This window comes from Frigoribacterium endophyticum, from assembly GCF_011759585.1.
GTDB classification, from domain to species: domain Bacteria; phylum Actinomycetota; class Actinomycetes; order Actinomycetales; family Microbacteriaceae; genus Frigoribacterium; species Frigoribacterium endophyticum.
This window is the reverse complement of sequence record NZ_JAAOYV010000003.1, coordinates 114,307-160,082: the sequence shown is the minus strand read 5'-3', so window position 1 is coordinate 160,082 and position 45,776 is coordinate 114,307. Positions and strand designations below refer to the sequence as shown.

Below are 45,776 nucleotides of genomic sequence, written 5' to 3'. Positions count from 1 at the left end.
CCGGGGGGGCCCCCCCCCCCCCCCGGGGGGGGGGGGGGGGCGGCCCCCGGGGGGGGCGGGGGGGGGGGGGCCCCCCCGGGGGGGGCCGGGCCGGGGGGGGCCCCCCCCGCGGGGGGGGGCCCCGCCTCCTCGGTGCTCCAGTACTGCGGTGCTGCGGTGCAGCGGGCGGGTCAGTCGACCAGCGTCAGGGTCACCTCGACGTTGCCGCGGGTGGCGTTCGAGTAGGGGCAGACGTGGTGCGCGGCGTCGGCGAGCTCCTGGCGACGCTCGGCGGGGACGTTCGGCGTGTAGATGTCGAGCTCGACCGCGAGGCCGAAGCCGCCCTCGCCGTTCGGGCCGATGCCGACGCTCGCGCTGACCGAGCTGTCCTTCGTGTCGACGCCGAGACCACGGGCGACGGAGTGCATCGCGCTGAGGAAGCAGGCCGCGTAGCCGGCCGCGAAGAGCTGCTCGGGGTTGGTGCCCTCGCCGTTGCCGCCGAGTTCCTTCGGCGGGCGGGTCTCGAAGTCGAGACGGTCGTCCTCGCTGCGGACGTGGCCGTCGCGGCCGCCTCCGGTGGCGTGGGCGATGGCGGTGTAGGCGATCTCCAGTGTCATGGCTCCAGGGTCGACCTACAGTCTGGACGGTTGCTGATGGGCAGCGAGGCGCGCCGTGAGACCCTCCTGCACGCGCGGCCACTCGTCGGCGAGCACGGAGTACACCGCGGTGTCGCGCCACGTGCCGTCGGCCCGGGGCTGGGTGCGGCGCAGGACCCCCTCGGGGGTCGCCCCGAGCTTCACGATCGCGGCCCGCGACCGCGCGTTCGCGGCGTCGGCCTGGATCTGCACGCGGCCGAGGCCGTGCTCGAAGGCCGTGCCGAGCACGAGCAGCTTCGTCTCGACGTTGACCGCCGTGCCCCAGGTCTCGGGCGCGTAGGCCGTCCAGCCCAGGTGCACGCTCTCGTTCTCGAGCTGGAACTCGGCGAGGGTCGTCGTGCCGACCAGGGCCCCCGGCGCCCCGTCGGTGACGAGCCGGACCCCGTAGACGTTGCCCGTGCCCCACAGCAGGTAGCCCCGCATGAAGGCCGACCAGCCCTCGAGGTCGGCGCGGAACGCCGCCGAGCCGCCGCCCCACCCGCCGGCGAAGACCTCGGGGCGGGCGAGGGCCGGGTGCAGCTCGGCGAGGTCGTCGGGGGTGATCGGCTCGACGACGACGTGGCGGCCCACGAGCGGGACGAGGGGCGGACGCGTGGCGGTCATCCCCCGATGCTGCCAGGACCCGGCGTCGACGTCGAGCGGGCCGCGGCACCGGCGTGCGTCCGGCATGATCGTGGCCATGAGCCCCGCCGCCGCCTTCAGCCAGTCCGCCGAGTCGTTCGTCGACCTCCTGTCGCGCGTCGGCCCCGAGCAGTGGAGCCAGCCCGGGCTCGGCCGCTGGACCGTCCGCGACCTCGCGGGCCACGCCTCCCGCGCGGTGCTCACGGTCTCGACGTACCTCGCGCTCGACGAGCCGGGCGACGTCACGATCCCCTCGGCGGAGGCCTGGTACTCGGCCTACGCCTCGCAGTTCACCGACGCCGACGGCGTGTTCCAGCGCGGCGTGGAGGCCGGCGCCTGGCTCGGCGACTCCCCCTCCACCGTCGTCGCGGCGGCCCTCGCCGACTCGCGGGCGGCGCTGGCCCGGGCGCTCTCGAACCGGATCGTCTCGATCGGCGGCATGGGCATCCCCCTCGACGAGTACCTGCGCACCCGGGTCTTCGAGCTCGTCGTGCACACGATCGACCTCTCGCGGGCGACCGGGCTGCCGCACACGCTGCCCGCGACCGCCGTCGCCGACACGGCCGCGCTGGCGGCGCGCGCCGCCACGATGCAGGGGCACGGCGAGGAGGTGCTGCTCGCGCTGACGGGGCGCGGCCGCCTCACCGACGGGTTCAGCGTCGTCTAGCCGCGCCGCGCCACCTGAGGGGGCACGGCGCGGCCGCGGGGGCGGGCGGTCGCCTAGCCGAGCAGGTCGTGGCGCGTGACGATGGCGTCGCGGCCGGGGCCGACGCCGATGGCGGAGATGCGGGCGCCGCTCATCGCCTCGACGGCGAGGACGTAGTCCTGGGCAGCCTGGGGCAGGTCGGAGAACTCCCGAGCGCCCGTGATGTCGTCCGACCAGCCGGGGAACTCCTCGTAGATCGGCACGGCGTGGTGGAAGTCGCTCTGCGACACGGGCACCTCGTCGTGACGGACGCCGTCGACGTCGTACGCGACGCAGACGGGGATCGTCTCGAGGCCCGTGAGGACGTCGAGCTTCGTCAGCACGAAGTCGGTGACGCCGTTGATGCGCGCCGAGTAGCGGGCGATCGGGGCGTCGTACCATCCGCAGCGACGCGGGCGGCCGGTCGTCGTGCCGAACTCGAAGCCGTTGGCGCGAAGGAACTCGCCGGAGGCGTCGAACAGCTCGGTCGGGAAGGGCCCGGCCCCGACGCGGGTCGTGTACGCCTTCACGATGCCGATGACGCGCTCGATGCGGCCCGGGCCGATGCCGGAGCCGGTGGAGGCGCCGCCCGCGGTCGCCGAGGACGACGTCACGAAGGGGTAGGTGCCGTGGTCGACGTCGAGCATCGTCGCCTGGCCGGCCTCGAAGAGGACGGTCTTGTCGGCCTCGAGCGCCTGGTGGATCTCGAGCGCCGTGTCGGCCACCATCGGCTTCAGACGGGGCGCGTACGAGAGCAGCGACTCGACGATCTCGTCGGCCTCGATGGCGCGGCGGTTGTAGATCTTGACGAGCAGGTGGTTCTTCTGGTCGAGGGCCGCCTCGACCTTCTGCCGCAGGATGCCCTCGTCGAAGATGTCCTGCACGCGGATGCCCACGCGGTTGATCTTGTCGGCGTAGGTCGGGCCGATGCCGCGACCGGTGGTGCCGATCTGGCGCTTGCCGAGGAAGCGCTCGGTCACCTTGTCGAGCGTGCGGTGGTAGTGCGTGATGACGTGCGCGTTGGCGCTGACCTTGAGGCGCGAGACGTCGACGCCGCGGGCGATCAGCGCGTCGAGCTCGTCGAAGAGGACCTCGATGTCGACGACGACGCCGTTGCCGATGATCGGGGTGACGCCGGGCGAGAGGATGCCGGAGGGCAGCAGGTGCAGCGCGTACTTCTGGTCGCCGATGACGACCGTGTGGCCGGCGTTGTTGCCGCCGTTGAACTTGACGACGTAGTCGATGCGGCTGCCGAGCAGGTCGGTGGCCTTGCCCTTGCCCTCGTCGCCCCACTGGGCACCGATGATCACTACTGCGGGCATGGGGGGCTCCTCACGTCGGGGGACTGCACCGGGTGAGGTGCACTTGAGTCTACCGACAGGTGCGCCACGCCGGTCGGGGCGGGGGCTGGCGCATTCGTTGCGCGGTACGACAAACTACCGACCATGAGTCTCGTCGCCGGGGTCGACTCCTCGACCCAGAGTTGCAAGGTCGTCGTCCGCGACGCGTCGTCGGGTGCGCTGGTGCGCTCCGGGAGCGCGCGGCACCCCGAGGGCACCGAGGTCGCCCCGTCGGCCTGGTGGGCCGCGCTGCTCGAGGCGATCGCCGCGGCGGGCGGCCTCGACGACGTCGACGCGATCTCGGTCGCCGGCCAGCAGCACGGCATGGTCGTGCTCGACGCCGAGGGCGAGGTCGTCCGCGACGCCCTCCTCTGGAACGACACCCGCAGCGCCGACGCCGCGCGCGACCTCGTCGACGAGCTCGGCGCCGACGAGTGGGCGCGGCGCACCGGCACCGTGCCGGTCGCCTCCTTCACCGCGACGAAGCTGCGGTGGCTGCGCGACGCCGAGCCGGCCTCCGCCGAGCGCGTGGCCGCGGTGGCGCTGCCGCACGACTGGCTGACCTGGCGGCTGCTCGGGTACGGGCCCCGCGACTCCTCGCCCCTCGGCCCCGACCTCGACGAGCTCGTGACCGACCGCAGCGACGCGAGCGGCACCTCGTACTGGAGCCCGGCCGACGACGGCTACGACCTCGAGCTGTTCGAGCGCGCGCTCGGCCGCCCCGGCCGGGTGGCCGGCGGCGACGGCACGGGCGTCGTGCTGCCCCGCGTGCTGGGCCCGTCGGAGGCGGCGGGCACGACGGTGGCCCACGCGAGCGTGCCGGCCGGGCTGGTGGTCGCGGCCGGCGCCGGCGACAACGCGGGCGCCGCGCTCGGCCTCGACGCCGGCGTCGGCGACCTCGTGATCAGCATCGGCACGAGCGGCACCGCCTTCGCCGTCACCGACCACCCCGTGGCGGACCGCAGCGGCACGGTCGCGGGCTTCGCCGACGCGGCCGGCGGGTTCCTGCCCCTGGTCGCGACCCTCAACGCCGCCCGGGTGCTCTCGTCGATCGGGGCGCTGCTCGGCGTCGACCACGACGAGCTCGCCCGCCTCGCCCTCGCCGCCGAGCCCGGCTCGGGCGGGGTCTCGCTGGTGCCCTACTTCGAGGGCGAGCGGACTCCCGACCTGCCCCGCGCCACGGCCACCCTCGCCGGCCTGACCCTGGCCTCGACGACCCGCGAGAACCTCGCGCGCGCCGCGGTCGAGGGCATGCTCTCGGCGCTGGCCGACGGCGCCGCCGCCGTCCGCGACCAGGGCGTCGAGGTGCACCGCGTGCTGCTCATCGGCGGGGCCGCGCTCAACCCGGCCGTGCAGGCCGTCGCCGCCCAGGTCTTCGACGTGCCCGTCTCGGTGCCCTCGCCGGGCGAGTACGTCGCCGACGGGGCCGCACGGCAGGCGGCGTGGGCGCTCACCGGGGGCCGACCCCGGTGGGATGTCGCGATCCGGTCGTCGGCCGAGGCCTCGCCGGTGCCCGCCATCGCCGCGCGGTACCGCGCGGCGCAGCAGCTCGGGTCGCTGCCCCGCGGCTGAGGCGGGCTGGAGGCGCGGGCCGGGTCGGCCGCCGAGCGGGCAGGCCAGGAGGCGCGGGCCGGGTGGGCCGGGCGACGACACCTAGGATCGGTGGCATGCCGACGGACGCCCAGCCGACCCCCTCCACGATGACCGAGGACTACCTCAAGGTCATCTGGAAGGCCGAGGAGTGGGCCGCCGGCGAGGGCGACCGCGGCATCACCACGAACGAGATCGCGGCGACGCTCGGCGTCGGCGCCTCGACCGTGTCGGGCAACCTGCGCAAGCTCGAGCGCGACGGCTACATCGACTACGAGCCCTACCGGCGCATCGCGCTGAGCGAGCTCGGCCGGCGCGTCGCGGTCGGCATGGTCCGCCGCCACCGCCTGATCGAGACCTACCTCGTCGAGCGGCTGGGCTACGGCTGGGACGAGGTGCACGACGAGGCCGAGGTGCTCGAGCACGCGGTCAGCGACCGCCTCCTCGAGGCGTTCGACGTCGAGCTCGGCCGCCCGGCCGCCGACCCGCACGGGGACCCCATCCCCGCCGCCGACGGCACGGTGACCCGGCCCGTCGCGCACCCCCTGCAGCAGTTCGCGAGCGGCGAGTGCGGCTTCGTCGTCCGCGTCTCCGACGACGAGCCCGAGCTGCTGCGCTACCTCGCCTCGCTCGACCTGCGCGTCGGCGCCCACGTGCGCGTCGGCGAGCGCCGCGACTACGCGGGGTCGATGGAGGTCGTGCTGACCGACGTGCACGACCGGCCGCTCGGCACCGTCGAGCTCGCCGGCGCGGCCGCCTCGTCGGTGTGGGCCAACTCCGAGCCGCACACGCACGCCTGACGACGCCGCACCGGATCAGGTCGGGTCGGGTCGGGTCGGGTCGGCCTAGCGCGCCGTGCGCGGCAGCGAGGCCGACGCCGGGTCGGAGAGCAGCGGCGCGAAGGCGAGCTCGGCCGCCCCGATCACCAGGCGGTCGGCGCCCAGCTGTGCCCGCACGATGCTGACGTCGTCGGCCGGGCCGGGCAGCGCCTGCCGCGTGACGCGGTCGAGCAGCCGGTCGGGGGCGGCGGCGAGCAGCGACCCCAGGAAGCCACCGAGCACGATCATCGACGGGTCGAAGGCGTTGACGACCGTGCGCAGGGCGACCGCGAGCTGGTCGACCTGGCGCTCGACCTCGGCCCGCGCCTCGGAGCCGGGGCGCGCCTCCTGCAGGGCCGCGTCGAGCTCGTCGGCCTGCGCCCGCGAGAGACCGGTCGCGGCGAGCAGCGACGCCTGGCCCACCTCGGTCTCGAGGCAGCCGGTGGCGCCGCAGTGGCAGAGCCGGCCGACCGAGTTGACCAGGGTGTGGCCGATCTCGCCGGCGTAGCCGCCCACCCCGGCGAGCGGTCGGCCCGCCGCGATGACGCCGCCGCCGACGCCGCTCGCGCCGCCGTTGAGGAAGACCAGGTCGTCGACCCCGCGCCCGGCCCCGAAGCGGCCCTCGGCCATCGCGGCGAGCGACGCGTCGTTGGCCGCCTCGGTCGGCAGGCCGGTCGCCTCCGAGACGAGGGCCGCGAACGGCTCGTCGACCCAGCCGAGGTGCGGCGCGAGGCGGACCAGGCCGCCGTCGGCCCGGACGAGGCCCGGCACCGCGGCGCCGACGCCCACCTCGGCCACCACTCCCCCGCTCCTCCGCAGCACCTGGCGCAGCTCGTCGATGGTCTCCGCGGCGAGCGCGGCGGCCTCGGCGGCCGTGGGCACGCTCGCCGTCTCGCGACGGACCCTCGCCCGGACGGCCCCGCCGAGGCCCACGGCCCCGACGGTCACCGCGTCGATCTCGGGGTTGACCGACCAGGCCACGACGTCGGAGCGCGCCTCGACGACCGGGCTCGGCCGGCCCACGCGCGAGACCCCCACGGGGTCCGCTTCGTGGGCCAGCTGCCGGTCGACGAGGTCGCCGACGAGCGTCGCGATGGTGGAGCGGTTGAGGCCGGTCAGGCGCGTCAGCTCCGACCGGGAGAGCGGGCCGCGAGCGTGCACGAGGCCGAGCACGGCCGCCAGGTTCGACTGGCGAGCGCCCTCCGTCCGCGCGACCTGGTCGATCGTCACGATGCCGCCCCCCTTCGTCGTTCCGACCCTACTGCGACGCGGGGTCTCCCCCGACCTCGTCCAGGCTCCAGCCGGGGGCGGTGGTCTCGACCGTCACCGCGCCTCCCGCACGCCGGACGACGAAGTCGGCCCGCACGCCGTCGGGCGTGGTCACGGTGACCGTGCGGTCGCCGTCGCCCCCGGGGAAGACCCGCAGCACGAGGCCGTCGAGGTAGTCGTGGTCGGGGCGGTCGTCGCGAGCGCCGACCGGGACGACGGCGCCCTCGCGCACGTACAGCGGCAGCGAGAGGACGTCGTGCACCTCGGTGCGCCAGGTGCCGGCGCCCGCGTCGACGACCTCGCCGGTGAACCAGCTCGTCCAGCGGCCGGCGGGCAGGTAGACCTCGACGGTGCCGTCGGCGGAGAACACCGGGGCCACCAGCAGGTCGTCGCCCAGCATGTACTGCGTGTCGACGTGGGCGACGGCGCGGTCGGCGGGGAAGGCCAGGGCCATCGGCCGCATCACCGGCAGGCCGGTGCGGGAGGCCTCGAGCCCGGCGGCGTAGAGGTACGGCATCAGCGAGAGCTTCAGCTTCGTGAAGCGCCGGGTCACCTCCACGGCCTCCTCGTCGAAGGCCCACGGCACCCGGTACGAACCGCTGCCGTGGAAGCGGCTGTGGCTCGAGAGCAGGCCGAAGGCCGTCCAGCGCTTGTAGACCTCGGCGTCGGGGGTGCCCTCGAAGCCGCCGATGTCGTGGCTCCAGAACGAGAACCCGCTCATCGCGATCGAGAGGCCGCCGCGGAGGGTCTCGGCCATGGACTCGAAGGTCGACGTCGAGTCGCCGCCCCAGTGCACCGGCAGGCGCTGACCGCCCGTGGTCGCCGAGCGGGCGAAGACGACGGCGTCGCCCTCGCCGCGGACCTCCTCGAGCACCTCGAAGACGGCCTCGTTGTAGAGCTGCGTGTACCAGTTGTGCATGCGCTCGGGGTCGGAGCCGTCGTGCCAGACCACCCCGGTGGGGATCCGCTCGCCGAAGTCGGTCTTGAACGCGTCGACCCCCTGCGCCTGCAGCGCCCGGAGCTTGCCCTGGAACCACGCGGTCGCCTCGGGGTTCGTGAAGTCGACGAGGCCCATGCCGGCCTGCCAGAGGTCCCACTGCCAGACGCTGCCGTCGGGGTTCCGCACGAGGTATCCGGCGTCGGCCGCCTCGCGGAAGAGCGCCGACCGCTGGCCGATGTAGGGGTTGATCCAGACGCAGACGCGCAGGTCGCGCTCGTGCAGGCGGGCGAGCATGCCCTCGGGGTCGGGGAAGACCCGAGGATCCCACTCGAAGTCGCACCACTGGAACTCGCGCATCCAGAAGCAGTCGAAGTGGAAGACGCTGACCGGCATGTCGCGCCGGGCCATCTCGTCGACGAAGGAGGTCACGGTCGCCTCGTCGTAGTCGGTCGTGAACGACGTCGAGAGCCAGAGCCCGTACGACCAGGCCGGCACGTGGGCCGGGCGGCCGGTGAGCCGCGTGTAGCGCTCGAGCACGTCGGCCGGGGTCGGCCCCGCGATCACGTAGTACGTCAGCCCCTCGCCCGCGACCGAGAACTGCACCCGCTCGACCGCCTCCGAGCCGATCTCGTACGAGACGTGGCCGGGGTGGTCGACGAGCACGCCGTAGCCGCGGCTCGTCAGGTAGAAGGGCACGTTCTTGTAGGCCTGCTCGCTCGACGTGCCGCCGTCGGCGTTCCAGACGTCGACCGTCTGGCCGTTCTTCACCAGCGGGCCGAAGCGCTCGCCGAGCCCGTAGACGAACTCGCCGACGCCGAGCGACAGCTGCTGCGACACGTAGTGCGGGGCGAACGCGCGCGCGGTGCCCGCCCGGGCGTTGCCCACCATCGCGCCGTCGAGCTGCGCGTCGGCGGCCACCGAGTGGTAGCCGACCGACTTCGCGCCCGAGCGGGTGAGGACGGTGTCGCCGTCGCTGAACGAGAGGTCGAAGGGGGCCCCGCGACCCACGGTGGCCGTGAGCCGGCCCGAGGTCAGGGTGGCGCCTCCCTCGGTCGCCGTGGCCGTGCCGACCCCGGCCTCGCCGCCCTCGGCCCCGACGAGGTCGAAGCCGATCTCGTCACGCCCGCCGGAGAAGTGCTCGACGGTGACGCCGATCACGCCCTCCATCGGCGAGCGCAGCGTGACGGTCATGACCGGGCGGTTGAGGGTGTCGCCCCGCGACGCGATGACCTTGGTCGGGGCCGTCACGACGAGCGAGCGGCCGTCGGCGCCCTGCTCGACGTCGTAGGCCTCCTGGGCGAACAGGGAGGAGACGCCGGGGCGCGTCTGCCAGAAGCCGTCGGTGAACTTCACGATGCGGTGCCTTTCGAGGGGAGTCGCGGGGCGAGGGGCCGGGGAGCGCGGCGGGCGCGGAGCCCGGTCACTTGACGGCCCCGGCGGTGATGCCGCGGGTGAGCGTGCGCTGGAACAGCAGGAAGAAGACGAGCGTCGGGATGAGCCCGAGCAGCGCCGAGGCGCTCGTCGTCGTGACGTCCATCAGGCGGTCGCCCTGCAGCGCCGTGATGGCGACGGGCACGGTCTGGTTGTCGTTCGAGACGAGGAACGTCAACGGGATGAGGAACTCGTTCCAGGTCCAGATGAAGAAGAAGATCGCGAGCACCGACAGCGTCGGGCGGCTGATCGGCACGATGACGCGCCAGAGGATCTGCCACCGGCTGGCCCCGTCGAGCGACGCGGCCTCGAGCACCTCCTTCGGGAAGGTGCCGTAGACGCTCGACAGCAGGTACGTGCCGAAGGCGCTCTGGATGACCGTGAAGATGATGATGACGGCCCAGATGTTGTCGTAGAGCCCCACCTGCTTGAACAGGAAGTACAGCGGGTAGAGCAGCGCCTCCTGCGGGAGCATGTTGGCGAGCAGGAAGAGCACGATGATCCAGGTGCGGCCGCGCACCCGGCCGATGCCGAGGGCGTACGCGTTGAACACCGAGATGACGACGGCGAAGAGGGCGACGAGGCCCGCGATCACGAAGCTGTTCCAGAGCTTCTGCGGGAACTCGACGCGGTTCCAGAAGTTCACCAGGCCGTCGAAGTACAGCGACGTCGGCAGGCTCAGCGGCCCGCCGCTCGTGTAGTCGGCGGGCGACTTGAACGAGTTCACCAGGATCAGCAGGAAGGGCAGCGCGATCAGCAGCCCGAAGAGCAGGGCCGCGGCCAGGATGACCCAGTCGGTGACCGTCTTCTTCTTCTTCCGCTGCTTCGCCTTCGGGAGGCGCGGGCTGGGCACTGCAGGGCGGATGCGGTCGCCCTCCACCGGCGGGACGACGGTCGTGGCCATCAGCGGCCTCTCTCTGCTCGTTCGACCCGGTTCTGGGCCTGGATGAAGAAGATGGTGATCACGACGATGACGAGGGTCAGCGCCGTCGCGATGGTCGCGCCGTAGCCGACCTGCTGGCTCTGGAAGAACTCGCTGTAGGCGTAGTAGCTCGGCACGATCGTGGAGTCGCCGGGGCCGCCGCGGGTGAGGGCGTAGATCGGCCCGAAGACCTTGAGCGCCGCGATGGTGCAGGTGAGCACGACCACGAAGATCTCGGGGCGGATGATGCTCACCGTGATCGCGCGGAAGCGCTGGAACCAGCCGGCGCCGTCGAGCTCGGCGGCCTCGTAGAGCTCGGGGTCGACCCGCTGGAGGGCCGCCATGAAGATGACCACCGGGTAGCCGAGCTGGACCCAGACCATCACCACCATGATGCTGAGCAGCGCCGTGTCGGGGCTGCCGAGCCAGTTGTGCTGGAGGGCGCCGAGCCCGACGGCGTCGAGGACGCTGTTGAGCGCGCCGTTCTCGGGCCGGAGGATCCAGCCGATCACGATCGCGGCGATGGCCACGGGCAGGATCTGCGGCAGGTAGTAGGTGGCCCGGAGGAACGACGCCAGGCGGCCGCCGAACTTGCGGCCGATCAGGTCGAAGAGCATCGCGGCGAGGAGGAGCCCGAGCAGGGTCGGCACGACCACCATGGCGATGATCAGGAAGACGCTGTTGAGGAACGACGTCCAGAAGCGCTCGTCGGCCATCAGCTCGCGCCAGTTGTCGAGCCCGGCCCAGGTCGGCGGACGGATGCCGCGGTAATCGGTGAAGCTGAGGTAGACGTTCCAGACCAGGGGCACCAGCACGACGACCGCGAACAGCGCGAAGCCGGGGATGAGATAGAGCCAGAAGCCGCGGCGGCCGGAGCCGGGCAGCAGGCTCTCCTCCGCCGGGCGGGCCGGGCGGGCGGCGCGGGCGGCGCGGGGGCCGGAGCCCGGGAGGGCCGACGTCGCGCGCCGGCCCTCCCGGGTCTCCCGCGCCTCCTTCGTGTCGAGGGAGGTCATGGCCGGCTACTCCCCGGTGATGTCGTCGACGCCGCTCTGGTACTGCCCGCCCAGGGTCTCGAGCATCTCCTCCGGCGAGGCCGAGCCGTTGACGAGCTCCTGGGTGCCGGCGACCAGCTGGTCGTAGAAGGTCGGCGTGGGCCAGTCGGGGTAGAAGGCGAGGCCGTCGCGCTCGAGGAGCGTGTTGAAGTTCGCGATCAGCTCCTGGCTCTTCGGGTCGGTGATGTCGGCCGGGTCGGCCTTGACGGGCACGCCGCCGTTGTTGCCGATGAGGTTCTGGATCTCGGGGCGCATCGTGATGTCGATGAACTTCTCGGCGAGCTCCTTGTTGGCGGCGTTCTCGGGGATCACCCAGAGGTTGCCGCCCGAGCCCGGAGCCATCTCGCTGCCGGGGAAGAGGAACGTGCCCCAGTCGAACGTCGCCTCGTCGGCGACGCGGCCGGCCCACCAGCTGCCGGAGACCATGATCGGCGCGCCGCCGCTCATGAAGGTCGTGCCCATGTCTTCGGCCTTGATGCCGGTGACGTCCTTCGAGATCCAGCCGTTCTCGACGTACTCCTGCAGCTTGTCGGCCGCGTAGCTGAGCTCGGGGCCCTGCCAGTCGACGTCGCCCTCGTACAGCTGGTAGTCGTCGACGAAGGAGCGGTCGGCCTGCGAGAGGGCCAGCTGGTAGAAGAGCTGCCCGAGCGGGTACTCGGCGCCCGCCTCGGCGAGCGGGGTGATGCCCGCGTCGGCGAAGGTCTGCAGCGCCGCCTCGAACTCGTCGTAGGTCGTGGGCACCTCGATGCCCTGCGCCGCGAAGGCGTCCTTGTTGTAGTAGACCTCGACGTACTCGCCGTAGTTCGGGATGCCGTACCAGCTGCCCGAGCCCATGATGCCGCGCTCGTCGTACTTCGACGTCGTGGCGATCGAGGGGGCGAGGTCGTCGTCCCAGCCGTACTCGGCGACGGCGTCGTCGAGGTTCGCCAGCAGGCCCTGGCTGGCGAGCAGGCCCGCCGTCGCGTTGCCCTTGTTGTACTCGAGGATGTCGGGCGCCTCGTCGGAGTTCAGCACCTGGCTGGCCGTCGAGCGGATCTGCTCGAAGCTCTTCGCCTCGAACTCGACGGTCGCGCCGGTCTCCTCCTCGAAGGTCTCGATGGCCTGGTCCCACGCGATGCCCATCGCGCTGGTCTCGCTCTCGAAGTGCCAGAGCTTGAGGGTGTCGGGGTCGGAGGACCCGCCGCCGGCCGAGCAGCCGGTGAGCAGCCCGGCGGTGGCCGCGAGGGCCGTGCCGACTGCGAGCACGCGTCGTTTCTTCATGGTTCTACCTCCTCGTAGAGGCCCCTTGCGTCGTCGAAGCGTTTCGACGATCGTCGCGGGGCGGTGATCTGCGGTGTCGTGCGGTGGTGGTGCGTGGTGCCGGTGGTGCGTGGTGCCGGTGGTGCGTGGTGCGGTGGTGCTGGTGGGTGAGGGACAGGGAAGGCTAGGAGGCGCGGGTCGGCACGGTGACCGAGCCCTGCGCGAGGTAGACGGGAGCGATCAGCTCGACCCCGCGGTCGAGCCGGCCGTCGATGCGCTCGAAGGCGGCCTCGACCGCGCGGCGGCACATCTCGTCGATCGGCAGCGGGATCATGTCGAGCGCCGGCTCGAGCTCGTCGGCCGCGTAGCTCGCGGCGGCGGCGAGCACGGAGAGGTCGCGGGGGATCTCGAGGCCCAGCTGCCGGATGCGCTGCAGCACGGCCTCGGCGGTCGGCTCGCTGCAGTGCAGCACGAGCGCGGTCATGCCGGGGAGGCGGGCCCGCAGCTCGTCGAAGGCCCGCCCGCCGGAGGCGCGGCTGAGGTCGGTCGGGATGGTGACGGTCTCGAGGCCGCGCACCTGGGCCCGCGCCGCGAACGCGTCGTCGAAGCGCCGGATGAAGCCCGTGTCGCGCTCCTGGTACGAGGCGGGGTGGCCGACCACGCCGACGACGCGGTGGCCGGCGTCGGCGAGGCGGTCGACGCTCATCGCGGCGGCGGTCTCGAAGTCGAGGTCGATGCAGGCGAGGTCGTCGGCCCCCTGCGGGATGCCGATGAAGCCGGCCGGCAGGGCGAGCTCGCGGACGAGGTCGACGCGCTCGTCGACCGTGGCGACGCCGATCGCCACGACGCCGTCGACCAGCGAGCTCGACGCGACGCGCCGGATGCCCGACACCTCGTCGTCGGTGGCCAGCAGCAGGACGTCGTAGTCGCGGCGGCGAGCGGCCTCGACGACGGCGGTGACGAAGCGCATCTGGGTGGGCTGGTGGTTGTCGGGCCGCACCGGCGCGCTCAGCGCGAGGATGTTCGTCCGGGCGCCGGCCAGCATCCGCGCGCCGGCGTGGGGGCGGTAGCCGAGCCGGTCGACCGCCTCCGTCACGCGCTGCCGCGTCGTCGACGCGATGGAGCGCTTGCCGGAGAGGGCGTACGAGACCGTGGAGATGGACACGCCGGCGGCCTCTGCCACGTCGTGGATCGTCGCCATCGGGACCTCGCTGTCTGGGTGGTGGAGAGACGCGACGCCGACGCTCTCCCGCCCGGTGCGGAAGCGCTTCGACTGCTCGCGGTTGGAGACACTACGACAGCCACGACGGCCAGCGCAAGTGTTTCGTTGCCGCGGACGACAAATGCCGACCGGGCTTCCGTTCAGGCCACGGACCGGATATGTTGAGGCGCACAACATTCGTCGCGGCCCCGTCGCGACGACCAGGCCTCGTCGCAGACGCACTCTCGGAAAGGGACATCGATGTCCGTCACCCCCACTCGCGAAGACAAGTTCTCGTTCGGCCTCTGGACGGTCGGCTACACGGGCGCGGACCCGTTCGGCGGCCCCACGCGCCCCGACCTCGACGTCGTCGAGGCCGTCGAGAACCTCGACCGCCTCGGCGCCTACGGCCTCACCTTCCACGACGACGACCTCTTCGCCTTCGGCTCGACCGACGCGGAGCGCCAGACGCAGATCGACCGCCTCAAGGGCGCCCTCGACGCGACCGGCATCGTGGTGCCGATGGTCACCACCAACCTCTTCAGCGCCCCCGTCTTCAAGGACGGCGGGTTCACCTCGAACGACCGCGGCGTGCGCCGCTTCGCGCTCCGCAAGGTGCTCCGCAACATCGACCTCGCCGCCGAGCTGGGCGCGAAGACCTTCGTCATGTGGGGCGGCCGCGAGGGCGCCGAGTACGACGCCGCGAAGGACGTCCAGGCGGCGCTCTCCCGCTACAAGGAGGGCGTCGACATGCTCTCGCAGTACGTGCTCGACAAGGGCTACGACCTGCGCTTCGCGATCGAGCCCAAGCCGAACGAGCCCCGCGGCGACATCCTGCTGCCGACGCTCGGCCACGCGATCGCGTTCATCGAGACGCTCGAGCACCCCGAGATGGCGGGCGTGAACCCCGAGGTCGGCCACGAGCAGATGGCGGGCCTGAACTTCACCGCCGGCATCGCCCAGGCGCTCTACCAGGGCAAGCTCTTCCACATCGACCTCAACGGCCAGCGCGGCATCAAGTACGACCAGGACCTCGTCTTCGGCCACGGCGACCTGCAGAACGCGTTCTCGCTCGTCGACCTGCTGGAGCACGGCTCCCCCCAGGGCGGCCCCTCCTACGACGGCCCCCGCCACTTCGACTACAAGCCCTCCCGCACCGAGTCGATCGACGGCGTCTGGGAGTCCGCGGCCGCCAACATGCGCATGTACCTGCTGCTCAAGGAGCGCGCGCAGGCCTTCCGCGCCGACCCCGAGGTGCAGGAGGCGCTGGCCGCCAGCCAGGTCGCCGAGCTCTCGGTGCCGACCCTGGGCGAGGGCGAGGGCTACGAGCAGCTCCTGGCCGACCGTGCCTCCTACGAGGAGTACGACGCCTCCGCCCACTTCGGCGGCCACGGCTACGGCTTCGTCCATCTGCAGCAGCTCGCCCTCGAGCACCTGATGGGCGCGCGCCACTGAGAGCAGGCGCGAAGCGACTGCGTGGCGCGCGCTGACGCGCTCCAGCGCGTCAGACGGAGCTAGGAGCAGGCGCGCCGCCGCCAGCCCCACCCACGACGCCCGGCCCCGACACTCGGGGCCGGGCGTCGCCACGCCCGCCGTCACGCACCGAAGCGCACCGCCTGTCCGGGATGCGTACGATCCCCCGCCGCTGCTGACCGAGCGACCAGGGCGGCCGATGGTGTCCCTCGAACGAGGAGGTCACATGGTCGAGGGCGCCGCCGCGGAGCTCCGCTGTCGCATCTGCCGGGCACCGGCCCGCCTCGCCGACAACCCCTACTTCGGCACGGGGCTCTCGGTGCACCGGCAGATCCAGGTCTGCACGCGGTGCCAGGCGATCTCGTTCCCGCCGCGGGCCGAGCGGGACGCGGCCGAGGCCGTCACCGCGCCTCCCCGGGGCTGGCGGGCCCGCCTCGGAGCGTGGCTGCACGCCCACTGACCTCTCCCCCCGGCCCCGCCGCCGGAGTCCGGGCGCCCCCGGGGCCGCGTCGATCAGTCGGCGTCGAGCCCCTCGAGCGCCTCGCGGGCCCGCTGCGCCTCACGCCGGGCTGCGGTCGCGTCCTCGACGGCTCGGCGACGCTCCCGGCGCAGGAACCGCTCGCGGTCGTCGAGCTCGGCCCGACGAGCCTCGGCGGCCGCGAACTCGTCGCGCAGCCGACGCAGGTCGTCGGCGACGCGGTCGCGGGCGTCGTCCAGCTCCGCGACCCGCGACTCCACCTCGTCCCGGTCTGCTTCGGCCCGGTCGGCGGCCTGCTCGGCGCGCCGCAGCTCCTCGCGCGCGACGCGCCGCGCGTCCCGCTGCCGGCTCCCTCGGTCGGGGCCGGCAGCGGACTCGGGCCCGCCAGGGGCCCCGGGGCCTGCGCGACGTGGCCGGGGCCGGTCGACGGCCTCGCCGGCCACGGCCCCGTCGAGGGCGGCGGGCTCGAGGCCGTCCGCCGCGAGGGCGCGGACGAGCACGCCCGACCGGGCGGCCTCCGCCGCGTCGCCGTCGGCCACGACGGCTCGCAGGGTCTGCTCGAGGGCCACCACGGCCGGGCCGGCCAGAGGAGCGCCCGCCTGCTCGGCGAGCTCACGGCCGCGGGCGAGGAGCTGCGCGAGCGTGGCCTTCCGCTCGTCGGCCAGCGTCGCGAGCGCTGCCCGGTCGCCCTCCGCCTGCGCCGCGCGGAACCGGTCGCCCAGGGCCGCCGCGCCGGCGAGGCCTCGCCCCGCGTCGTCGCGGGCGAGCAGGTCCACCGCCCAGGCCGCAGGGGCGGCACGGGGCAGCCGGCGGATCCTGCCCGCCAGGTCGCGGTCGCCGGAGCGGCGCACCTCGGCGGCGAGCGCGTCCCGGGCCGCCACGAACTCGCCGGGCACCAGGGCGTAGAGCTGCTGGGCGGCGTCGGCGAGGGTCATCGATCGACCGTACCCACCGGCACCGCCGAGCGGCCGTCGGGGCGCGGGGACGCTCCGGGCGCGGGAGCAGGGCGGGCGGTCAGGGAGGAGCGGCCACGCGGGCGGTCAGGACGCCGAGAGCGCCCCGGCGGCGGCACGGGCTGCACGTCGCCGTGCGCGTCCTCGGCCAGCTGCCGGAGCACCAGTGCCCGCCTCGCCCACGACACCCGTCACGCTCGCGAGCTCCGCGGCGACGGCCCCGGCGAGCGCCGACGCCGCGCGGTGCCGCCGTCGCGGTGCCGACCGACGGTCGTCGACCGACTCGAGAGCTGCCACCACCCGGGGGGCCAGAGCCTCGGCCCACTTGCGGTGCATCGAGGCCCAGGAGAAGAGCTCCTGGACGTAGAGGCCGTCGAGGCTCCAGGAGGGGAAGGGCACGACGGTGACCGCGTCGTCGCCGGCGGCGACGCGGCGGCTCGCGGCGTCGAGGCGTGCGATCTGCGCGGTGATGAGGCGGCGGGCGACGGGCGGGATCGGACGGAACTCGGCCATGGGCGGCAGCTCGGCCACCACGACCCCGACCTCGGGGCCGGCCTCCTCGCGCACGCGGTCGACGAGCAGGCGCAGGTCGGCCTCCCACGAGGTCGCGCTGGTCGCCGCGAGCACGTCGGCGATGCCGAGCAGCACGACGACGACGTCGGCGCCCTCCGTCGTGAGGGAGGGCATCGTCGCGGCCGTGTGCATCGTGAGCACGGGCGAGGTGAGCTCGCTCCAGCTGAGGCCGCGGCCGCGCCGGTCGGCGACCCGGGCCGCGGTCTGGCTCGACGTCGTCATGCCGTGGCTCAGCACGCCGAGGCCGGAGACCGCGACGCTGCCGATGAAGGCGAGCCGCTCGGGCCGGGGCCCGGCGATGAGGGGGGTGCGCTCGTCGCGCGGGAAGATCGACGACGCCATCTCGCGGCGGTAGAGCTCCAGGTGCACGCGGAAGAGCGGTCGGGCCGCGGCGACGAGCAGCGCCGCGAGGGGCGCGGGCACGGCTCGGGAGCGGCGGGGGGCGACGAGCGGGGTCGGGGCGTCGTCGGGGGCGGTGCGGTGGTCCATCGTGTCCTGCGTCCGTGCGGTGACCGAGTCTCCTCGGCGGACCCGTCCTGGGGCCCGTCTCGAGTGTCGCCGCCGGAGGGGCGCCGCGGGCGGCCGGTGCGCTTCGTGGACAATGCAGACGCATGGACCTGGGTCGGCCGAAAGGAGGACACGCCTCGAGGGAAAGTCCAGGTCAGAGCCCCACGAAGACCTGAGGAGGCGCGGGCGCGCCCCGCGGGACGCGCCTCGGCAGCCATCCACCCACCCCACCAACTGGGGGCATGTCCCTGCTCTGTCGCCGCGTTCCCCATCTGATCTTGCACACTGGTGTGCAAGATCGTACGATGGACCTCGTGGCCACGACCGAGCAGACCCCGCGAGCGCCCCGCCGCGACGCCGCCGCCAACCGAGAGGCCCTGATGGCCGCCGCGGTCCGGCTCCTCAACGTCGACGCGGCCGTCCCCCTCGAGGCGATCGCCGCCGAGGCGGGCCTGTCGCGCCGCAGCGTCTACGGCCACTTCGCGACCCGCGACGACCTCGTCCGCGAGGTCACGCTGCGCGGCGCCGCCCGCATCGGCGTCGCGGCGCTGCCCGACCCCGTCGACGACCCGGTCGTCCAGCTCGCCGCCCTCGGGGCACGACTGTGGTCGGAGGTCGAGCACGTACGCGTGCTGGCCCAGCTCACGGTGCGCGGGCCGCTGGCCGCCGAGGTCGGCGGCGCGCTGGCGCCGCTGAGGGCGTTCCTCCGCGACACCGTGCGACGAGGCGTGGCCGACGGGCGCATGCGCGACGACATCGCGGTCGACACGCTGGCCCGGCTCGTCGAGGGCGCCGCGCTCACCGTGCTCGACGAGGCGACCGCCCGCGACCTCGACCGCGCCGACGGCCACCGCCTCGTGATGCTCGCCGTGCTCGCCATGGTCGGGCTCGGCTGGCGCGAGGCCGACGAGCTGGTGAGGGCGACGCCCGAGCTGGCCGTCGCGCCGCCGCCCGCCGACCCCTTCCCCACCGACCCCCGCCCCACCGTGACCCCGGAGCCCGCCGCATGAGACTCGAACTCGACCAGGTCGCCCTCGGCGACGGCCCCGGCGCTCCGCTCCCCGCCGTCTCGGCGGTGGCCGACCGTCGCGCCCCCGGCTTCGTCGCCGTCGAGACGGAGGGCGCTCCCACGCTCGCCTCCCTCGTCGCCGGCGGCCGGATGGCGCCCGACCGCGGCCGGGTGACGCTCGACGGGGGCGAGGACGCCGACGCGGTCCGCGCCTCCTTCGCCCTCGTCGACACCCCCACGGTGGCCGAGCCCTTCAGCACGCTGACCGTGGCGCAGGTGACCCGGGAGGAGCTGGCGCTGGCCGGCCACCGGGCCGGCCGCGCCTCCGTCGCCGACTTCCTCGACGTCGTCGGGCTGACGGAGCACCGCCGCACCCGACTGGCGTCGCTGCCGACCGAGCTGCGCGTCCGGCTGCTCTGCGAGCTGGCGCTGCTGCGCCCCGGCGTGGAGGGCCTCGTGCTCACCAGCCCCGAGCGGCACGGCGGCGACGTCGCCGCCTGGCTCGGCGTGGTGCACGACCTGGCCCGCCGCGGGGTCGTCGTGCTGACCGTGACCGGCGTCGCCGCCCTGGCGAGCGTGCGCGCCCTGCCCGCCCCCGACCTGGGCGAGGACGACGAGGTCGACGACGAGGCCACGCCCGAGACCGACACAGACCTCGACCTCGACACCGACACCGATCTCGACCCCGCCGCCCGTCCCGACGACGACGCCGGTGCCCCGACACCAGGAAGCCCCCGCTCGTGAAGATCATCGCCCTCGTCCGCTCCGAGCTGCAACGGCTCACGTCGACCGGGCTCGCCCGCCTCGCCCTCGTCGCCCTGATGACCGTGCCGCTGCTCTACGGCGGCCTCTACCTCTGGGCGAACCAGGACCCGTACGCGAAGCTCGACCAGGTGCCCGCGGCGCTCGTCAACGACGACGCCGGCACGACCGTCGACGGCACGGTGACGAACTACGGCGACGAGGTGACCGACGAGGTCGTCGACGGCGGCGACTTCGACTGGCACACGGTCAGCGCCGCGGAGGCCGCGGCCGGCCTCCGCGACGGCACGTACGACTTCACCTTCACCATCCCGCGCGACTTCAGCGCCGACCTCACCAGCGCCACGACCGACGACCCGACGCGGGCGCAGATCACCCTCGCGACGAACGACACCAACAGCTACCTGGCGACGACGATCGCCGGTCAGGCCGGCAAGACGATCCGGGCCTCGGTCACCGAGAAGGTCGGCAAGGAGGCGGCGGCCCAGCTGCTCGTCGGTCTCGCCGACATCCGGACGTCGATCGGCGACGCGGCGGACGGTGCCGACCAGCTCGTCGGCGGCGTCGTCTCCGCGGAACAGGGCACCGACCAGCTGATGACCGGCGCCTCGGACGCCTCCGCCGGAGCCGACGAGCTCTCAGCCGGAGCGTCGTCGGCCGCGACGGGCGCCCGGGCGCTCTCCGACGGCACGGACGAGCTGAGCGCCGGGGCCACGACGCTGTCGAGCGGGCTCGACCAGCTCGAGACCGCGACGTCGACGCTGCCGGACAGCGCGCACCAGCTCGCGACCGGCGCCGATCAGGTCGCCGACGGGAACGAGGCCCTGGCCGCCGGAGTCGCCCAGGCCGCGACGGCGAGCCAGGCCGCCATCGACGCCGCCCCGGCGACGCAGCAGGCGATCGGGCAGCAGCTCGTCGAGTACTTCGTCGGGCAGGGCCAGACCCCGGAGGAGGCGGCGGCGTCAGCGGCCGAGGTGGCGAGCTACTTCGCCCCGCTCTCGCAGTCGCTGAGCGACGCGAACACCCAGGCGCAGGGGCTGGCCGCCCAGGTCGGGCAGCTCGCCACCGGCGCGCGGCAGGTCTCGGACGGCGCCGCCGCGCTCGACGCGCAGGCCCCCGCCCTCGCGACGGGGATCTCCGACGCCGCCGCCGGGGCACGACAGCTCGACGCGGGCGCCGCGTCGGCCGCCACGGGCGCCGACTCGCTCGCCACGGGGCTCGGCACCCTCGACACCGGCGCCGCCGGGCTCTCGAGCGGGCTGCACACGCTGAGCGACGGCACGGTGAGCCTCCGCGAGGGGCTCGGCGCGCTCGACACGGGCGCGACGCAGCTCCGCGACGGGCTGCAGACCGGCCTCGGCGAGATCCCCGCGAGCACCGAGCAGACCCGCGACGCGCAGTCGGAGGCCATCAGCGACCCGGTGTCCGTCTCCGACCAGGCCGTCACGAGCGCCGGCACCTACGGCGCCGGGCTCGCACCGTTCTTCATCAGCCTCGCGGCCTGGATCGGCATCTACGCGCTCTTCCTGATCGTCAGGCCGTTCTCGAAGCGCGCCGTCACCGCGGTGCGCGCCCCCGGGCGCGTGGTCGTGGCGGGCTGGGCGGCCCCCGCGCTGCTCGGCGTCGTCCAGATGCTCGCGCTCTTCACGATCGTGCGGTTCGCGCTCGGCTTCGACGTCGTGCACCCCTGGGCGACGATCGGCCTGATGGCCCTCGCCTCGGTCACCTTCGCGGCGATCATCATGACCCTCAACGTGCTGCTCGGCAGCGTGGGGCAGTTCCTCGGCCTCGTGCTCATGGTCGTGCAGCTCGTGACCGCGGGCGGCACCTTCCCGTGGCAGACGCTGCCGGCGCCGCTCGCCGCCCTGCACTTCGTGCTGCCGATGAGCTACGCGACCGACGGCCTCCGCCAGCTGATGTACGGCGGCAGCACGGCCACGGCCTGGGGCGACGCGGGCGTGCTCGCTCTCTGGGGCCTCGGCGCGCTGCTGCTCTCGCTGCTCGCGACGCGGCGGATGACCCGTCGCCGCACGCTGCGCGACCTGAGGCCGTCGCTGATCGGCTAGCGGCCGGGCCTCAGGAGCGCTCGGCCTCGAGCGCCGGGGCGGCGGCCGGGTCGGCGTCGTCGAGGAAGGTCGTCAGGCGCTCGACCTCGTCGGCCTCGCCGATGGCGGCGGCGCCGCGGCGGAGCGCCCAGAGCGAGCGCAGGACGCCGCGGTTGGGCTCGTGCGACCACGGCACGGGCCCCTGGCCCCGCCAGCCCGCCCGGCGCAGCGAGTCGAGACCGCGGTGGTAGCCGACGCGCGCGTACGCGTAGGCCTCGAGGTCGGCGCCCCGGCCGGCGGCCTCGTCGCTGAGCAGCGCCCAGGCGAGCGACGACGTGGGGTGGGCCACGACGGCCTCGGCCAGCTCGAGGGCGTCGAGGTCGGCGAGCACGTCGGGCTCGGCGGGCAGCAGCGTCTCGGGCACGCCGAGGAGGTTCTGGGAGGGCATGCCCCCACGGTAGCCCGTGCTCCCGGACGACCCGGCCCGCGACTCCCCCCGGCCCGCCGCGGCGCGGGTCAGAAGCGGTGCTGCCGCACCCAGGCGTGCATGACCACGGCCGCCGCCGCGCTCGCGTTGAGGCTGCGGGTCGAGCCGAACTGCGAGATCGCGAGCAGCGCCTCCGAGGCGGCCACCGCCTCCTCGCTGAGGCCCGGCCCCTCCTGGCCGAAGAGCAGCACGCAGCGCTCGGGCAGGTCGAAGGTCTCGACGGGCACCGACCCCTCGACGTTGTCGACGCCGAGGACGGGGAGGCGGTGGTCGCGCGCCCAGGCCACGAACGTCTCGACGTCGGGGTGGTGGACGACGTGCTGGTAGCGGTCGGTCACCATCGCGCCGCGCTTGTTCCAGCGGCGGCGACCGACGATGTGCACGGTGTCGGCCGCGAAGGCGTTGGCGCTGCGCACGATGGAGCCGATGTTCATGTCGTGCTGCCAGTTCTCGACGGCGACGTGGAAGGGGTGCCGGTGCTCGTCGAGGTCGGCGACGATCGCCTCCATGCTCCACCAGCGGTACCGGTCGACGACGTTCCGGGAGTCGCCGTCGCGGAGGAGCTCAGGGTCGTACCGGGTGTCGTCGGGCCAGGCGGCCTCGCCTCCGGGCCAGGGGCCGACCCCGTGCGTGAGCAGGGGCTCGTCGGGGTCGCTCGGGAGCGGGGAGGGACGGGGGTCGTCGACGGGCACGACCCCAGGGTACGGCGGCCGGCGAGGGGGCCCGCAGACCGATCGGTCATTGCACGTGTGACACGTGGAATGTTACTCTGCCGGAGCCGATCGACGAGCGCCGGCCCGACCCGCAGAGGTGCCCCATCAGCGAGACCGACCTCGACCCCGCTCCCCCTGCGCGCCCCGGCTGGCCGGGCAGCGCCGCCGCCGTCCGCGCCGCCCTCGTGACGGCCGACGGGGCGGCCTGGCTCGTGGCCGTCGCGACCGTGGCCGTGCTCGTCGACCTCGTCGGGCCGGGCACGGCGTCGCACGTCGCCGCCTGCGCCGTCACGGCCGCCGTCGCACAGTTCGCCGTCGGCACGGCCTGGGGCCTCTACCGCCCCCGGTGGGTGGCCGGCAGCGCCGCCGAGGCCCGCGGCCTCGTCGCCTGCGCCGCGGCCGTCGCGGCCGCCGTCTCGCTGGTGCCCCTGGTCTCGCCCTCGCGGCTCGGCCCCTGGCTCGACTGGCCGCCGGCCCTGCCCCTCGTCGCGCTCGGCGTCGCCGTCCTCGGGATGGGCGCCGCCCGGGCGCTCCTCCGCGGCCGCCTCGAGGCACGCCTCCGCCCCCGCGGCGCTCCGACGCCGGCTCTCGTGCTGGGCGCGGGGTCGGTGGGCGAGCACGTCGTGCGGCGGATGCTCACCGACCCGACCTGCCGACACCGCCCCGTCGCCCTGCTCGACGACGACCCGGCCACGCACGGCATGCGGATCGCGGGGCTCAAGGTGCTCGGCGGGCGTGAGGTGCTGGCCGAGGCCGCGGCCCGCACGGGCGCCGGCACCCTCGTGCTCGCGATGGCCCGGGCCGACGCCGCCCTGGTCCGCGAGCTGACCGACCACGGCGAGTCGGCGGGCCTCCGCGTGCTGACCGTCCCCACCATCGACGAGATCCTCGAGGGCAGGTCGGGCGTCGCCGACCTCCGAGACGTCTCGCTCGAGGACCTCGTCGGGCGGCGCCCGGTCGAGACCGACGTCGCGGCGGTGGCCGCGAGCGTCCGGGGCCGACGGGTGCTCGTCACCGGGGCGGGCGGCTCCATCGGCAGCGAGCTCTGCCGCCAGCTGGCGGCGCTCGGCCCGGCGGAGCTCATGCTGCTCGACCGCGACGAGACCGCCCTGCAGTCCGTCCAGGTGTCGCTCGCCGGCCACGGCCTGCTCGACACCCGCGAGGTCGTCCTCGCCGACATCCGCGACCCCGTCGCGCTCGGCGCCGTCTTCCGGGCCCGTCGCCCCGAGGTGGTGTTCCACGCCGCGGCCCTCAAGCACCTGCCGCTGCTGGAGCAGTACCCCGGCGAGGCCTGGCAGACCAACGTGATGGGCACGCTCCACGTGCTGGAGGCCGCGCAGGCCGTCGACGTCGAGACGTTCGTGACCATCTCCACCGACAAGGCGGCGAACCCCACCAGCGTGCTCGGCCGCTCGAAGCGCGTGGCCGAACGGCTCACGGCGCACGCCGCCGAGGCCACCGGCCGTCGCTACCTCTCGGTGCGGTTCGGCAACGTCCTGGGCAGCCGCGGCAGCATGGTGCCGCTGTTCCGCGACCTGATCGCGGCGGGTCGACCCCTCACGGTCACGCACCCGGAGGCGACGCGCTTCTTCATGACCATCCCCGAGGCGTGCCAGCTCGTGCTGCAGGCCGGGGCCATCGGCGGGCCCGGCGAGGTCCTCGTGCTCGACATGGGAGAACCCGTGCGGGTGCTCGACGTCGCCGAGCGGATGATCGCCCTGTCGGGGCGTGACGTCGAGGTCGTGTTCACGGGCCTGCGGCCGGGCGAGAAGCTCCACGAGGAGCTCACGGGGGCGGGCGAGGTCGACGAGCGGCCTGTCCATCCGCTCATCTCGCACACCGTCGTGCCGCCCCTCGCCGCCGGCGACCTCGACGTGCGGTCGATGACGAGCGACCCTCCCCCGGCGGGCGAGCGCCGCGTCGCGACGGCCTAGCCGCGGCCGGCCCCGCGGCCTCGACGCCGACGCCGACCCGAGCGCGACGCCGCACTCGCGGCGTCGCGCTCGACGACGTCGCAGAGCCGGGCGACCAGCAGGGGCTGGGCGTAGCGCTCCTCCGCCAGGCGCCGGGCCGCCTGCCCCGCCCGCCGGAGCCCGGCGTCGTCGTCGACGAAGTCGGCGAGCGCACGGGCAGCCCGGCCGGGGTCACGAGCCAGCTGGAGGCCCGCGCCCGTCTCGACCAGCGCCTCCGCCTGCCAGCCCCCGATGGTGACCGCGACGGGCCGCGCCGCGGCGAGCGCGTCGAAGTACTTGTTCGCGCTGTTCGCCCGCAGGGCCGGCACGTCGGCGAACGAGCTGAGCGCGATCGTCGACGCCGCGAGGACGTCGGGCAGGTCGGCCTTGGCCACGGCGTCGAGGACGACGAGCGACCGGTCGAGGACTCCGAGCCGACGCGCCCGCTCGCGCACCGCCTCCTTCTCGGCCCCCGCCCCGAGCAGCACGACGACCAGGTCGTGGCCCCGCCGGTCGAGCTCCACGGCGACGTCGACCAGGTGGTCGAGCCCGTTGGCCCGCCCGAAGGTGCCGCAGTAGACGGCCAGGCGACGCCCGAGGAGGCGCGGGTGGCGGCCCGTGAAGGCCTCCGGCCGGGCGCGGGCCGGGTCGAACCGCCCGAGGTCGCTCATGTTCGGCACCACCACGGTGCGGCCACGGGGGTGCCCCGTGCGGACCACCGAGTCGGCCATGTCGGGGGAGAGGGCCACCACGGTCGACGACGAGGCGTAGGCCAGGCGCTCGAGGAGGCGCGCGGACGCTCGCAGGACGGGGTGCCGCAGCGCCCCCATCGCGATGGGCACCTCGGGCCAGCTGTCACGCACCTCGAAGACGAGCGGGGCGCGGCGGAGGAGGGTCGCCGCGATGCCCGGCACGGCGATCGTGAGCGGGGTGCTGGTCGCCACGACGACGTCGCCGCGGAGCGAGCGGGCGAGGCGGGAGGAGCGGAGGGCGAAGGCGAGGAACGCCACGATGCGGCGCCGGTCGCCCATGGCGGCGTCGTAGTCGACGGGGACCCGGTGGACCGTGACGCCGTCGTGGACCTCGTCGCCGCCCGCGCCCCGGCGGCCGAGGGGCACCGCGTCGACGGGCGGCGTGGCCGTCACGACGTGGACGTCGTGCCCGCGGCGCGCGAGGGCCGTCGCGACGTGGAACGACCGCACCCCGCCGGCCTGCGCGGGGGTGAGGAAGTACTGGTGGAGGTAGACGACGCGCACGACGGCCTTCCGACGGAGACGGCAGGTCGTGGGCACTCCCCCGCCTGTGATGTTGCACATGTACAATACCGACTGCTCGGCTCGCCGTCGAGAGTCCGCACCCGATCGGAGCGAGAGCCGATGTCCCTGTCCGACCACCTCCACGTCCTGCGCCGCTCCTGGTGGCTCGTCGCCCTCGTGACCCTGCTGGGGCTGGCGGTCACGGCCGTCGTCTCGGGCGCCTCCCCGCGGGTGTACGAGTCGAGCACGCAGCTCTTCGTCTCGGTGCGCGGCACGAGCACGAGCACCGCGATCGAGGTCGGGCAGGGCAACGCCGCCGCGCAGCAGAAGGTCCGCAGCTACACCGACGTCGTCACCAGCTCGCGCGTGCTCGAGCCGGTCGTGCTGCGGCTCGCCCTGCCGATGAGCACGAGCGAGCTCGCCGAGGCCGTCACCGCGACGGTGGCCGCGAACAGCGTCGTCCTGACCATCAGCGTCCGCGACACCGACCCCGCCCGCGCGGCCCTCATCACCGACGCGGTCAGCGAGAGCTTCCGCGACGTCGTGGTGGGCAGCCTCGAGGCCTCGCCCGACGGCGGGGCGAGCCTCGTCGGCCTCGAGGTGCTGGAGCCCGCGGTCGCGAGCAGCGCGCCCGTCTCGCCCCGCACCTCCCGCGACCTGCCCCTGGGCCTCGCCCTCGGCGCCGCCGTCGGCTACCTGGGCGCCCTCGCCCGGCACCTGCTCGACACGCGGGTGCGCTCCGGCGACGACGTCGAGGCGGCGGGCGAGACCGTCCTCGGGGCGACGCTCCACGACCCCGACGCCCAGCTCCGCCCGCTGACCGTGCAGCACGACCCCCGCGGCACGAGGGCGGAGGCGTACCGCTCGCTCCGGACGAGCCTGCAGTTCGCCGACGCGGGCAGCGACGCCCGGGTGGTCGTGGTGACCTCGGCGCTGCCCGGCGAGGGCAAGACCACGACCACCGCGAACCTCGCCGTGACGCTGGCGGAGACCGGCGCCCGGGTGGCGTTGGTCGACGCCGACCTCCGCCGGCCACGCCTCGCGGAGATGATGGGGCTCGAGGGCGCCGCGGGCCTGACGGACGTCCTCATCGGCCGGGCGGGGCTCCGCGACGTGGCCCAGCCCTGGGGCCGCGACGGCCTCGACGTCGTCGCCGCGGGCCAGGTGCCGCCGAACGCGAGCGAGCTGCTCGGCTCGACGCGCATGCGCGAGCTCCTGGTCGAGCTGAGGGCGACCTACGACTACGTCCTCTTCGACGCACCCCCGCTGCTCCCGGTCACCGACGCCGCCGTCCTCAGCCACGTCGCCGACGGAGCCCTCGTCGTCGCCGCGCTCGGCCACACCCCGAGGGCCCGCCTGGAGGAGGCCCTCGCCCACCTGCACCGCATCGGCACGCGGGTGGTCGGCGTCGTCCTGACCATGCACCCGGTCGGCCGAGGAGGTGCCTACAGCGCCCCCTACGCACCGGTCGTGACGCAGGGACCGGCCGAGCGCACCGCGACGTCGGCACCGGCCCCCGCGGCCGCGGCGCCCACGCCGTCGGTCTCGGCGATGTCCGAGACCCCGGTGAGCCGCCCCTCCTCGACGGGCTCCGAGCGTCGCGCCCGCGGTCGCCGGGCGGCACCGCGCCGGGCCGCCGACGAGCGCCGCGCCTGAAGGTCCAGCCCGACCCGTGCTGGATGCGCGCTGACGAACGGGCCGCGGCGTCGATCCCCCTCGTCGCCCGGCGGGCGTCAGAGGTCGACGACCACGGCCCCCCAGGAGAGACCGACGCCGAAGCCGACCAGGAGGAGCCGCATGCCCGGGCGGACCTGGCCCGTCTGCAGGGCCGCCGCCAGGGCCAGGGGGATCGACGACGACGTCGTGTTGCCCACGTCGCTCATCTCCACCACGAACTTCTCCGGCGAGAGGTCGAGCTTGCGTCGCAGCGTCTCGAGCATGAAGGCGTTCGCCTGGTGCAGCACGACGGCGTCGATGTCGTCGAGGGTGAGATCGGCGCGGGCGAGGGTCTCCGCGACCGCTCGCGGCACCGCGCGCAGCGCGAAGCCGAAGACCTCGGCGCCGTCCATGAAGAGGTCGTGACCGTTGCTCTCGAGGCCCCGCGCCTCCGGCGACGCCGCAGGAGCGAGACGGTCGCCGTCGGCGAGGCCGCCGGTGGGCACGATGAGGTGTCGCGCGCCGGAGCCGTCCGTCCCGTAGCTGAAGCCCCGGAACGTCGGCGACCCGGCCGACGCGGAGACGAGGGTCGCGCTGGCCCCGTCGCCGAAGATCGTGCGGAGCGGGGCGTCGGAGGGGTTCACGTAGCGGCTCAGGGTGTCGGCGGTGAGCAGCAGGACCGAGTCGGCCTGCCCCGAGTCGATGAGCGCGGACGCGGCGCCGAGGCCGTAGACGTAGCCCGAGCAGCCCATGCCGAGGTCGAACGCGCCGACGTCGGTGCGCAGGCCCAGGCGGTCCTGCACGAGGCACGAGGTCGACGGCATGGCGTGGTCGGGCGTCTGGGTGCAGAGCAGCACGAAGTCGATGCTCGCCCTCTTCAGCCCCTGCTCATGGAAGAGGGCCTCCGCGGCGGCCACGGCGAGGTCGGCGGTCGTCTCGCCGAGCGCGACGACGCGGCGTCTGTCGATCCCGGTCTTCGCCGCGATCTTCGCCACGCTGACCGGGGCCAGCTCAGCGTCGAGCCGGGCGTTGTCGACGACGGTGTCGGGCACGTGCCCTGCCACCGCTCGGAGGGCGGCGAACCGCCGCGGCGCGGTCACGGACTCCCCGCCGCGCGGCCGGCGGAGGTCACCACGACCGCCGGGTTGCCGAAGACGGTGTCGCCGGGCGCGACCCGTCGGAGCACGACGCTCCCGGCCCCGACCGTCGCTCCGGCCCCGACGCGCGCTCGCGGCAGGACGGTGGCCGAGCTGCCCACGACCGCGCCGTCGCCGACTGTCACGGCGCCCAGCAGCTGGGCGTACCCGTGGACGGAGACGTGGTCGCCGACGACGACGTGGTGGCCGACGAGGGCCCCGGTGTTGAGCAGGGCGTGACGGCCGATGCGCGTCGAGGTCGACACGACCACGTGGGGGAAGAGCACCGATCCGTGGCCGAGCTCCGCCCCGGCCAGGAGGATGACGGTCTCGTGCACGAAGGTCGTGAAGACGGCGCCCTTCTCCGCGAGCGCCCCCGTCACCCGGCGCCGGGCGGACGGGTCGGCGATGGTGCAGAGGACGAGGTCGCCGGGCCGGGGCCCGTGCGCCTCGACGGTCGAGACGACGCCCGGTCCGCGGGCGACGTCGTCGACGAACACCACGTCGCCGATGCCTCGTGCGTCGCGCCAGCCGACCGCGGACGAGATCATCGCAGCGACCTCGTGCCCGGCACCTCCGGCCCCGACGAGGACGAGGCGGCCACGATCCGCGGCGGACGGTGGCGAGGTCATCGCGCCGTGTACCCGCCGTCGACGACGAGCGAACTGCCGGTGATCCACCCCGCGTCGTCCGAGAGCAGGAAGCGCACGGCGGCCGCGACGTCCTCCGCGCGGCCCAGGCCGAGAGGGTGGGCGTCGACGACCCGCTGGAGCCCCTCCGGCCCGATGGCGCGCCGCAGCTGGTCGATCATCGGCGTCACCACGGTGCCCGGGCAGACGCAGTTGACCCGGATGGACTCCCGGGCCAGCTCGAGCGCCAACGACTTGGTCATCGTGACGACGGCCCCCTTCGAGGCGGAGTACGCGGCTGCGCCGGGCTGGCCGACGAGGCCCAGCACCGACGAGACCAGGACGACGGAGGCGCCCTCCACCCGGCAGGACCGCCGGCGGAACGCCCGCGTGAGCTGCAGCGCCGACAGCACGTTGATCGTCAGCATCTGGTCGACCAGCTCGGCCGACGACGCGCGGACGGGCTGGACGGCCTGGACGCCGGCGCAGTGCGCCAGCCCGCTCAGGGGCCCCTGGTCGGTGACGACGCGGTCGACGAGGGTGCTGCAGGCGTCGGGGTCGGCGAGGTCGGCGACCCAGGAAGCGTGACCCTCGCCCGGGAGCTCCGCCAGGACGGCGGCGAGCCGGTCGACGTCGCGGCCGGCCGCGGCGATCCGGTGGCCCCTCGCGGCCAGGTCGAGCGCCGTGGCACGCCCGATGCCGGACGAGGCGCCGGTCACGAGGACGAGCGGGGCGGTCGAGGTGGTCACGCGACGGACGGGAGGGTGAGGTCGTGCAGGTCGCGGACGGTGGTGCAGTCGGCGAGGCGCTGCGCGTCGACGGTGACGCCGAGGGCGACGTCGACCCGGGCGATGAACTCGACGTTCGACAGGGAGTCCCAGCCGAGGTCGTCGAGCTGGTCGTCGAGCGAGAGCGCCGTGACGCTGACGTCGGCCTCGACGAGGTCGTGGACGAGGGCGAGCAGGTCGGAGGTCTCCACGGGAGGGCCCTTCGGGTCGAGCCCCCGCGCGGGGACATGGCTGATGTGCTATTGATACATTAGCAGACCGGTTGATCCACCGACAGCCCCCTCAGAGCCGGACGACGACGGCGGCCCACGAGTAGCCGATGCCGAAGCCCACCAGGGCGACCCGGTCGCCCGTCCCCGCACGCCCGGCACGGACGGCGGCCTGCAGCGCGAGGGGCACGGACGACGAGGCCGTGTTGCCCGTCGTGGCTAGGTCGACCATGAACTTCTCCCGCGGGAGGCCGATGCGGCGCCGGAGGCTCTCCAGCATCACCGCGTTGGCCTGGTGGAAGACGAAGAGGTCGACGTCGTCGACGGTCAGCCCCGCCCGTCGGAGGCAGGTGTCGAGGGCCCCCGGGACCGTGCGCAGGGTGAAGGCGAACACCTCGGGGCCGTCCATGTGGACGTCACGGCCCGACGGGGTCAGCCCCCGCGCCTCCGGCGACGACCCCGGCGCGCGCTCCTCGCCCGAGGCTAGGCCGCCGTTGACCGCGAGCAGGTGGCGGACCCCCCGCCCGTCCGTGCCGAAGGTGGCGCCGAGGAACCGCGGGCCGTCGGCGCCCCCGGTGACGAGCGCCGCCGTCGCCGCGTCGCCGAAGAGCACCCGGAGCTGCGGGTCGCCGGGGTTCACGAGGCGCGTCAGGGCGTCGGCCGTGACGAGCACCACGCGCTCCGCCTGCCCCGTCTCGACGAGGCCCCGGGCGAGCGCGAGGCCGTAGACCCACCCCGAGCAGCCGAGCGAGACGTCGAGCGCCGCGACGTGCGACCCGAGGCCCGCACGCTCCTGGACGAGGCAGGCCGTGGCGGGCAGCACGAGGTCGGGGCTCTGGGTGCAGACGATCAGGGCGTCGACGCTCGCGGGGTCGAGGTCGTGCTCGGCGAGCAGCCGCCGGACGGCGGCCGCCGCCAGGTGCGACGTCCACTCCCCCGGGGCCGCGACGTGCCGGGCGTGCACGCCCGTGCTGGCCGCGGCGCGCGCGACGTCCCAGCCGGGGTGCTGGGCGACGAGGTCGTCGTCCGTCAGCACCGCCTCGGGGAGGTACGACGAGAGGGCGGCCAGCTGCGCGTGCACGGGCACGGCCACGGGCACGGTCACGACGCGGCGTCGACGGTCGGGCCCGCGGCGCGGACGACCGCCAGGACGTCGTCGACCGTCCGACAGGACGCCAGGTCGGCGGGCTGGACGAGGAGCCCGCGCCCGACCTCGAGCTCGACGATCAGGCTCACGTCGGTGAGGGAGTCCCAGCCGAGGTCAGCGAGCGCCGTGCCGGGCTGCACGCGGCCGCGGTCGACCAGGGCCACGGAGGCGACGGTGTCGAGCAGCGATGAGGTGTCCATGGAGTCTCCTTCGTGACATGTGGAACACAGGATAGCGCCTGCATGCCCTGTGCGTACATGCCCCCGTCGACCCGCTCCGTCGCCACAGTGGTCGCCGGTACAGTGTCGCCATGGCTGATCGAAGCGACGTGGAGTGCTGGCTGACCGACATGGACGGCGTGCTCGTGCACGAGAACCACGCTCTGCCGGGGGCGGCCGACCTCATCCAGCAGTGGCAGGACGAGGGCACGCCCTACCTCGTCCTCACCAACAACTCGATCTTCACGCCGCGCGACCTGGCCGCGCGCCTCCGCGCCTCCGGGCTCGACGTGCCCGAGGAGCGCATCTGGACCTCGGCCCTCGCGACGGCCGACTTCTGCCGGTCGCAGATGCCCGGCGGCTCCGCCTTCGTGATCGGCGAGGCGGGCATGACCACCGCGATGCACGAGGCCGGGTTCATCATGACCGAGACGGCCCCCGACTACGTCGTGGTCGGCGAGACCCGCAACTACTCGTTCGACGCCATCACGAAGGCTGTCCGGCTGATCCGGGCCGGGGCGCGGTTCATCGTGACGAACCCGGACGCGACGGGGCCGAGCGCCGAGGGCGTCCTGCCCGCCACGGGCGCCATCGCCGCGATGATCCAGGCCGCCACGGGCAAGACGCCCTACGTGGTGGGCAAGCCGAACCCGATGATGTTCCGGTCGGCGATGAACCGCATCGGGGCGCACAGCGAGAACACCGCGATGATCGGCGACCGGATGGACACCGACATCATGGCCGGCATCGAGGCGGGCCTGCACACCATCCTCGTCATGACCGGGATCAGCGACCAGGCCGAGATCGACCGGTACCCGTTCCGGCCCAACGAGGTGCTGAGCGGGGTGCACGAGCTCGTCCGGGCCGAGCCGCTCGAGAGCGACGTCGTGCCCTCCGAGCTCTAGGCGCCGTCGACGCCCCCGGCTCGGGCGTCAGCCCGCCGTCGGCGCGAGGCTCGTGGTGAAGGGCTCGCCGCTCGAGCGCGTCACGAAGCACGAGTAGGTGCGGTCGCCCGCGTCCCAGTCGGCGGCCGTGACCGGCCAGCTCGCGACGAACTGGACGTCGCGGTACGCCCCGGCGGCCGTGAGGTCGAGGGCCTCGGGCGACGTGCACAGCACCGACATCTGGTTCTGCAGGGTCTCCGAGCCCGGCCAGGGCGCCCCGGCGTCACCGGGCAGTGCGCCCTGCGACGCCAGCTGGGCGACGTGCGGTGCCGCGCAGTCCACCACGTCGTAGTCCTGCTGCCACGCGTTCTCGAACGACGAGAAGCACTCTCCGCCCTGCAGGTCGCTCCAGGGGTGGCTGCCCGCCGCGAGCGGCCCGGTGGCGGCGGCGGACTCCTCGACGGGGGCCGGGGCGGCCGTCACCGTGGTCGGCGCCGAGGCGGGCTCGCTGGTCGCCGCGGGGTCGGCGGAGGCCGAGTCGCCGGAGAACAGGGAGCGGCCGAGGAAGAAGAGGGCGACGAGCGCGAGGACGACGACGACCGCGGCGCCGACGACGAAGAGCACGAGCCGACTGCGCGGCGACCCGGTGAGCGCGGCGAGCCGGCCGGCGGGCCGCGCCCCGCCGCGGCGCTCGTCGGGAGCCCCGGCCGCCGTGGGCGGCACCCAGGCCGAGGAGGCGCGGGCCGGGCCGTCAGCGCCTGCCCCTGCCCCTGCCCCGAACGAGAGGCCGGGGAGCTCGCCCGCGGCCTCGGGAGGCGCGGTGCGCGCGCGCTCGACGGGCTCGGCGGGAGCGGACGGCACCGCGGGCGGGCGGTAGGGCTCCGGGAACCCGGAGGCGGCGGCGCCGGGAGGCGCGACAGGGGCCGCGCCCCCGAGGTCGGTCGGCGTCGCCTCGTCGCGCTCGGCGTCGTCGCCGCCCAGCGACCACGACCTCGTCACCGCGTCGTCGGCGCCGGGCGTGCCGAGCGTCTCGGCGTCGAGACGGTCGACCTCGAGGGGGACGTCCTCGACGACCGGATCGTCACGGCCCGCGTCGGACTCGACCTCACCGGGGACGTCGTCGAGGGCGTCCGGGTCGCCGGACGGGTCACGGTCGGCGGCCCGGCCCGCCAGCGGCACGATGCCGAGGATCTGGGTGAACGAGGGCTCGACGACCGGCGCCGACGCCGACGCGGACGGCTGCACAGCCGGAGCGACGGCGGGGGCGCCGTCGCCGTCGAGCAGCGGCGCGGGCGGTGACGAGAGCGGCTGCGCCGGAGGCACGGCCACGCCCGCCGCCTCGGCGAGGCGACGCTCGCGGCGGGTCATCTCGTGGTGCTCCTCCACCCACCAGGGAGCGGTCGAGCCCGCGGCGTCCTGCACCGGCTGAGGCTCGGCGGGCGACACCGCCACGAACTCCGCCGGCGGCGCGACGTCGGGAGAGGGGTCCGGCTCGGTCCGGGGCTCGGGCTCCGGCTCGGGCTCGGGCTCGGGCTCGGGCGTCGCCTCATCCGCTGCCCCCGGGACCGGGGCCGCGGGCACCTCGAGGGCGCGCGTCGGCAGGTCGGTCTCGACCCGCGACTCCTCGGGGGCCTCGCCGGCGGGCGCCGAGGCGGGCGGCAGGGCCTCCCAGTCGAAGGACGCGGGAGGCGCGGAGCCCGCAGCCGGGGCCGCCGCGAGCAGGGCGGTGAACGGGCCGGGGACCTCGGCGGCTCCGTCGTGGCCGGGCTCGGGCTGCGGCGTGGACTCGGGCTGGGGCTCGGGCTGGGGCTCGTGCTTCCCGCCGGGCTCGCTCCCGGAGACGGGCCCGGAGGGCGTCGCGGGGGGGACGGTGCCGGCCAGGGCGCCCAGGTCGAGCGCCAGGGGGTGGCCGCCGCTCCGCGGGACGTCGTCGCCGGCCGCGGGCGGCGGCGGGACGGCGAGCGGGGCGCGGGGCGCCTCGGTCGGGGCGGCGTCGGCCTGGGAGGAGAACGAGAGCGCGGTCGTCGCCGCGTCGGGCTCGGGGCTCACGACGGGCTCGTCAGGCAGATCGGGCAGGTCGGGCTCGTCGCCCCCTTCGGTCGAGGTGCCGCCCTCCGGCGGGAGCTCCTCGTCGGTCGGCACGCCCTCGCCGTCGAACTGGGCCGCGAGCCAGTCGCTGGCGTCGTCGGGCTCGGGCGCCTCGTCGCGCCCGGGCCGGTCGTCGGTCACGGCTCCAGCCCCAGGTCGGCCAAGCCGATGGCCGCGTAGTAGGGGTAGCCGGCCGCCTCGATCACCTCACGGGCTCCGGTGCTCCGGTCGACGACGACGGCGACGGCCGCGATCTCGGCCCCGACCGCCTCGAGGGCCCGGGCCGCGGTGAGGGGCGAGCCGCCGGTCGTCGAGGTGTCCTCGAGCACGACCACGCGCTTGCCCGCCAGGTCGGGGCCCTCGACCTGCCGACCACGGCCGTGGTCCTTGGGCTCCTTGCGGACGACGAAGGCGTCGTAGTCCTTGCCCAGGGCCACGCCCTGGTGCAGCACGGCGGCGGCGATCGGGTCGGCGCCCATCGTGAGGCCGCCGACGGCGAAGACGTCGGGGACCTCGTCGATCAGGTCGACCATGACCCGGCCGATCAGGGGCGCGACGCGGTGGTCGAGGCTCACCTTCCGGAGGTCGATGTAGTACGACGCCTTCTTGCCGCTCGTGAGCGTGAAGTCGCCGTGGAAGACGGCCTCGGAGCCGATGAACTGGATGAGCTGCGTGCGTGCGTCGGTCACGGTTGACCAGCGTAGAGCAGGCGGCTCCGAGCGCGCCCGGCGGTCGTCGACCCTCGGCGGCGCGGATCCGGCCGCCCGCCCGGAGGCCCTGACCAGGCGAGCGCCAGGGCGACCCAGGCGAGACGGTTGCCCGCGAGGTCTCCGGAGACCGACGCGTTGAGCACCGCCGCCACCGCGACCCCGAGCAGGACGACGGCCACCCCGTCGACGCCGCCTCCCTCCGCGCCGCGCCGTGCGCGGTGCAGCAGCCGCACGAGGGAGGCGACGACGACCGTGAGCACCGCCGCGCCGGCCGGCCAGCCGCCCTCGACGAACGCCTCGAGCACGAGGTTGTGGGCGTACTGACGGTCGCCGGAGCCGGGGACCGCCTCGGACTCCCCGAGCACCGTGACGAAGCCGCCCCACCCGGTGCCGCCCGGGCCCCCGTCCCGGAGCGCCCGGAACGCTGCCCGCCAGAGAGGGAGCCGCCCCTCGGCTCCGGTCACCTCGCCCGTCAGCACGAGCCCCAGCCGGTCGGCGCCCGGGGAGTCGCTGACGACGACGCCGACGCCGGCCGCGACCAGGGCGGCGGCGAGCCCCGCGACCCGGCGCCGGCGCCCCTCCCGCACGACGAGCGCGACGACGACCAGGGCGAGGGCCGCGGCGAGCACGGGGCCCCGGGAGCCGGTCTCCACGCCGGCGAGCGCGGCCACGACCGCGCCGGCGAGGAGCCGCAGGCGGGGTCGCCGGCCGGGCAGCACGAGCACGGCCCCGAGGATCAGCGCCGCGGTGGCGGTCGCCCGACCCGCCGCGATGGTGTTCGACCCCTCGAGCGCGGCCCGCCCCCACTGCGACGCGTCGCGCGGGAGCACCTGCAGGGCCGCCACCGTCACGAGCCCCCACCCCGCCGTCCAGGCGAGCCAGAGCCTCCGCCGCCGACGGGTCGAGAGCAGCACCACGCTGGCGGCCACGACGACGAGGGTCAGGGCCATCCCGGCCAGCTTGGCGCCCTGGTAGCCCTGCGGCACCTCGACGAGCGCCCCGGGCAGGAGCGCGACGACGAGGAGGACGGCCCCCGGGGGCACCCGGACGACCTCGAGGCGGGGCGCGAGGTGGAGCGCCGCCCCGACCCCCGCCGCGGCGGCGGCGACGACCGTGAGGTCGACCGGCACCGCCGCGAGCGCCGGGCTGCCCTTGACGCCGCTGACGACCAGCACCGCCGAGCAGAGCGCCGCCGCGACGTGGTCGCGGAGGGACGACCTCGGCGACGGCGCGCCGGGCGGGGTCGACGACGCCGACGTCTGGCTCGTGCGGGACATCGGACCTCCGGGATCGGTCCGGCGATGATAGCCCGGGATCCTGGATGTGATGTGTCAGTATAGGAGTGGTGCTCCGTCCTCGTCGAGCCGTGCTCCGCCGAGCCACCCGGCGCCCCGGGCCCGCAGGGACTCGACGCGACGCCTCGCGTGCTCCGTCAGCACCTCGGGCGGGGCCCCCACCCGGGCGTGCTGCACGAGCATCCGGAGCCGGGCCTCCTCGCAGGCGAGGACGTCGTTGCCGACCCGGCCGGCGAGGTCGGCCATGAAGAGGAGCCACCGGTCGTGGCGCTCGGGCGCCTCGTCGGCCGCGGCGGACGCGGCGGCCGCCGTCAGCTCGAGGAGGCACTCCCGCTCGGCGGGGGCCGGGGCGGCCCCCACCGTCGCGAGCACGGCGTCGTGGACGATGTCGAGCACCTGCGCCGTGGCCTCGAACCGCTCCGGGTCGCCGGGCCGGACGAAGGTGCCCCGGTAGGGCTCGACGGTCACGAGACCGTCCGTGCACAGCCTCGTGATGGCGTGGTCGACCGGGGTCCGCGACATGTCGAGCCAGTGCGCGACGGCGCCCAGGTCGATCCGCTCGCCGGGACGGAGGGCGCCGGAGAGCAGGGCGTCTCGCAGCTCGCCGCAGGCCCGGCCGGCGGCGTCGTCGCGCTTCGGGATCCGCCGGGGCGTCAGCGGGACGGGCACGGCGCACCCCCCTCGTCCGCGCCGTCGTCGCCGCAGCCGGGGCGGCCGCCGGCGTCACGCGAGCGCAGCCACCGGGAGGTGGACGCCTCCAGCACCTCCAGCGGGAGGGGCGGCCAGAAGAAGTCCTGGACCCGCACCACCCCCTGCGCGACCCGGGCGAGCCTCTCGTCGACCGTCCCGGCGGGCCCCGGCGACACCTGTCGCTCCTGTGCTGTCATGTCACCGTTGTAGCGGGCGACCGCCCCGCCGTCACGTGAAATCTTTTGTTCTGCTGAGAGCGGCGACCGGACCGGTCTGGACCGCGGTCCGCCACCGCGCCTCCCCGGGGCCTCCCGCGCCGATCGGCACGCCCGGCGCTAGCGTGGGCGCATGCGTGTCGCCACCTGGAACGTCAACTCCGTCCGCGCCCGAGCCGGGCGGGTGGTCGACTGGCTCGTCCGCGAGGACGTCGACGTCGTCGGCCTGCAGGAGATCAAGTGCAAGCCGGAGCAGTTCCCCTACGAGGCCTTCCGCGAGGCGGGCTACGAGGTGGAGCTGCACGGCCTCAGCCAGTGGAACGGCGTCGCCTTCGCGAGCCGGCTGCCCATGGACGACGTCGAGGTGACCTTCCCCGGTCAGCCCGGGTTCCTGAAGGGCCAGGAAGGGCCCGACCAGCCGAAGGAGGCGCGGGCCATCGGCGTCACGGTGGAGGGCGTGCGGATGTGGTCGCTGTACGTCCCCAACGGGCGGGAGCTCGGCGATCCGCACTACGCCTACAAGCTCGACTGGCTCGCCGAGCTCGCCGACCGCACCCGCGGGTGGCTCGAGGAGAGCCCCGACCTGCCCCTCGCGCTGATGGGCGACTGGAACGTGGCGCCGCTCGACGCCGACGTCTGGGACGTCGCGGTCTTCGAGGGGCACACCCACGTCAGCGAGCCCGAGCGGGCGGCCTTCGCGGAGTTCGAGCGGGTCGGCCTCCGCGACGTGGTGCGGCCCCTCGTGCCGGAGGGCTACACGTACTGGGACTACAAGCAGCTCCGGTTCCCGCGCGACGAGGGCATGCGGATCGACTTCGTGATGGGCTCGCCGGCGTTCGCGGACCTCGTCACCGCGGCGGCGATCCACCGCGAGGAGCGCAAGGGCGACGCACCGAGCGACCACGTGCCCGTGGTGGTCGACCTCGAGCTCGAGACGGAGCTCGACGACGACCGGCCGATGATCTTCTGACCCCGCGCGCGCCGGGCTGACCGCACGCTCGGCGGGCCAGGGCAGACGGATCGGTCGACGCGTGAAATGTCACGTAGTACACTGACGCATCACGAACGGCCTGACGAACGGGCCGCCGAGCGTCAGGAGCCCCGTGCGCCGAACCGTCCTGCTGTCACCGCCCGACGTCGGGCCCCTCGAACGCGAGGCGCTCCGACGCGTCGGCGAGGGCAGCTGGTTCGCCCCGCTCGGCCCCGAGGTCGACGCCTTCGAGCGCGAGCTCGCCGAGACCGTCGACCGGGCGCACGTCGTGGCGACGTCGTCCGGCACGGCGGCCCTCCACCTGGCGCTCGTCGTCGCCGGGGTCGGCCCCGGCACCGTCGTGCCGACCTCCACGTTCACCTTCGCCGCGACCGCCAACGCGATCCACCACGCGGGCGCCCGCCCCTTCTTCGTCGACGTCGACCGCGACACGGGCAACCTCTCGCCGGCCCTGCTGGCCGGCTCCCTCGACGACCTCCGCCGTCGGGGAGTGCCGGTCTCGGCCGTGCTCCCGGTCGACATCTACGGCCGAGCCGCCGACCACGACGCCATCGCCGCCGTCGCCGCGCGCCACGGCCTCCCGGTGGTCGTCGACGCCGCGGAGTCGCTGGGGGCCCGCCACGCCGGCCGCCCCGCCGCGGCCCACGGCCTCGCCTCCGCGATCTCGTTCAACGGCAACAAGATCGTGACCACCTCGGGCGGGGGCGCCGTCACCTGCGACGACGACGAGATCGCCGGGCGGGCCCGCAGTCTCGCCGCGCAGGCCCGCCTGCCCGTCGACCACTACGAGCACGCCGAGGTGGGCTGGAACCACCGGCTGAGCAACGTGCTCGCCGCGCTGGGCCGGGCCCAGCTCGCTCGGCTGCCCGAGATGGCCGCCCGACGCCGGTCGGTGCGGCGGGCGTACCGCGAGCTCGTGCGGGCCGTGCCCGGCGTCGACCTGTTCGCGGCCGACGACGACGCCGACGACAACTGCTGGCTGACGTCGGTCGTGCTCGACCCGGCGTCGGGCCTCGCACCGGCGGAGGTCGCCCGGTCGCTCGCGGAGCAGGGCATCGAGACGCGACGCCTCTGGAAGCCGCTGCACCGGCAGGGCGCCTTCCACGCCTCCGGGAGCCGCGTCTCCGGCGTCGCCGACGAGCTCTTCGCCACGGGCCTCACGCTCCCCAGCGGGTCGTCGCTCGACGACGACGACCTCGACCACGTGCTGACCGCGCTCGCCACCGCCCTCGCCCGACCGGGAGCCGGTGATCGTGGCCGCGCGTGACGCCTCCCGCGCGGGAGGCGGGCGCGCCCGGGCGGCCCTCCGCGACCGGGCCAAGCGCGCCCTCGACGTCACGGTGGCGACCCTGGTGCTGACGGCGACCGCTCCGCTGCTGGCCGTCGCCGCCGCCGCGGTCGCCGTCGACCTGGGCCGGCCCGTCGTCTTCCGACAGCGTCGCGCCGGGCTGCACGGCTCCCCGTTCACGCTGGCCAAGCTGCGGACGATGAGGGAGGTCGACCCCGCGCGCGGGCACGAGACCGACGCGGAGCGCCTCACCCGTCTCGGGGCCCTCCTCCGGTCGACCAGCATCGACGAGCTGCCCGGGCTGCTCGCCGTCCTGCGGGGCGACATGAGCCTCGTCGGGCCGCGCCCCCTGCCCGTCCGCTACCGCGCCCGGTACTCGGCCGAGCAGGCGCGGCGCCACGACGTGCGCCCCGGGGTGACCGGCCTGGCCCAGGTCGGCGGGCGCAACGCCCTCGACTGGCCCGCGCGCCTCGCGCTCGACGTCGCGTACGTCGACGCCCGGAGCACCCGGCTCGACCTGGTGATCCTCGCGCGCACCGTGGGCGTCGTCCTCGGGCGGCGCGGCACCGCGCAGCACGGCCAGGCGACCTCCTCCGAGTTCTTCCCCCCGACGCCCCCCGCCGATGCCCTCCAGGAGCCCGCATGACCTCGCCCCGCCCCGCCCTCGCCGCCCCCGAGCACCGTCGACCCGGGATCGGGCGAGCACTGCGACGCCTGCTCGGCGGCCGCCGAGGGCCCGCCTTCGACGTCGCCCACCTGAGCAGCGTCCACCGCTGGACGGACAACAGGGTGCACATGCGCGAGGCCGCCACCGCGGCGAAGCACCACCGGACGCTCCTGGTCGCCGTCGACAGCCCGACGACCGTGCCCGAGACCGGCGTCCACGTCGTCCTGCTGCCCCGCCGTCGCCGAGCAGCGAGGGTCGTGCTCTCGACGTCGCAGGCCGCGCTCCTCGCCCTCCGCTCCGGCGCCGGCGTGGTCCACCTGCACGACCCCGAGCTGCTCCTCGTCGTCCCCGTGCTGAAGCTCGCGGGCCGCCGGGTCGTCTTCGACGCCCACGAGGTGATCAGCGAGGCGACCGCCGACAAGGACTACGTGCCCGAGGTGCTCCGCCGGCCCTTCGTCCTGCTGTCGCGCCTCCTCGTCTGGTTCGCCGGCCGGGCCTCCGACCACGTCGTCGTGGCGACGGCCATCACGGCCCGCGACTACCCGGCCCACAAGACCACCGTGGTGCACAACTTCCCGCGGCTGCGGGCCCAGGAGGAGGCCCTCCGGCCCCTGGCCGACCGCGCGCCGCGCGCCGCGTTCATCGGCGTCGTGAGCGAGGCCCGCGGCTCCCGCGTGATGGCCGACGCCGCCACGAGCCCGGACTTCCCCGCGGGGTGGCACCTCGACGTGGCCGGCGGGCCCTACCCCGACGACGCCCTCTCGGTGTTCGACGACGCCGTGGCGGCCGGGCGGGCGACCGTCCACGGCCTGCTCTCCCCGGAAGACGCCCGCGACCTCCTGCTCGACGCCCGCGTCGGCGTGGTGGTGCTGCAGCCCGGCACGGCCTACGAGAAGGTCTTCTCGACCAAGCTCTTCGAGTACCTCGCCGCTGGCCTCCCGGTGGTGTGCTCCGACTTCCCCGTCTGGCGGGAGGTCGTCGAGCCCTACGGCTGCGTGCGCTTCGTCGACCCGACCGACCCGGACGCCGTCGCCCGGGCCCTCGCGTGGTACGCGGAGCACCCCGACGAGCTGGCCCGGCAGGGCGCCGCGGCCCGACGAGCCGCGGTCGAGGTCTTCGACTGGGCGAAGGAGGAACCCGCCCTGCTCGGCGTCTGGGCCGCGCTCGGCGCCCCCGACCGGGCGGCCGTCGGCGACGGCCCCGTCGCCCCGGGCTCGGTGCGGGCGCGCCGCGGCGCCACCCGCCCCGGCCCCGCCCGGTGAGCGGCCGAGGCGGCCGTGCCCTCCGTGCCCGTCGTCGCTGAGGTCGCGGCGGCTCGGAGCCTGACCGCCCACGCCGTCACGGTCGGCTGCTGCCTCGTCGTCTACGCGCTCACCCTCCGCCACGTCTTCGAGCACCTGATCGTGCCGACCTTCGGCTATCTCGGGTACTCCTACGTGCCGGGCCCTCCCGCGGTCTCCGTGCTCGCGGTCGTCGCCGCGGCCGCGGTGGCGGCGAGCCTCCCCCGTCGCGTCGAGCGCCCCTCCCACGCCGTCACCTGGATCGTCTTCGGCGTCGCCGTCGTGCCGACCATGCTGACGCCGCACTACTCCGGCTACCTCGACACGCGGACGGCGCTCACCCTCACGCTCGTCGTCGGGGCGCTGTGGGCCGCCGTGGGGTGGACGGTGCGGCGCCCGCTGCCGAGCACCCCCCTCGTCCCTCCCCTGACGCCGGGCGCCCTGGGCGTCGTCCTCGGAGCGTTCTCCGCCGCGACGTACGGGCTGATGGCCGTGACGACGGGGCTGCGCCTCCGGGTGCCGAGCCTCGACTCCATCTACGACGTGCGCGACGAGTTCCGCGACGCCATGGCGGACGCGGGGCCGCTCGGTTACCTCCTCAGCCCGCAGTCGTACGTCGTCAACCCCTACCTCGTCGTGCGCGGGGTGGCGACGCGCAGCCCGTGGCTCGTGGCGGCGGGGGCGCTCGGGCAGGTGCTGATCTTCTCGGCGACCGGGTTCAAGATGGTCCTGTTCTCCACGCCCCTCATCCTGGTCGGGGCCCTCGTGCTGCTGCGCCTCGACCGGCTCCGGGCCGCCGGGTTCGCGGTCGCCCCGGTCGCCGTGCTCGTGGGCGCGACGGCGGCCGACGCCGCGCAGGGCGGCGACACCTGGACGAGCGTCCTGTCGAGGAGGTTCCTCGTCACGCCGGGCACCCTCTCCGCCGCGTTCGTCGAGCACTACTCGACCGCGCCTCCCGCCCTGCTGGCGCACTCCGTCCTCGGGCCCTGGACGGGCGGGCACGGGCGGTTGCCCCCGTCGCTCGAGGTGGGCGACCAGCTCCTCCCGGGCTCGGGCCTCGCCGCGAACGCCAACCTCGTGGCCGACGGCTTCTCGAACTTCGGCTGGGCCGGGGTGGTCGGGGCCGTCGCCGTCCTCGCCGTCTACCTGAGGTTCCTCGACCGGTGCTCGGCGGGCCTGCCGGTGCCGGTCACGGCGGTGCTGGTCGTGATGCCGAGCATCGTCCTGTCACAGACCGCCCTGTTGACGTCGATGCTCACGCACGGCGTCTTCGCGGCCGCCGTGCTGCTGGCCGTCGCGCCCCGCACGGGCTGGTCGCCCCCCACGGGCTGGTCGCCCCGTCGGGCCGGGGGGCCACGATGAGCGCGCGTGATCGTCGCCTCGTCGCCCGCCTGCGCGCTCCCGCCCGGCGTCCCGTCGCCGTGCTGCTCCTCGGCACCGGGGTGGGCCAGGGGGCCGTGCTGGCCGCCTCCCCCCTGCTCACCCGGCTCTACTCGCCGGCCGACCTCGGGGTGCTCGCCCTCGTGACGAGCCTGGCGGCGATCGGCGGGGCCGTGGCCACGACCGGCTGGGACCGCGCCGTGGTGGCGGCGCGATCCGACGCGCTCGCCCGGGCACTGGTCGGCCTCGCGGGGCTGTCGACGCTGCTCGTGACGGTCGTCGTGGCCGTGCTGAGCGGCGCCCTCCGGCACCGGGCGGCCGAGTGGCTCCGCTCGCCCGCCCTCGTCGAGCTCTGGTGGGTGCTGCCCCTCGTCGTGGCGCTGATCGGTGCGCAGCGCACGGTGGGCGCCCTGCTCACCCGTCGACGCGCGTGGCGGTCGGCGGCCGCGCGGTCCGCGGCGCAGGGCCTCGGCCAGGTGGCCACGAGCGTGCTGCTGGCACCGGCCGGAGGCGCGCTGGGGCTCGTGCTCGGGCTCGCGGCCGGGCGGGCGGCGGGCCTGCTCGGCTCCGCGGGCACGAGGTCCCGCCGACCGTCGACCCCGCACCCGGCGTCCCGCAGCGCGCTGCCCACCCGCCGGGCCGTCGCGACCGCAGCCCGGCGGTACCGCCGCTTCCCCCTCGTGTCGACCTGGTCCGGCCTGCTGAACTCCGCGGGCCTGCAGCTGCCCACCGCGGTGCTGGCGGCCGCGGCCGGGCCCGTGGCGCTCGGCTTCGTGGCGCTGGGCTCGAGGGTCGTCGCGACGCCGGTCGGGCTGCTGGCCGAGGTGCTCGGCCAGCACGTGGACGGGCGCGTCGGGGTGCTGGTCCGGCGGCGGAGCCCGGGGCTCACGCGGCTGGTCGCGTCGAGCGTCCTCCGGACGGGCGCGGCGGGGGTCGCCGGTGCCGGGGTCGTGGCCGCCGCCTCCCCCCTGGTCGTCGGGCCGGTGTTCGGGGCTGCCTGGGCCCCGGCCGTGCCCTACGTCCAGCTGCTCGCCGTCTCGTGCGCGGCGCAGCTCGCGGTCGTGCCGGTTGGACGGGTGCTGACGCTGCTCGAGAGGCAGGGGCGTCAGCTCTGCTGGGACGCCGCGCGGCTCGTGGCGACGCTCGGCAGCGTCGGCGCCGCGGCGGCGCTCGGAGCGACCCCCGTGCAGACGGTGGCGGCGCTCGTCGCGGCCGGCACGGTCTCGTACGGCGCGCTGCTGCTGCTGGTGGTGACGGCCGCCCGCCGCCACGACCGTGAGGCGGAGGCGGTGGCGGAGGCGGTGGCGGAGGCCCGCAGCCCCGGCACCTAGGCCAGCAGCCCCGCGACGAGCACGAGGACGGGCACCGACAGCACCGTCGTCACGAGCACCGTGTCGCGGGCCACGACCACGCCGGTCTGGTAGCGCTGGGCGTACGTGAACACGTTCCGCGCGCTCGGCAGGCCGGCGAGCACCACGGCCACGAAGAGCTCGTCGCGGCTCAGGTCGAACACGAAGTCGCCGAGCAGCCAGGCGGCGACCGGCATCACCCCGAGCTTGAGCACCGTGGCGAGCACGACGTCGGGCCGCCCCTCGCGAGCCTGCAGCGGGCGCGTGCCCGAGAGCGACATCCCGAACGAGAGCAGCACCACGGGCACCGCCGCCCCGCCGACGAGCAGGAACGGCTCGAGCACCGGCGCCGGGATCTCGAGGCCCGTGACGGCCACCAGCACGCCGAGGGCGGAGCCGATCAGGAGCGGGTTGGTGAGGGGCCGCACGATCGCCCGGCCGAGGCTGCTGCCCCGGTTCGTGACGGTGTCCATGACCGCGAGGACGACCGGCGTGATCACGAGCAGCTGGTACAGCAGCACGGGGGCCACGAAGGTCGCGCTGCCCAGCACGTAGGTGGCGACCGGCAGGCCGATGTTGTTGGCGTTGACGTAGGCCCCGCCCATCGTGCCGATGGTCGTCTCCGCCGCCGAGCGGTGCAGCACGAGGCGAAGGACGAGCACCGAGATCACGGCCGCCAGCAGGGAGGCGCTGGCCGACACCACGAGGAGGCGCGAGAAGAGGACGTGGACGTCGGCCTGCGAGATGGTCGAGAAGAGCAGGCAGGGCGTCAGCACGAAGAAGACGAGGCGCGAGAGCACCTGGTGGCCGGAGGGGCCGAGCAGGTCGATGCGCCCGACCACCCAACCGGTCGCGATGACCGCGCCGATGATCGCGAACCCGATCAGCACTCCGCCCATGCGTCCATCCTCGCGCAGGCGGCAGCCCTGCGACGCCGACCGGCGCCCGCGGGGCTCAGCCCGAGGGGCTCAGACCGTCGGGACGGCCGCGATGCGCGACACGAGGTACCGGGCGACCTCGGCGCCCTCCTCGCCCGTGTGCCACGTGATCGCGTCGCCCTCCTTCGCGACGACGGAGAACTCGTCGCCGAGGTCGAGGCCGGACCGCTCGGCGAGGGAGGCCGCGAAGGCCCGGCCCTCGCTCTCGAGCGAGCGGAGGCCGGCCGGGGAGCTGACGATCAGCAGGGCGCCGCGCCGCAGGCCGGG

General features: G+C 75.1%; 44 protein-coding genes (1 of these 44 running past the window's edge). 17 read left to right on the top strand and 27 right to left on the bottom strand.

Annotated features, from left to right (window positions below; genetic code table 11):
• Positions 1–170 precede the first annotated feature (170 nt).
• Positions 171–590, bottom strand: a complete 420-nt coding sequence (locus FHR77_RS15160; RefSeq protein ID WP_167261693.1) for an organic hydroperoxide resistance protein — start codon at positions 588–590, stop codon at positions 171–173.
• A gap of 21 nt (positions 591–611) precedes the next feature.
• Positions 612–1,238, bottom strand: a complete 627-nt coding sequence (locus tag FHR77_RS15155) for a GNAT family N-acetyltransferase (RefSeq protein WP_167261667.1) — start codon at positions 1,236–1,238, stop codon at positions 612–614.
• A 76-nt stretch (positions 1,239–1,314) separates the two neighbouring features.
• Here FHR77_RS15155 and FHR77_RS15150 point away from each other — a divergent pair, with 76 nt between their 5' ends.
• Positions 1,315–1,923 carry a maleylpyruvate isomerase family mycothiol-dependent enzyme gene (locus FHR77_RS15150; RefSeq protein ID WP_162240268.1) on the top strand — a complete coding sequence of 203 codons (609 nt, stop codon included), beginning with the start codon at positions 1,315–1,317 and terminating at the stop codon, positions 1,921–1,923.
• A gap of 53 nt (positions 1,924–1,976) precedes the next feature.
• Here FHR77_RS15150 and FHR77_RS15145 read toward each other — a convergent pair whose 3' ends face one another.
• A complete protein-coding gene (locus tag FHR77_RS15145) occupies positions 1,977–3,263 on the bottom strand; it encodes an adenylosuccinate synthase (RefSeq protein WP_056056131.1) in 1,287 nt (428 codons plus the stop codon).
• Positions 3,264–3,386: 123 nt separating this feature from the next.
• Between FHR77_RS15145 and xylB the strand changes: the two genes are divergently transcribed.
• Positions 3,387–4,853 carry a xylulokinase gene (gene xylB / locus FHR77_RS15140; protein ID WP_167261665.1) on the top strand — a complete coding sequence of 489 codons (1,467 nt, stop codon included), beginning with the start codon at positions 3,387–3,389 and terminating at the stop codon, positions 4,851–4,853.
• 95 nt (positions 4,854–4,948) lie between these two features.
• The gene (locus tag FHR77_RS15135) at positions 4,949–5,671 is read left to right on the top strand and encodes a metal-dependent transcriptional regulator (RefSeq protein ID WP_167261663.1); all 723 of its coding nucleotides are present in this window, start codon (positions 4,949–4,951) and stop codon (positions 5,669–5,671) included.
• 45 nt (positions 5,672–5,716) lie between these two features.
• Here the strand turns inward: FHR77_RS15135 and FHR77_RS15130 are convergent, their stop codons facing one another.
• The 6 genes from FHR77_RS15130 to FHR77_RS15105 all read right to left on the bottom strand — a co-directional run bounded on the left by FHR77_RS15130 (position 5,717) and on the right by FHR77_RS15105 (position 13,743).
• Entirely contained in the window at positions 5,717–6,919 is a 1,203-nt protein-coding gene (locus FHR77_RS15130; RefSeq protein WP_307803244.1) for an ROK family protein, read from the bottom strand.
• 28 nt (positions 6,920–6,947) lie between these two features.
• Entirely contained in the window at positions 6,948–9,251 is a 2,304-nt protein-coding gene (yicI, locus tag FHR77_RS15125; protein WP_167261661.1) for an alpha-xylosidase, read from the bottom strand.
• 67 nt (positions 9,252–9,318) lie between these two features.
• The gene (locus FHR77_RS15120; RefSeq protein ID WP_167261659.1) at positions 9,319–10,233 is read right to left on the bottom strand and encodes a carbohydrate ABC transporter permease; all 915 of its coding nucleotides are present in this window, start codon (positions 10,231–10,233) and stop codon (positions 9,319–9,321) included.
• Positions 10,233–11,264 carry a carbohydrate ABC transporter permease gene (locus FHR77_RS15115; RefSeq protein WP_167261657.1) on the bottom strand — a complete coding sequence of 344 codons (1,032 nt, stop codon included), beginning with the start codon at positions 11,262–11,264 and terminating at the stop codon, positions 10,233–10,235. Before FHR77_RS15115 ends, FHR77_RS15120 begins: the two co-directional genes overlap by 1 nt.
• Positions 11,265–11,270: 6 nt before the next feature.
• Positions 11,271–12,563, bottom strand: coding sequence for an ABC transporter substrate-binding protein (locus FHR77_RS15110; protein WP_167261655.1), 1,293 nt, complete (start codon positions 12,561–12,563; stop codon positions 11,271–11,273).
• 163 nt (positions 12,564–12,726) lie between these two features.
• Entirely contained in the window at positions 12,727–13,743 is a 1,017-nt protein-coding gene (locus FHR77_RS15105) for a LacI family DNA-binding transcriptional regulator (RefSeq protein ID WP_056056116.1), read from the bottom strand.
• A 261-nt stretch (positions 13,744–14,004) separates the two neighbouring features.
• Between FHR77_RS15105 and xylA the strand changes: the two genes are divergently transcribed.
• Complete coding sequence (xylA, locus tag FHR77_RS15100; protein WP_167261653.1) at positions 14,005–15,198, top strand: xylose isomerase; 1,194 nt, start codon at positions 14,005–14,007, stop codon at positions 15,196–15,198.
• 244 nt (positions 15,199–15,442) lie between these two features.
• Positions 15,443–15,676, top strand: a complete 234-nt coding sequence (locus FHR77_RS15095; RefSeq protein WP_056056112.1) for a hypothetical protein — start codon at positions 15,443–15,445, stop codon at positions 15,674–15,676.
• 53 nt (positions 15,677–15,729) lie between these two features.
• Here FHR77_RS15095 and FHR77_RS15090 read toward each other — a convergent pair whose 3' ends face one another.
• A complete protein-coding gene (locus FHR77_RS15090; RefSeq protein ID WP_167261651.1) occupies positions 15,730–16,629 on the bottom strand; it encodes a hypothetical protein in 900 nt (299 codons plus the stop codon).
• A 105-nt stretch (positions 16,630–16,734) separates the two neighbouring features.
• Positions 16,735–17,709 (bottom strand): GDSL-type esterase/lipase family protein, encoded by a 975-nt coding sequence (locus FHR77_RS15085; RefSeq protein WP_167261649.1) that lies wholly within the window; start codon positions 17,707–17,709, stop codon positions 16,735–16,737.
• A gap of 332 nt (positions 17,710–18,041) precedes the next feature.
• On the opposite strand from FHR77_RS15085, the gene FHR77_RS15080 reads away from it, so the two are divergent.
• From FHR77_RS15080 to FHR77_RS15070, 3 genes are read left to right on the top strand one after another with little or no spacing between them, the layout of a single operon-like run.
• The gene (locus tag FHR77_RS15080) at positions 18,042–18,737 is read left to right on the top strand and encodes a TetR/AcrR family transcriptional regulator (RefSeq protein WP_341777409.1); all 696 of its coding nucleotides are present in this window, start codon (positions 18,042–18,044) and stop codon (positions 18,735–18,737) included.
• Positions 18,734–19,480: a hypothetical protein gene (locus FHR77_RS15075; RefSeq protein WP_167261645.1), complete on the top strand. Its 747-nt coding sequence runs from the start codon at positions 18,734–18,736 to the stop codon at positions 19,478–19,480. The genes FHR77_RS15080 and FHR77_RS15075 overlap by 4 nt, the downstream gene beginning before the upstream one ends.
• Positions 19,477–21,564 (top strand): YhgE/Pip family protein, encoded by a 2,088-nt coding sequence (locus FHR77_RS15070; RefSeq protein ID WP_167261642.1) that lies wholly within the window; start codon positions 19,477–19,479, stop codon positions 21,562–21,564. The genes FHR77_RS15075 and FHR77_RS15070 overlap by 4 nt, the downstream gene beginning before the upstream one ends.
• Before the next feature lie 10 nt (positions 21,565–21,574).
• Here FHR77_RS15070 and FHR77_RS15065 read toward each other — a convergent pair whose 3' ends face one another.
• The gene (locus FHR77_RS15065; RefSeq protein ID WP_167261641.1) at positions 21,575–21,991 is read right to left on the bottom strand and encodes a DUF3151 domain-containing protein; all 417 of its coding nucleotides are present in this window, start codon (positions 21,989–21,991) and stop codon (positions 21,575–21,577) included.
• 68 nt (positions 21,992–22,059) lie between these two features.
• Positions 22,060–22,668, bottom strand: a complete 609-nt coding sequence (locus FHR77_RS15060; RefSeq protein ID WP_208381098.1) for a TrmH family RNA methyltransferase — start codon at positions 22,666–22,668, stop codon at positions 22,060–22,062.
• Between the two features lie 260 nt (positions 22,669–22,928).
• On the opposite strand from FHR77_RS15060, the gene FHR77_RS15055 reads away from it, so the two are divergent.
• Entirely contained in the window at positions 22,929–24,677 is a 1,749-nt protein-coding gene (locus FHR77_RS15055; protein ID WP_208381076.1) for a polysaccharide biosynthesis protein, read from the top strand.
• On the opposite strand, the gene FHR77_RS15050 is transcribed toward FHR77_RS15055, so the two are convergent.
• Positions 24,674–26,011, bottom strand: a complete 1,338-nt coding sequence (locus tag FHR77_RS15050) for a glycosyltransferase family 4 protein (protein ID WP_167261639.1) — start codon at positions 26,009–26,011, stop codon at positions 24,674–24,676. The genes FHR77_RS15055 and FHR77_RS15050 overlap by 4 nt on opposite strands.
• Before the next feature lie 60 nt (positions 26,012–26,071).
• On the opposite strand from FHR77_RS15050, the gene FHR77_RS15045 reads away from it, so the two are divergent.
• Positions 26,072–27,607, top strand: a complete 1,536-nt coding sequence (locus FHR77_RS15045; RefSeq protein ID WP_167261638.1) for a tyrosine-protein kinase domain-containing protein — start codon at positions 26,072–26,074, stop codon at positions 27,605–27,607.
• A gap of 77 nt (positions 27,608–27,684) precedes the next feature.
• On the opposite strand, the gene FHR77_RS15040 is transcribed toward FHR77_RS15045, so the two are convergent.
• The 6 genes from FHR77_RS15040 to FHR77_RS15015 form a co-directional block, all read right to left on the bottom strand.
• Positions 27,685–28,707 (bottom strand): beta-ketoacyl-ACP synthase 3, encoded by a 1,023-nt coding sequence (locus tag FHR77_RS15040; RefSeq protein WP_167261637.1) that lies wholly within the window; start codon positions 28,705–28,707, stop codon positions 27,685–27,687.
• Positions 28,704–29,294 (bottom strand): acetyltransferase, encoded by a 591-nt coding sequence (locus tag FHR77_RS15035; protein WP_167261636.1) that lies wholly within the window; start codon positions 29,292–29,294, stop codon positions 28,704–28,706. The genes FHR77_RS15040 and FHR77_RS15035 overlap by 4 nt, the downstream gene beginning before the upstream one ends.
• 77 nt (positions 29,295–29,371) lie before the next feature.
• Positions 29,372–30,121: an SDR family oxidoreductase gene (locus FHR77_RS15030; protein ID WP_167261635.1), complete on the bottom strand. Its 750-nt coding sequence runs from the start codon at positions 30,119–30,121 to the stop codon at positions 29,372–29,374.
• Positions 30,118–30,351 carry a phosphopantetheine-binding protein gene (locus tag FHR77_RS15025; protein WP_167261633.1) on the bottom strand — a complete coding sequence of 78 codons (234 nt, stop codon included), beginning with the start codon at positions 30,349–30,351 and terminating at the stop codon, positions 30,118–30,120. The genes FHR77_RS15030 and FHR77_RS15025 overlap by 4 nt, the downstream gene beginning before the upstream one ends.
• A gap of 91 nt (positions 30,352–30,442) precedes the next feature.
• Positions 30,443–31,474, bottom strand: a complete 1,032-nt coding sequence (locus tag FHR77_RS15020) for a 3-oxoacyl-ACP synthase III family protein (RefSeq protein ID WP_341777408.1) — start codon at positions 31,472–31,474, stop codon at positions 30,443–30,445.
• Complete coding sequence (locus FHR77_RS15015) at positions 31,471–31,716, bottom strand: acyl carrier protein (RefSeq protein ID WP_167261631.1); 246 nt, start codon at positions 31,714–31,716, stop codon at positions 31,471–31,473. The genes FHR77_RS15020 and FHR77_RS15015 overlap by 4 nt, the downstream gene beginning before the upstream one ends.
• A gap of 110 nt (positions 31,717–31,826) precedes the next feature.
• Here FHR77_RS15015 and FHR77_RS15010 point away from each other — a divergent pair, with 110 nt between their 5' ends.
• Positions 31,827–32,639: an HAD-IIA family hydrolase gene (locus FHR77_RS15010; protein ID WP_056056078.1), complete on the top strand. Its 813-nt coding sequence runs from the start codon at positions 31,827–31,829 to the stop codon at positions 32,637–32,639.
• 27 nt (positions 32,640–32,666) lie between these two features.
• Here FHR77_RS15010 and FHR77_RS16720 read toward each other — a convergent pair whose 3' ends face one another.
• Genes FHR77_RS16720 through FHR77_RS14985 form a run of 5 tightly spaced genes read right to left on the bottom strand, consistent with a single transcriptional unit; the run spans position 32,667 to position 37,598 of the window.
• Positions 32,667–34,847: a septum formation family protein gene (locus FHR77_RS16720; protein ID WP_167261629.1), complete on the bottom strand. Its 2,181-nt coding sequence runs from the start codon at positions 34,845–34,847 to the stop codon at positions 32,667–32,669.
• A complete protein-coding gene (pyrE, locus tag FHR77_RS15000) occupies positions 34,844–35,395 on the bottom strand; it encodes an orotate phosphoribosyltransferase (protein WP_167261627.1) in 552 nt (183 codons plus the stop codon). The genes FHR77_RS16720 and pyrE overlap by 4 nt, the downstream gene beginning before the upstream one ends.
• A complete protein-coding gene (locus FHR77_RS14995; RefSeq protein ID WP_167261625.1) occupies positions 35,392–36,693 on the bottom strand; it encodes an O-antigen ligase family protein in 1,302 nt (433 codons plus the stop codon). The genes pyrE and FHR77_RS14995 overlap by 4 nt, the downstream gene beginning before the upstream one ends.
• A 54-nt stretch (positions 36,694–36,747) precedes the next feature.
• Positions 36,748–37,380 carry a GntR family transcriptional regulator gene (locus tag FHR77_RS14990; protein ID WP_167261623.1) on the bottom strand — a complete coding sequence of 211 codons (633 nt, stop codon included), beginning with the start codon at positions 37,378–37,380 and terminating at the stop codon, positions 36,748–36,750.
• Positions 37,365–37,598, bottom strand: coding sequence for a hypothetical protein (locus FHR77_RS14985; protein WP_167261621.1), 234 nt, complete (start codon positions 37,596–37,598; stop codon positions 37,365–37,367). The genes FHR77_RS14990 and FHR77_RS14985 overlap by 16 nt, the downstream gene beginning before the upstream one ends.
• A gap of 151 nt (positions 37,599–37,749) precedes the next feature.
• Between FHR77_RS14985 and FHR77_RS14980 the strand changes: the two genes are divergently transcribed.
• From FHR77_RS14980 to FHR77_RS14955, 6 genes are all read left to right on the top strand, one after another.
• Complete coding sequence (locus FHR77_RS14980) at positions 37,750–38,586, top strand: exodeoxyribonuclease III (RefSeq protein ID WP_056056065.1); 837 nt, start codon at positions 37,750–37,752, stop codon at positions 38,584–38,586.
• A gap of 133 nt (positions 38,587–38,719) precedes the next feature.
• Positions 38,720–39,874 carry an aminotransferase class I/II-fold pyridoxal phosphate-dependent enzyme gene (locus tag FHR77_RS14975; protein WP_167261619.1) on the top strand — a complete coding sequence of 385 codons (1,155 nt, stop codon included), beginning with the start codon at positions 38,720–38,722 and terminating at the stop codon, positions 39,872–39,874.
• Positions 39,861–40,541 (top strand): sugar transferase, encoded by a 681-nt coding sequence (locus FHR77_RS14970; protein WP_167261617.1) that lies wholly within the window; start codon positions 39,861–39,863, stop codon positions 40,539–40,541. Before FHR77_RS14975 ends, FHR77_RS14970 begins: the two co-directional genes overlap by 14 nt.
• Complete coding sequence (locus tag FHR77_RS14965) at positions 40,538–41,824, top strand: glycosyltransferase (protein ID WP_167261615.1); 1,287 nt, start codon at positions 40,538–40,540, stop codon at positions 41,822–41,824. Before FHR77_RS14970 ends, FHR77_RS14965 begins: the two co-directional genes overlap by 4 nt.
• Before the next feature lie 15 nt (positions 41,825–41,839).
• The gene (locus FHR77_RS14960) at positions 41,840–43,204 is read left to right on the top strand and encodes a hypothetical protein (protein ID WP_167261613.1); all 1,365 of its coding nucleotides are present in this window, start codon (positions 41,840–41,842) and stop codon (positions 43,202–43,204) included.
• Positions 43,201–44,553, top strand: a complete 1,353-nt coding sequence (locus FHR77_RS14955) for a lipopolysaccharide biosynthesis protein (protein ID WP_167261611.1) — start codon at positions 43,201–43,203, stop codon at positions 44,551–44,553. Before FHR77_RS14960 ends, FHR77_RS14955 begins: the two co-directional genes overlap by 4 nt.
• Here FHR77_RS14955 and FHR77_RS14950 read toward each other — a convergent pair.
• Together FHR77_RS14950 and FHR77_RS14945 are read right to left on the bottom strand one after the other, a co-directional pair.
• Positions 44,550–45,470, bottom strand: a complete 921-nt coding sequence (locus tag FHR77_RS14950) for an AEC family transporter (protein ID WP_167261608.1) — start codon at positions 45,468–45,470, stop codon at positions 44,550–44,552. The two genes, FHR77_RS14955 and FHR77_RS14950, sit on opposite strands and share 4 nt — an antisense overlap.
• 69 nt (positions 45,471–45,539) lie before the next feature.
• On the bottom strand, positions 45,540–45,776 hold the 3' portion of the coding sequence (locus FHR77_RS14945; RefSeq protein ID WP_167261606.1) for a hypothetical protein. Its footprint extends 348 nt past the window's final position; only the last 237 of its 585 coding nucleotides appear in the window; the start codon falls outside the window, past its right edge — the gene reads right to left on this strand; the stop codon is at positions 45,540–45,542.

Bases quoted from the DNA above. Each gene is read 5' to 3' on its own strand.
- FHR77_RS15155 (WP_167261667.1), bottom strand. From the start codon at position 1,238: ATGACCGCCACGCGTCCGCCCCTCGTCCCGCTCGTGGGCCGCCACGTC.
- FHR77_RS15150 (WP_162240268.1), top strand. From the start codon at position 1,315: ATGAGCCCCGCCGCCGCCTTCAGCCAGTCCGCCGAGTCGTTCGTCGAC.
- FHR77_RS15145 (WP_056056131.1), bottom strand. From the start codon at position 3,263: ATGCCCGCAGTAGTGATCATCGGTGCCCAGTGGGGCGACGAGGGCAAG.
- xylB (WP_167261665.1), top strand. From the start codon at position 3,387: ATGAGTCTCGTCGCCGGGGTCGACTCCTCGACCCAGAGTTGCAAGGTC.
- FHR77_RS15135 (WP_167261663.1), top strand. From the start codon at position 4,949: ATGCCGACGGACGCCCAGCCGACCCCCTCCACGATGACCGAGGACTAC.
- FHR77_RS15120 (WP_167261659.1), bottom strand. From the start codon at position 10,233: ATGGCCACGACCGTCGTCCCGCCGGTGGAGGGCGACCGCATCCGCCCT.
- FHR77_RS15115 (WP_167261657.1), bottom strand. From the start codon at position 11,264: ATGACCTCCCTCGACACGAAGGAGGCGCGGGAGACCCGGGAGGGCCGG.
- FHR77_RS15110 (WP_167261655.1), bottom strand. From the start codon at position 12,563: ATGAAGAAACGACGCGTGCTCGCAGTCGGCACGGCCCTCGCGGCCACC.
- FHR77_RS15105 (WP_056056116.1), bottom strand. From the start codon at position 13,743: ATGGCGACGATCCACGACGTGGCAGAGGCCGCCGGCGTGTCCATCTCC.
- xylA (WP_167261653.1), top strand. From the start codon at position 14,005: ATGTCCGTCACCCCCACTCGCGAAGACAAGTTCTCGTTCGGCCTCTGG.
- FHR77_RS15095 (WP_056056112.1), top strand. From the start codon at position 15,443: ATGGTCGAGGGCGCCGCCGCGGAGCTCCGCTGTCGCATCTGCCGGGCA.
- FHR77_RS15090 (WP_167261651.1), bottom strand. From the start codon at position 16,629: ATGACCCTCGCCGACGCCGCCCAGCAGCTCTACGCCCTGGTGCCCGGC.
- FHR77_RS15085 (WP_167261649.1), bottom strand. From the start codon at position 17,709: ATGGACCACCGCACCGCCCCCGACGACGCCCCGACCCCGCTCGTCGCC.
- FHR77_RS15075 (WP_167261645.1), top strand. From the start codon at position 18,734: ATGAGACTCGAACTCGACCAGGTCGCCCTCGGCGACGGCCCCGGCGCT.
- FHR77_RS15065 (WP_167261641.1), bottom strand. From the start codon at position 21,991: ATGCCCTCCCAGAACCTCCTCGGCGTGCCCGAGACGCTGCTGCCCGCC.
- FHR77_RS15050 (WP_167261639.1), bottom strand. From the start codon at position 26,011: ATGTGCAACATCACAGGCGGGGGAGTGCCCACGACCTGCCGTCTCCGT.
- FHR77_RS15045 (WP_167261638.1), top strand. From the start codon at position 26,072: ATGTCCCTGTCCGACCACCTCCACGTCCTGCGCCGCTCCTGGTGGCTC.
- FHR77_RS15035 (WP_167261636.1), bottom strand. From the start codon at position 29,294: ATGATCTCGTCCGCGGTCGGCTGGCGCGACGCACGAGGCATCGGCGAC.
- FHR77_RS15015 (WP_167261631.1), bottom strand. From the start codon at position 31,716: ATGGACACCTCATCGCTGCTCGACACCGTCGCCTCCGTGGCCCTGGTC.
- FHR77_RS15010 (WP_056056078.1), top strand. From the start codon at position 31,827: ATGGCTGATCGAAGCGACGTGGAGTGCTGGCTGACCGACATGGACGGC.
- FHR77_RS14995 (WP_167261625.1), bottom strand. From the start codon at position 36,693: ATGTCCCGCACGAGCCAGACGTCGGCGTCGTCGACCCCGCCCGGCGCG.
- FHR77_RS14985 (WP_167261621.1), bottom strand. From the start codon at position 37,598: ATGACAGCACAGGAGCGACAGGTGTCGCCGGGGCCCGCCGGGACGGTC.
- FHR77_RS14980 (WP_056056065.1), top strand. From the start codon at position 37,750: ATGCGTGTCGCCACCTGGAACGTCAACTCCGTCCGCGCCCGAGCCGGG.
- FHR77_RS14965 (WP_167261615.1), top strand. From the start codon at position 40,538: ATGACCTCGCCCCGCCCCGCCCTCGCCGCCCCCGAGCACCGTCGACCC.
- FHR77_RS14955 (WP_167261611.1), top strand. From the start codon at position 43,201: ATGAGCGCGCGTGATCGTCGCCTCGTCGCCCGCCTGCGCGCTCCCGCC.
- FHR77_RS14950 (WP_167261608.1), bottom strand. From the start codon at position 45,470: ATGGGCGGAGTGCTGATCGGGTTCGCGATCATCGGCGCGGTCATCGCG.